Origin of the sequence: Staphylococcus sp. GDY8P45P (assembly GCF_017892745.1) — a bacterium.
GTDB classification, from domain to species: domain Bacteria; phylum Bacillota; class Bacilli; order Staphylococcales; family Staphylococcaceae; genus Staphylococcus; species Staphylococcus cohnii.
The window spans coordinates 124,218-181,888 of sequence record NZ_JAESLS010000009.1; the positions used below are offsets into that span (position 1 = coordinate 124,218).

General features: G+C 31.9%; 56 protein-coding genes and 1 pseudogene (1 of these 57 only partly in view). 42 read left to right on the top strand and 15 right to left on the bottom strand.

Annotated features, from left to right (window positions below; translation table 11 throughout):
• Positions 1–319: 319 nt before the first annotated feature.
• On the bottom strand, positions 320–1,069 hold the full coding sequence (gene hemQ, locus KA873_RS10445; RefSeq protein WP_154409560.1) for a hydrogen peroxide-dependent heme synthase: 750 nt from the start codon (positions 1,067–1,069) through the stop codon (positions 320–322).
• Between the two features lie 172 nt (positions 1,070–1,241).
• On the opposite strand from hemQ, the gene pta reads away from it, so the two are divergent.
• The 6 genes from pta to KA873_RS10475 all read left to right on the top strand — a co-directional run bounded on the left by pta (position 1,242) and on the right by KA873_RS10475 (position 7,390).
• Positions 1,242–2,228, top strand: coding sequence for a phosphate acetyltransferase (pta, locus tag KA873_RS10450; protein ID WP_040030111.1), 987 nt, complete (start codon positions 1,242–1,244; stop codon positions 2,226–2,228).
• Positions 2,228–3,067, top strand: a complete 840-nt coding sequence (locus KA873_RS10455; protein ID WP_210140330.1) for a lipoate--protein ligase family protein — start codon at positions 2,228–2,230, stop codon at positions 3,065–3,067. Before pta ends, KA873_RS10455 begins: the two co-directional genes overlap by 1 nt.
• 544 nt (positions 3,068–3,611) lie before the next feature.
• A complete protein-coding gene (gene mvk, locus KA873_RS10460; protein WP_107383641.1) occupies positions 3,612–4,535 on the top strand; it encodes a mevalonate kinase in 924 nt (307 codons plus the stop codon).
• Positions 4,536–4,539: 4 nt separating this feature from the next.
• Positions 4,540–5,523, top strand: a complete 984-nt coding sequence (mvaD, locus tag KA873_RS10465; protein WP_107383642.1) for a diphosphomevalonate decarboxylase — start codon at positions 4,540–4,542, stop codon at positions 5,521–5,523.
• Between the two features lie 12 nt (positions 5,524–5,535).
• Entirely contained in the window at positions 5,536–6,612 is a 1,077-nt protein-coding gene (locus tag KA873_RS10470) for a phosphomevalonate kinase (protein ID WP_107383643.1), read from the top strand.
• A gap of 439 nt (positions 6,613–7,051) precedes the next feature.
• The gene (locus KA873_RS10475) at positions 7,052–7,390 is read left to right on the top strand and encodes a YuzB family protein (protein WP_107383644.1); all 339 of its coding nucleotides are present in this window, start codon (positions 7,052–7,054) and stop codon (positions 7,388–7,390) included.
• A gap of 171 nt (positions 7,391–7,561) precedes the next feature.
• On the opposite strand, the gene KA873_RS10480 is transcribed toward KA873_RS10475, so the two are convergent.
• The 3 genes and pseudogenes from KA873_RS10480 to KA873_RS10490 all read right to left on the bottom strand — a co-directional run bounded on the left by KA873_RS10480 (position 7,562) and on the right by KA873_RS10490 (position 11,255).
• Positions 7,562–8,344 (bottom strand): glucose 1-dehydrogenase, encoded by a 783-nt coding sequence (locus tag KA873_RS10480; protein WP_107383645.1) that lies wholly within the window; start codon positions 8,342–8,344, stop codon positions 7,562–7,564.
• A 19-nt stretch (positions 8,345–8,363) separates the two neighbouring features.
• On the bottom strand, positions 8,364–9,611 hold the full coding sequence (locus KA873_RS10485; protein WP_107383646.1) for an MFS transporter: 1,248 nt from the start codon (positions 9,609–9,611) through the stop codon (positions 8,364–8,366).
• Between the two features lie 49 nt (positions 9,612–9,660).
• Positions 9,661–11,255 (bottom strand): annotated as a pseudogene (locus KA873_RS10490) (xylulokinase).
• A 275-nt stretch (positions 11,256–11,530) separates the two neighbouring features.
• Between KA873_RS10490 and KA873_RS10495 the strand changes: the two are divergent.
• The 16 genes from KA873_RS10495 (at position 11,531) to KA873_RS10570 (ending at position 27,196) form a co-directional block, all read left to right on the top strand.
• Positions 11,531–12,511 carry a ketoacyl-ACP synthase III gene (locus KA873_RS10495; RefSeq protein WP_107383648.1) on the top strand — a complete coding sequence of 327 codons (981 nt, stop codon included), beginning with the start codon at positions 11,531–11,533 and terminating at the stop codon, positions 12,509–12,511.
• A gap of 606 nt (positions 12,512–13,117) precedes the next feature.
• Positions 13,118–14,053, top strand: a complete 936-nt coding sequence (locus KA873_RS10500) for an aldo/keto reductase (RefSeq protein WP_210140338.1) — start codon at positions 13,118–13,120, stop codon at positions 14,051–14,053.
• 589 nt (positions 14,054–14,642) lie between these two features.
• Positions 14,643–15,185: a flavodoxin family protein gene (locus KA873_RS10505; protein WP_107383650.1), complete on the top strand. Its 543-nt coding sequence runs from the start codon at positions 14,643–14,645 to the stop codon at positions 15,183–15,185.
• Between the two features lie 125 nt (positions 15,186–15,310).
• Positions 15,311–15,790, top strand: a complete 480-nt coding sequence (locus KA873_RS10510; RefSeq protein WP_107383651.1) for a GNAT family N-acetyltransferase — start codon at positions 15,311–15,313, stop codon at positions 15,788–15,790.
• Between the two features lie 17 nt (positions 15,791–15,807).
• On the top strand, positions 15,808–17,124 hold the full coding sequence (locus KA873_RS10515; RefSeq protein ID WP_181187665.1) for an HD domain-containing protein: 1,317 nt from the start codon (positions 15,808–15,810) through the stop codon (positions 17,122–17,124).
• Between the two features lie 125 nt (positions 17,125–17,249).
• Positions 17,250–17,762 (top strand): YwhD family protein, encoded by a 513-nt coding sequence (locus tag KA873_RS10520; RefSeq protein WP_107386218.1) that lies wholly within the window; start codon positions 17,250–17,252, stop codon positions 17,760–17,762.
• Between the two features lie 300 nt (positions 17,763–18,062).
• Positions 18,063–18,476, top strand: coding sequence for a YwiB family protein (locus KA873_RS10525; RefSeq protein WP_019468431.1), 414 nt, complete (start codon positions 18,063–18,065; stop codon positions 18,474–18,476).
• Positions 18,477–20,144 carry an arginine--tRNA ligase gene (gene argS / locus KA873_RS10530; protein WP_181187666.1) on the top strand — a complete coding sequence of 556 codons (1,668 nt, stop codon included), beginning with the start codon at positions 18,477–18,479 and terminating at the stop codon, positions 20,142–20,144.
• A gap of 153 nt (positions 20,145–20,297) precedes the next feature.
• Positions 20,298–20,933 carry an endonuclease III domain-containing protein gene (locus KA873_RS10535; RefSeq protein WP_107383655.1) on the top strand — a complete coding sequence of 212 codons (636 nt, stop codon included), beginning with the start codon at positions 20,298–20,300 and terminating at the stop codon, positions 20,931–20,933.
• 76 nt (positions 20,934–21,009) lie between these two features.
• Complete coding sequence (locus KA873_RS10540; protein WP_107383656.1) at positions 21,010–21,891, top strand: ABC transporter substrate-binding protein; 882 nt, start codon at positions 21,010–21,012, stop codon at positions 21,889–21,891.
• 224 nt (positions 21,892–22,115) lie between these two features.
• Complete coding sequence (locus tag KA873_RS10545) at positions 22,116–23,066, top strand: FecCD family ABC transporter permease (RefSeq protein WP_107383657.1); 951 nt, start codon at positions 22,116–22,118, stop codon at positions 23,064–23,066.
• A 102-nt stretch (positions 23,067–23,168) separates the two neighbouring features.
• Entirely contained in the window at positions 23,169–23,867 is a 699-nt protein-coding gene (locus KA873_RS10550) for an HAD family hydrolase (protein ID WP_107386216.1), read from the top strand.
• Between the two features lie 3 nt (positions 23,868–23,870).
• The gene (locus KA873_RS10555; protein WP_183077219.1) at positions 23,871–24,668 is read left to right on the top strand and encodes an alpha/beta fold hydrolase; all 798 of its coding nucleotides are present in this window, start codon (positions 23,871–23,873) and stop codon (positions 24,666–24,668) included.
• A gap of 148 nt (positions 24,669–24,816) precedes the next feature.
• The gene (locus KA873_RS10560) at positions 24,817–25,323 is read left to right on the top strand and encodes an SA0570 family protein (protein WP_181187669.1); all 507 of its coding nucleotides are present in this window, start codon (positions 24,817–24,819) and stop codon (positions 25,321–25,323) included.
• Between the two features lie 140 nt (positions 25,324–25,463).
• On the top strand, positions 25,464–26,174 hold the full coding sequence (locus KA873_RS10565; protein ID WP_019468423.1) for a hypothetical protein: 711 nt from the start codon (positions 25,464–25,466) through the stop codon (positions 26,172–26,174).
• 218 nt (positions 26,175–26,392) lie between these two features.
• Complete coding sequence (locus tag KA873_RS10570) at positions 26,393–27,196, top strand: alpha/beta fold hydrolase (RefSeq protein ID WP_107383661.1); 804 nt, start codon at positions 26,393–26,395, stop codon at positions 27,194–27,196.
• Between the two features lie 214 nt (positions 27,197–27,410).
• Here the strand turns inward: KA873_RS10570 and sarA are convergent, their stop codons facing one another.
• The 3 genes from sarA to KA873_RS10585 all read right to left on the bottom strand — a co-directional run bounded on the left by sarA (position 27,411) and on the right by KA873_RS10585 (position 30,207).
• Complete coding sequence (sarA, locus tag KA873_RS10575; protein ID WP_019468421.1) at positions 27,411–27,785, bottom strand: global transcriptional regulator SarA; 375 nt, start codon at positions 27,783–27,785, stop codon at positions 27,411–27,413.
• 362 nt (positions 27,786–28,147) lie between these two features.
• Positions 28,148–29,071, bottom strand: a complete 924-nt coding sequence (locus KA873_RS10580; RefSeq protein ID WP_107504942.1) for an efflux RND transporter periplasmic adaptor subunit — start codon at positions 29,069–29,071, stop codon at positions 28,148–28,150.
• 206 nt (positions 29,072–29,277) lie between these two features.
• The gene (locus KA873_RS10585; RefSeq protein WP_107384661.1) at positions 29,278–30,207 is read right to left on the bottom strand and encodes a DMT family transporter; all 930 of its coding nucleotides are present in this window, start codon (positions 30,205–30,207) and stop codon (positions 29,278–29,280) included.
• Positions 30,208–30,456: 249 nt separating this feature from the next.
• Here KA873_RS10585 and KA873_RS10590 point away from each other — a divergent pair, with 249 nt between their 5' ends.
• Positions 30,457–30,705, top strand: a complete 249-nt coding sequence (locus KA873_RS10590) for a hypothetical protein (protein ID WP_107384662.1) — start codon at positions 30,457–30,459, stop codon at positions 30,703–30,705.
• A 194-nt stretch (positions 30,706–30,899) separates the two neighbouring features.
• Here the strand turns inward: KA873_RS10590 and KA873_RS10595 are convergent, their stop codons facing one another.
• Together KA873_RS10595 and sroA are read right to left on the bottom strand one after the other, a co-directional pair.
• Complete coding sequence (locus tag KA873_RS10595; RefSeq protein WP_019468416.1) at positions 30,900–31,118, bottom strand: DUF2922 domain-containing protein; 219 nt, start codon at positions 31,116–31,118, stop codon at positions 30,900–30,902.
• Between the two features lie 14 nt (positions 31,119–31,132).
• A complete protein-coding gene (gene sroA, locus KA873_RS10600) occupies positions 31,133–31,339 on the bottom strand; it encodes a sigS mRNA-stabilizing protein SroA (RefSeq protein WP_019468415.1) in 207 nt (68 codons plus the stop codon).
• Between the two features lie 146 nt (positions 31,340–31,485).
• On the opposite strand from sroA, the gene KA873_RS10605 reads away from it, so the two are divergent.
• The 9 genes from KA873_RS10605 to KA873_RS10645 all read left to right on the top strand — a co-directional run bounded on the left by KA873_RS10605 (position 31,486) and on the right by KA873_RS10645 (position 40,330).
• A complete protein-coding gene (locus tag KA873_RS10605; RefSeq protein ID WP_107386496.1) occupies positions 31,486–32,037 on the top strand; it encodes a tyrosine-type recombinase/integrase in 552 nt (183 codons plus the stop codon).
• 23 nt (positions 32,038–32,060) lie between these two features.
• Positions 32,061–34,457, top strand: a complete 2,397-nt coding sequence (locus tag KA873_RS10610; protein WP_210140340.1) for a DUF4040 family protein — start codon at positions 32,061–32,063, stop codon at positions 34,455–34,457.
• Positions 34,444–34,869: a Na+/H+ antiporter Mnh2 subunit B gene (gene mnhB2 / locus KA873_RS10615; RefSeq protein ID WP_107384665.1), complete on the top strand. Its 426-nt coding sequence runs from the start codon at positions 34,444–34,446 to the stop codon at positions 34,867–34,869. Before KA873_RS10610 ends, mnhB2 begins: the two co-directional genes overlap by 14 nt.
• A complete protein-coding gene (gene mnhC2 / locus KA873_RS10620; protein WP_019468411.1) occupies positions 34,866–35,213 on the top strand; it encodes a Na+/H+ antiporter Mnh2 subunit C in 348 nt (115 codons plus the stop codon). Before mnhB2 ends, mnhC2 begins: the two co-directional genes overlap by 4 nt.
• Complete coding sequence (mnhD2, locus tag KA873_RS10625) at positions 35,203–36,705, top strand: Na+/H+ antiporter Mnh2 subunit D (RefSeq protein ID WP_107386494.1); 1,503 nt, start codon at positions 35,203–35,205, stop codon at positions 36,703–36,705. Before mnhC2 ends, mnhD2 begins: the two co-directional genes overlap by 11 nt.
• On the top strand, positions 36,705–37,187 hold the full coding sequence (gene mnhE2 / locus KA873_RS10630) for a Na+/H+ antiporter Mnh2 subunit E (RefSeq protein ID WP_040029960.1): 483 nt from the start codon (positions 36,705–36,707) through the stop codon (positions 37,185–37,187). Before mnhD2 ends, mnhE2 begins: the two co-directional genes overlap by 1 nt.
• The gene (gene mnhF2 / locus KA873_RS10635; protein WP_019468408.1) at positions 37,184–37,486 is read left to right on the top strand and encodes a Na+/H+ antiporter Mnh2 subunit F; all 303 of its coding nucleotides are present in this window, start codon (positions 37,184–37,186) and stop codon (positions 37,484–37,486) included. The genes mnhE2 and mnhF2 overlap by 4 nt, the downstream gene beginning before the upstream one ends.
• Positions 37,461–37,910, top strand: a complete 450-nt coding sequence (locus KA873_RS10640) for a Na+/H+ antiporter subunit G (protein ID WP_019468407.1) — start codon at positions 37,461–37,463, stop codon at positions 37,908–37,910. The genes mnhF2 and KA873_RS10640 overlap by 26 nt, the downstream gene beginning before the upstream one ends.
• Before the next feature lie 368 nt (positions 37,911–38,278).
• Positions 38,279–40,330: a cation:proton antiporter gene (locus KA873_RS10645; protein WP_107384667.1), complete on the top strand. Its 2,052-nt coding sequence runs from the start codon at positions 38,279–38,281 to the stop codon at positions 40,328–40,330.
• 420 nt (positions 40,331–40,750) lie between these two features.
• Here the strand turns inward: KA873_RS10645 and mntC are convergent, their stop codons facing one another.
• The 3 genes from mntC to KA873_RS10660 are packed head-to-tail and all read right to left on the bottom strand — an operon-like array spanning position 40,751 to position 43,269.
• Positions 40,751–41,683, bottom strand: a complete 933-nt coding sequence (gene mntC, locus KA873_RS10650) for a manganese ABC transporter substrate-binding lipoprotein MntC (RefSeq protein ID WP_107385982.1) — start codon at positions 41,681–41,683, stop codon at positions 40,751–40,753.
• Positions 41,683–42,513 carry a metal ABC transporter permease gene (locus KA873_RS10655; RefSeq protein WP_107385981.1) on the bottom strand — a complete coding sequence of 277 codons (831 nt, stop codon included), beginning with the start codon at positions 42,511–42,513 and terminating at the stop codon, positions 41,683–41,685. Before KA873_RS10655 ends, mntC begins: the two co-directional genes overlap by 1 nt.
• A 21-nt stretch (positions 42,514–42,534) precedes the next feature.
• Positions 42,535–43,269 carry a metal ABC transporter ATP-binding protein gene (locus KA873_RS10660; RefSeq protein ID WP_107384670.1) on the bottom strand — a complete coding sequence of 245 codons (735 nt, stop codon included), beginning with the start codon at positions 43,267–43,269 and terminating at the stop codon, positions 42,535–42,537.
• Between the two features lie 121 nt (positions 43,270–43,390).
• On the opposite strand from KA873_RS10660, the gene KA873_RS10665 reads away from it, so the two are divergent.
• Positions 43,391–44,035 (top strand): metal-dependent transcriptional regulator, encoded by a 645-nt coding sequence (locus KA873_RS10665; protein ID WP_107504939.1) that lies wholly within the window; start codon positions 43,391–43,393, stop codon positions 44,033–44,035.
• A 173-nt stretch (positions 44,036–44,208) separates the two neighbouring features.
• On the opposite strand, the gene KA873_RS10670 is transcribed toward KA873_RS10665, so the two are convergent.
• Positions 44,209–44,958: a M50 family metallopeptidase gene (locus KA873_RS10670; protein WP_181187674.1), complete on the bottom strand. Its 750-nt coding sequence runs from the start codon at positions 44,956–44,958 to the stop codon at positions 44,209–44,211.
• Positions 44,959–45,213: 255 nt separating this feature from the next.
• Here KA873_RS10670 and tarA point away from each other — a divergent pair, with 255 nt between their 5' ends.
• A complete protein-coding gene (tarA, locus tag KA873_RS10675; RefSeq protein WP_107384673.1) occupies positions 45,214–45,960 on the top strand; it encodes an N-acetylglucosaminyldiphosphoundecaprenol N-acetyl-beta-D-mannosaminyltransferase TarA in 747 nt (248 codons plus the stop codon).
• 160 nt (positions 45,961–46,120) lie between these two features.
• Here the strand turns inward: tarA and tagH are convergent, their stop codons facing one another.
• Complete coding sequence (gene tagH / locus KA873_RS10680; RefSeq protein ID WP_107384674.1) at positions 46,121–46,915, bottom strand: teichoic acids export ABC transporter ATP-binding subunit TagH; 795 nt, start codon at positions 46,913–46,915, stop codon at positions 46,121–46,123.
• Between the two features lie 366 nt (positions 46,916–47,281).
• Between tagH and KA873_RS10685 the strand changes: the two genes are divergently transcribed.
• The 4 genes from KA873_RS10685 (at position 47,282) to tagD (ending at position 50,848) form a co-directional block, all read left to right on the top strand.
• On the top strand, positions 47,282–48,082 hold the full coding sequence (locus KA873_RS10685) for an ABC transporter permease (RefSeq protein WP_107385249.1): 801 nt from the start codon (positions 47,282–47,284) through the stop codon (positions 48,080–48,082).
• 129 nt (positions 48,083–48,211) lie between these two features.
• Entirely contained in the window at positions 48,212–49,303 is a 1,092-nt protein-coding gene (tarB, locus tag KA873_RS10690) for a teichoic acid glycerol-phosphate primase TarB (RefSeq protein WP_107385250.1), read from the top strand.
• Entirely contained in the window at positions 49,300–50,358 is a 1,059-nt protein-coding gene (locus KA873_RS10695) for a glycosyltransferase family 2 protein (RefSeq protein ID WP_107385251.1), read from the top strand. The genes tarB and KA873_RS10695 overlap by 4 nt, the downstream gene beginning before the upstream one ends.
• Before the next feature lie 91 nt (positions 50,359–50,449).
• A complete protein-coding gene (gene tagD / locus KA873_RS10700) occupies positions 50,450–50,848 on the top strand; it encodes a glycerol-3-phosphate cytidylyltransferase (protein ID WP_019468395.1) in 399 nt (132 codons plus the stop codon).
• 202 nt (positions 50,849–51,050) lie between these two features.
• Here the strand turns inward: tagD and pbp4 are convergent, their stop codons facing one another.
• Positions 51,051–52,343, bottom strand: a complete 1,293-nt coding sequence (gene pbp4 / locus KA873_RS10705; protein WP_210140342.1) for a penicillin-binding protein PBP4 — start codon at positions 52,341–52,343, stop codon at positions 51,051–51,053.
• Positions 52,344–52,584: 241 nt separating this feature from the next.
• Here pbp4 and KA873_RS10710 point away from each other — a divergent pair, with 241 nt between their 5' ends.
• The 4 genes from KA873_RS10710 to KA873_RS10725 form a co-directional block, all read left to right on the top strand.
• On the top strand, positions 52,585–54,303 hold the full coding sequence (locus KA873_RS10710) for an ABC transporter ATP-binding protein (RefSeq protein ID WP_107385975.1): 1,719 nt from the start codon (positions 52,585–52,587) through the stop codon (positions 54,301–54,303).
• Positions 54,304–54,642: 339 nt separating this feature from the next.
• Positions 54,643–55,872 (top strand): NupC/NupG family nucleoside CNT transporter, encoded by a 1,230-nt coding sequence (locus KA873_RS10715; protein ID WP_107384948.1) that lies wholly within the window; start codon positions 54,643–54,645, stop codon positions 55,870–55,872.
• A 600-nt stretch (positions 55,873–56,472) separates the two neighbouring features.
• The gene (locus tag KA873_RS10720) at positions 56,473–57,309 is read left to right on the top strand and encodes a YitT family protein (protein ID WP_107384949.1); all 837 of its coding nucleotides are present in this window, start codon (positions 56,473–56,475) and stop codon (positions 57,307–57,309) included.
• 298 nt (positions 57,310–57,607) lie between these two features.
• Positions 57,608–57,671 carry the start of an ABC transporter ATP-binding protein gene (locus tag KA873_RS10725; protein WP_107384950.1) on the top strand. Its footprint extends 740 nt past the window's final position, so 64 of the gene's 804 nt are visible here — the first part of the coding sequence; it begins with the start codon at positions 57,608–57,610; its stop codon lies off the right edge, out of view.

A 57,671-nucleotide genomic window follows, 5' to 3' on the forward strand; every position in this document is an offset into this window, starting at 1 on the left:
CGAAGTAGAAAGTTAGAGCGATTGATGCATGCGAAGCGCAGGTGAACCAAGCGAAACGAAGTAGAAAGTTAGAGCGATTGATGCATGCGTATTATCGGAACATTTGTCTTCAGAAGCTCATTTTTCAAAGTTAAACGTAGTTATTGAATTATATAGCTATTGTAATTGTATTAAACATGAAAAACAAAATTGCTGTATGATTGAAAAACTTAGATTTGAGGCACAATGCTAGTTATATATGGATGAAAAATAAAAAATGATATATATAAACACCCCTCCATTTTAAATGAAGGGGTGTGACGAAAGAATATAACGATATTTATATTTCAAAAAGTGTTGGTAAACTATCTTTTGTAATAATGTTACCTACATAGAAACTACCAAAATCACCGTAACGTGCTGTCGTTTCGTCAAATCTCATTTCAGAAACAATTTTTTTGAATTGAAGTGGATCATCTGCAAATAGAGTAACACCCCATTCGAAATCATCAAAGCCCATAGAACCTGTGATAAATTGTTTGATTTTACCAGCATATTGACGACCGATTTTACCGTGATTGTACATAAGTTCTTGTCGGTCTTCTAGTGATAACATGTACCAGTTATAAGTTTCATTACGACGTTTGTCCATAGGATAGAAACAAATATATTCGGATTGTGGTAATTCTGGGTACAATCTTGGTTTGATATGTGGATTTTCGTAAGGATCTTCGTCGGATTTTCCTGCTAAATAATTGCCTAATTCAATAATAGAAACAAACGAATATGTCGGAATTAAAAAGTCTGTGATTCTCAATTTATTGAATTCATTTTCAAAAGCATTTAAACCTTTTAATTCAGGACGCAATGCCCATAAAAGAATATCTGCTTTTTGACCAGTAATATTATAAAATGCATGATCGCCTACATGGTTAGTACGCGCTTCTTCGTGTTTATCTAAAAATGCTTGTAACTCTTCAACTAACGTTTGACGTTCGTTTTCTGGGACTAGACGTAAACTAGCCCAATCTATAGCATATAATAAATGTAAACTATACCAACCATCTAAAGTTTCTGGCGCTTGTGGCATATTGAATCGCTCCTTTATGAAATAATTCTATATCTACACTGAAAATTCTATCATAAAGGTAACTATAAAACATAAGTAAATGATTACAAATTGGTGACATGGAATTCTATAAAAAAATGACGTATAATAGTAATGGAAAAAATAATAGTATTAAAAATTTGAGGAGGCCCATATGTCTTTATTAGATGTATTACAAGAGAAATTGTCAGGAAAAAATGTGAAAATTGTTTTACCTGAAGGAGAAGATGAACGTGTATTAACTGCGGCAACACAATTACAAAGTACGGATTATGTAACACCGGTATTATTAGGTAATGAAACAAATGTTAATGCGTTAGCTAAAGACAAAGGTTTAGATATTTCGAACTTAGAAATTATCGATCCTGAAACGAGTGAGTTGAAACAAGAGTTAGTGACAGCTTTTGTTGAACGTCGTAAAGGGAAAGCAACTGAAGCCCAAGCTCAAGAAATGTTAAAAGACGTAAATTACTTTGGTACGATGCTAGTATATACTGGTAAGGCTGAAGGTTTAGTAAGTGGTGCTGCACATTCTACAGGTGATACAGTTCGTCCGGCACTACAAATTATTAAAACAAAACCAGGTGTAACTAAAACATCAGGTATATTCTTTATGATTAAAGGTGAAGAACAATATATCTTTGGTGATTGTGCAATTAACCCTACATTAGAAGCACAAGATTTAGCTGAGATTGCAGTAGAAAGTGCAAAATCTGCACAAAGTTTTGGCATGTCACCACGTGTAGCAATGTTAAGTTTCTCAACAAAAGGTTCTGCAAAATCAGATGATGTTGAAAAAGTTTCGAACGCTGTAGCGTTAGCACAAGAAAAAGTTGAAACTGATCAACTTAAAGATGTAGTTATTGATGGAGAATTCCAATTTGATGCTGCAATTGTACCGGAAGTTGCTAAGAAAAAGGCACCAGATGCACAAATTCAAGGCGATGCAAATGTATTTATTTTCCCAAGTTTAGAAGCAGGTAATATTGGATACAAAATTGCGCAACGTCTTGGTGGTTATGATGCAGTAGGCCCAGTATTACAAGGTCTTAATTCACCAGTAAATGATTTATCTCGTGGTTGCTCAATAGAAGACGTGTATAATTTATCAATCATCACTGCTGCGCAAACATTACAATAATGGATCTAGCAAGTAAGTATTTTAATAGTGCCACTTGGCGTTATGTAGACCATTCTTCTGGATTAGCACCGATGCAGTCATTTGCATTTGATGATACTTTGTCAGAAAGTGTCGGAAAAGACTTATCAAGTAGTGTGGTACGTACTTGGATACACCAACATACAATCATTTTGGGTATCCATGACTCAAGGTTACCGCATTTGCAAGATGGTATTCGCTATTTAACCGAAGAACGAGGGTATAATGCGATTGTGAGAAACTCAGGTGGTCTAGGTGTCGTACTAGACCAAGGTGTACTCAATATATCACTTATTTTTAAAGGCAAACATGACATTACGATTGATGAAGCATTTTCAGTCATGTACTTATTAGTGGCAAAAATGTTTGAAGATGATGATGTTGAAATTGAGACCTATGAGATTGAACAATCATATTGTCCAGGGAAATTTGATTTAAGTATTAACGGGAAGAAATTTGCCGGTATTTCACAAAGACGTGTTCGAGGTGGCATAGCTGTCCAAGTATATCTATGCGTTGAAGGAGATGGCAGTGAACGTGCTGCATTAATGAGAGCATTTTATGAACGCGCATTACAAGGTGAAAGTACTAAATTTGAATACCCTGATATTAATCCTCAATGTATGGCGTCTTTATCGCAATTATTAGGCAGAACGATAACAGTTCAAGACGTGATGTTCCAGTTGTTATATGCGTTAAAAGATTTAGGCGCTAATTTGACAATGGATGATATTACGGATGATGAGTGGCAGCGATATGAAGGTTATTTTGACAAGATGATTGAACGCAATGCTAAAGTTAATCAAAAAATGGACGAATGAGACAAAGACTAGAAACGATACATTGTATTCGTTTTTAGTCTTTTTATTTATAATTACATAATGGAAGATATTACTATTATTTGTTGAATTATAGTAATTAAATAAGTAATATAGTGAAAGTATACGTTAAAAATCAAAAATAAATTAATAAAATAAAGTGAAGTTTTTGAATAATAGTTCATCGCGTTTTATAATAAAAAAGTATTGTTTATAATTAGTAGCAGGTATTAACTTTTTGCTCATTTTGTTCAATTTTGATACAAATTTTAAAAAAACTATGGCTCGAGTCGTATGTCAATATATGAAATTTGTGAGATAATATAATTTGATTTGTGTAAAATTGATTGAGTTGTGTAAAAAATGCACGTAATTTCTTCTTGATTAAAAATGAAAAGATATGAATACGCTAGCTAAATACTATTAAACACAGAATTTCCTGGGAAATGTTAAGATAACTAGGAATGAAATTAAGATTAACAAAAAAATCGCGGTGCAAAGCATATATTATTTAAATTTAAAGAAAATACTAAAGGTGATTGAAAATATGGCACAACAAGGTTATGGGGAAGCGAATGGCAAGGTGATTTTAATAGGTGAGCACGCGGTGACATTTGGAGAGCCTGCAATTGCGATTCCATTTACGACAGGAAGAGTGAGTGCATTAATTGAATCTTTAAATGTGACTGAATCTTCCTATATCAAAAGTGAAGTTTATGACGGTGAATTGGCTTACGCACCAGAACACTTAAAATCAGTAATAACGAGATTTATTGATAAATATGATATTGAAACACCCATAAAAGTTTCTATAGATACGAACTTGCCACCATCGAGAGGTTTAGGATCTAGTGCAGCAATGGCAGTTGCATTTGTACGTGCGAGTTTTGATTATATAAATAAACCTTTAACAGATGCAGTATTGATAGAGGAAGCAAATTGGGCAGAACGTATAGCGCACGGCAAACCAAGTGGCATAGATACACAAACCATAGTATCTAACAAGCCAGTTTGGTTTCAAAAAGGTGAAGTTACTACCTTGAAACCATTAGACTTAAATGGATATATGGTTGTAATAGACACTGGTATTCGTGGTTCAACGAAACAAGCAGTAGAAGATGTACATAATTTATGTAAAGCAGATAGCGGGTATCTTAGCTTTGTCGAACATATCGGCAAATTGGTACATGAAGCTCGAGATTCTATAGAACACCATAACTTTGAACAACTTGCTACTGTCTTTAATTTGTGCCAAGAGAATTTAAGAACACTCACTGTTAGTCATGAAAAAATTGAACAGTTGTTAGAAGTTAGTGAAAAACAAGGCGCGATTGCTGGTAAATTAACTGGAGGAGGTAGAGGCGGAAGTATGATCGTTCTCGCTTCTACTTTAGAAACGGCTGAAAAAATTGTGGAAAGTGCGCAATCATTGGGTGCACATCATACTTGGATTGAATATTTAGGAGGTTAGTAAGGTGGTTAGTAGTGGCAAAGCACGTGCACATACAAATATTGCACTGATTAAATATTGGGGGAAAGCTGATGAAGCCTATATTATTCCGATGAATAATAGCTTGTCGGTAACATTAGATCGTTTTTATACAGAGACTAAGGTAACTTTTTCTGAACAATATACGAAAGATATATTGATTTTAAATGGACAAACAGTAGATGATTCTGAAGCAATTAAAATACGTCGTTTTATGGATATTGTTAGAGATCTGGGTAAAACATCTATGTACGCACACATCGAAAGTGATAATTTCGTACCAACAGCTGCAGGTTTAGCCTCATCAGCAAGTGCTTATGCCGCGTTAGCAGCAGCATGTAATGAAGCTTTAAAACTTGGTTTAACGGGTAAAGAATTATCTAGACTTGCCCGAAGAGGATCAGGATCAGCCTCTAGAAGTATTTATGGAGGTTTTGTAGAGTGGGAAAAAGGTTATGATGATACAACATCATACAGTTTCCCGATTGATGCAGATCACTGGGAAGATGATTTATCTATGATATTTGTAGTAATCAATAATAAAACAAAAAAAGTTTCCAGTCGTGCCGGTATGTCACATACGCGTGATACATCTCGTTTTTACCAATACTGGTTAGATCACGTAGATGAAGACATAGCGTCAGTTAAACATGCGATTGATGACAAAGATTTTAAGTATTTAGGAGAAGTTATCGAAGAGAATGGTTTGAGGATGCATGCAACAAATTTAGGTTCACAGCCTCCTTTTACATACATGGTAGAAGATAGTTATTTAGCTATGGATATTGTACATCAATGTCGTGAAGCTGGTTATCCTTGTTATTTTACAATGGATGCAGGGCCCAATGTTAAAATTTTAGTAGAAAAGAAAAATCAACAGGCAGTTATTGATGCACTACAAAAATCATTTAATGATGATCAAATTATTGCAAGTGATATTACACGTACAGGTGTTGAAATTATTGAGTAAGGAAGAGATAACATGATTCAAGTAAAAGCGCCAGGTAAGCTCTATATTGCAGGTGAATATGCTGTTACTGAACCTGGATATAAATCTGTATTAATAGCTGTTAATAGATTTGTAACAGCTTCAATTGAGGATTCTAATGCTCCAGAAGGTACAATCCATTCAAAAACGTTACATCATGAGCCAGTTACCTTTCAAAGAGAAGAAGATAAGATAGTCGTATCTGATTTACATGCAGCAAAACAATTAAAATACGTTATCACAGCTATAGAAGTTTTTGAGCAATTTGTGAGCAGCAATCACATTGACTTAAAACATTTTAATTTAACGATAGATAGTAATTTAGATGATGCTAATGGTCATAAATACGGTTTGGGTTCAAGTGCAGCGGTACTAGTATCTGTAGTAAAAGCTTTAAATGAATTTTATGAAATGCATTTATCAAATCTTTATATTTATAAACTTGCAGTGATTGCAAATATGAAATTACAAAGTTTGAGTTCTTGTGGGGATATCGCTGTCAGTGTATACACAGGCTGGCTTGCTTATAGTACATTTGATCATGAGTGGGTATCACAGCAAATTGAAGATACATCTGTTAATGAAGTATTAAATAAAAACTGGCCAGGTTTACATATTGAACCACTACAACCACCAGAAAATATGGAGGTTTTAATTGGATGGACAGGATCACCTGCGTCTTCGCATCATTTAGTTAGTGAAGTAAAACGTTTGAAATCCGATCCTACGTTTTACGGAAAATTTTTAGAACGTTCTCATGCTTGTGTAGAGAAATTGATTCATGCCTTTAAAACCAATCATATCAAAGGTGTACAGCAAATGATTCGTATGAATCGTGAAATTATTCAATCTATGGATAATGAGGCTACAATCGATATTGAAACTGCACATTTGAAAGTGTTATGCTCTGTAGCTGAAAAATATGGTGGTGCTGCTAAAACATCAGGTGCAGGTGGCGGCGATTGCGGTATCACAATTATTAATAATGAAGTAGATAAACAATCAATTTATAAAGAATGGTTAGAAAATGAAGTGAAACCGTTAGAGTTTAGTATTTATCATGGGCAATAAGCTTGAAGGAAAGGGATAAGACAGAAACCCAATTTTTAAATGGTTACATTGTCTTAACGGACATGGATAGTTAGAGTTGATGCTTTACTGAGCTGAATCTCATGTACAAGACTTACTAAATCAATAAATTGAGTAGTGCAACGGCTGTGACAATTAATTTGTCCAGCCTCTTTTTGGTTTGATTTTTATAATAAATGACAGAAAAGCATATAGCAAAAGTAAGTATCATAAACGTTTAATTATATGCTTTCATGACCATGTTATATACTTTTGAGGAAGAACTTGAAAAAATGCCTAAATAGAGTAAAATAATTAGAGTTGTATTTATCATTATAAACGTATTAATGTGGCTTTGGATAGGCAATTAAGCGCATATTTTACATAGAATAATAAAAAATGTGTTAATCATTTATGAATGGAAAGGTGAGGGTGATTAATTTTGCAAAATAAATTTTTAATCTGCGATGATTGTCAGGGCGTTAATTGTAAATCTTTGGAGAAAAAACTAACAAAATTAGATCCTAATGCAGAAATAGAAATTGGTTGTCAATCGTATTGTGGACCTGGTCGACGTAAAACTTTTGCATTTGTTAATAATCGCCCATTAGCAGCCTTGTCTGAAGATGAGCTTATGGAAAAAATTGAAAAACAATTGCAAAAACCAAGGGATCCGGAAGAGGAAGAGCGTCTTAGAAAACGCAATGAGGAACGTAAAAGACGTAAAGAAGAACAAGATCGTAAGCTGAAAGAAAAATTAGCTAAGAAGAAAAGCAAATGATAGACACTCAAATTGTCACATATGAAATGATTGAACTGCGCGATGTAGTTCAATCTTTTTTTGTACTACTGAATAAAAAAACACTTTCGTTCATTTCACCATTAAATATGAGTATTGAACAAAAGTGTTTTTTGATTTTATTGAAATCAGGATCATATATGTTATTGATTTTTAAAGTGCTGTATAACCACCATCGATTGTGAAGACACTACCTTGGGCAAATGAAGAAGCGTCTGAAGCAAGATATACAACGATGCCACCGAGTTCATTTGGTGTGCCTGGTCTACCCATAGGTGTGAATCCCATCCAGTCTTCAATCATTTCTCCACCTTGATCAAAGAATGGTTTCGTAAGTTCTGTTTTCATATAACCTGGAGCTATTGTATTGACTTTAATATTATATTTTGACCATTCCATAGCTAAACTTTTCGTCAACATAATGACACCTGCTTTAGAAGCATTATACGAACATTGTTCTTGTGGTTTATTAGCAATTAGTCCTGACATAGAGGATGTATTAATGATAGAGCCATAGCCTTGTTTAATCATTACGCGACCAACAGATTGGGCAACTAAGAAAATGCCATTTAGATTTAAATTAATGACTTTATTCCAATCTTCAAATGACATTTCTTCAGCTTTTGCGTTAATTGTCATGCCAGCGTTATTAACTAAAATATCAATTTTATTAAATTGTTTTGTAACTTCTTCAACCATTTGATTTACAGCATCTGGATTTGTGACATCCACTTTTAGTGCAATCGCTTCTACATTTTCAGTTTCACTAATTTCTTTAGCGGTATTATCAGCTATCTCTTCATTAATATCTGCAATAACGATATTAGCACCAGCTTGAGCCAATGCGGTAGCCATAGCTTTGCCTAAACCCATAGCACCTCCTGTTACAATTGCTACTTTTCCATCTAATTTGAATTGTTCTAATATATTTGTCATGTTCAAACACCTGTCCTTTTTAATGATTTGGTTGGTTAACTTTCATAAAGAAAGTCAGTATAAATCCTATAAAATAAATGATTGCATAAGTCCAAATAGTTAGTACAGGGCCTCCTATTGGTACTGTTAAGGTTGCGATTGCTGGACCAACAAAGTTACTTAAGCCAGCGGATAAGTTATGAATAGAAACGGCGGCGCCTTTATGATTTGGTTCTAAAATAGGGAAAATGGCTGACATCGGGACAAATGCAGCGACAGCAAAACCGAATACAATCGCCACTGCACCGGCAACCCAAATGTTGGGGCCAGTCCATATTGGTAAATAGTAAAATGCTAATGTAGAAATCACCATTCCTATACAACCAAACCAACGAACTTGGCGTACCCATCCAATTTTATCTCCAACCACACCCCAAAATAGGTTAGTGAATATGGTTACGATATACATTAAGCCCCAAATTCTCAACCATTCTGATGTAGTGAATCCTACAGTATCAGTGAATACGATTGGCATGATGACTACAAGTCCAAACAATGCTAATTGGTTAATGATTCTAACCACACAAGCAATAGCAACTTGTGGGTTTTTTAAAATTGTTATACCTTTAGCGAATTCAAACAATATCTCTTTTGGTGTTAGTTTATCAGTTTCTTTCTCAGAACCTTTCCTATCTTTAACTAAGAACATAGCCATTAAACCACCGATTAAAATGAATATTATGGATGACCATAATGTCCCCATAAATCCAATCCAAGGTATTGTAAAACTAGGTAGATAGGTTCCTAAAAACCCGATACCTACGGAATACATTGCCCAGAACCAACCCATAGCTGAAGCTAGGCGATGTTTTGGAGCTGAATATGTAATCCAGACGACAAAGCTATAGATAAACATCGGATAGGCAAACCCTCTAATACCATACATAATTAACATCATCGGATAACTATGTTGCTCTAGTCCTAAAGTTAAAAATCCTACATGAAAAACAATCCAAATGATAAACGCAAGCGCCATTATTTTTCTCGGACTAAATATTTCAGCTAAAATACCAGAAAGCCAAGATGCAACTGCAACAATAAGACCGTAAAGTGTTAAGACTGCAGATGCTTGCTGCGATTCAAATCCAATACTAACAATATATTTTGATAAAAAAGCTTGTTCAATACCATCGCCAGTCATGAAAATAGCAACTGCGATATAACCCCAAATTAAAGTTATCGGTAAGCCTAAAAATTGCTTAGAGTTATCTGTACTTAGTGTATTCACAAAAATCTCTCCTAATCTTTAAATATGATTTCTAAAATGTTAATCGTGTTTAAATATATTCATCTATCTGTCTTTGGAGAGGTAATAATGCTTTAAATCTTTGAATATAATTTCTAAAACTTTCAATATCCTGTGGTTTGGGATTTAAAGTGATTTGATCAGTGTTATCAAAAGCTTTAACGTTTAAGTAATTGGCCAAATTTGTATATTGGTTTTCTAATAAATAACGGGATAATATTGCGATACCCCATGCGCCTCCTTCACTAGCAGTCTTCATAACACTTACTGGCGATTCTAATGCTGCAGCTAAGAAGGATTGTGCGATTTTGTCTGTTTTAAAAATACCACCATGCCCTAACATGCTATCAATTTGAATATTCTCTTTTTCTTTTAATAAATCTATGCCAATTTTCAAAGTGCTAAAGGCACTGAAAATATGTGTCTTCATAAAGTTTTCAATATTAAATGCACTATCAACATGACGTAGAAACATCGGATAACCTTGATTGACATCTGTTATGAATTCTCCAGAAATATAGCCATAGGATAATAGTTTCCCTAAGTCTTCATCTCCGCTAAAAGCGCTTTCAAATAACTTAGTGAAAAGTTCATTTTTATCATACTTTACATTCATGAGTTGAAAAACTTCCTCAAACAAATGAATCCAAGCATTGATATCAGATGTACAGTTATTAGCATGTATCATTGCAACATCATAACCATCAGGTGTTGTTACAATATCAACTTCGGGATATACATTGACAATCGGTTTTTCTAGTACAATCATTGAAAATATGCTAGTTCCGGCTGAAATATTTCCTGTTTTTGGTGCTACACTATTGGTTGCTACCATGCCTGTGGCAGCATCTGATTCTGGTGCACACATTGGACATCCTGACTCCAATTCACCATTTGGATCGATGAGTTTAGCGCCTGTTTCTGTTAAATAACCGGCAATTTGTCCAGCTACAATAACATTTGGTAACATATCGCTAATGTCTTGTGTATAACCTAATTTTTGAAATAATGAATTAAAGCGTTTTAATAAATCTTGGCGAAAATACTTACGTTCGCTATCAATTGGGAACATGCCAGATGCATCTCCTATACCTAATACCTTTTTGTCTGTTAAATACCAATGAACATATCCAGCAAGGGTAGTTAGATAACTAACTTGTTTGACATGCGCTTCGCCATCTATTGCTGATTGGAATAACTGAGCGATGCTCCAACGTTCTGGTATATTAACTTTAAAATCTTCGCGTAATTGTTGTGCAGCTTTGTTCGCATTGTTATTACGCCAAGTTCTGAAAGGTACTAACAAATCATCGTTGTCATCAAAAGCTAAATAACCATGCATCATACCACTAATGCCTAGAGAAGCTAAGGATTTAAGTTGAGTATGATAGTTGTCTTTAATTGATTGTGACATTTCAGAATAACTTTTTTGGATGCCTACCCATACATCATTAATGGAATAAGTCCAATAGCCATTTTCATATTTGTTCTCCCATTCAAAAGAACCTGTTGTAATTGTTTCACAATTAGGTGCGATAGCAATTGTTTTATCCGCGTAGAGCCTAATTCAATGCCTACAGATAGTTGACCAGATTCAACCAAGTGCTTGATATCATCACTTTCCATTTTGTTGCTCCTTTATTTTAAATAATGTAAACGCTAACAGAAATGAATAATAATTCAAAAATTATGAAAAGTCAATTAAAGATTATTATATTTTTAGTTCATATGATAAATTATAAATGATTATTTAAAATGTTATTTATATTAATTTTACTTTGGAAGTTATTATAGTTTATATAGGTGTTGGATTGATTGTGTTATCATTCGTTGTAAGATGAGTATGATTAAAATAGGATTTTGAAATTTCAAGATTACAGATTGATAAAAGGAGTTATGATATGAATTCATTTGCAAAAATTACTGCGCAAGGTGCTTATGTACCAGAGAAAATAATGGATAATCAGGATTTCGAGAAGATTGTTGATACTTCTGATGCATGGATCCAACAAAGAACTGGGATTGTTGAAAGAAGAATCGTAGCTGAAGATGAATATACGAGTGATATCAGTTATAAAGCAGTGTTGGATTTACAAGAGAAATATCAAGTGGAATTAAATGATGTTGATATGATCATCAATGCTACGTTGACACCAGACTATAAAACACCTAGTGTCGCATCTTATGTGCAAGCGAAATTAGGATTAAAAAATGCAGGGGCTATTGATATTAATGCAGCTTGTGCAGGTTTTGCCTATGGCTTGAATATCGCTAATGGTCTAATTACTTCTGGCCAAAATAAAAAAGTGTTAGTCATTGGCGCAGAAACATTATCACGAATTACAGATTACACAGACCGCAATACGTGTATATTGTTTGGAGATGGTGCAGGAGTATTTTTAGTAGAATACAGTGAAGATGAAACGAGCTTTATATCTAGTAGTGCTGGCTCGGATGGCGACAAAGGACATCATTTATATTGTTCGGAACTTTCTCATACAATGTTTGGCGAAGATTTACAAAATCCTGGCCATATTGTACAAAATGGCCGTGGGGTATATAAATGGGCTGTCGGCAATGTCCCAAATATTATTGATGATACAATGCGTGATACGAATTATAAAAAAGAAGATATAGATTGGTTTGCACCACACAGTGCCAATGCCAGAATGATAGAATCAATATGTGAAAAGGCAAATCTATCAAAAGATAAGGCGTTAATGAGTCTTAAATATTATGGTAATACATCATCGGCAACGATACCGTTATCGATTGACTTAGCCGTTCAAGCACATCAACTCAAAAAAGGTGATCTCATGTTATTAGTTGGGTTTGGTGGTGGATTGTCATATGCGTCTACATTAATTAAATGGACACTTTAAAAATGTATCACAACAATCAAATAAACAATGATTCAAAAGTAGGATGTACATACATTGCATCTTGCTTTTTTCAATTGTAATCATTCTTATTAGGGAAGCGATGAAATCTTTTTAATAAAATTAGCTTTCTGTCCAATCTCAATAATGCTTAAATTTTTGCAACTTAATTTTCAAGCATTTTACTTCAAGGTTTCATCGAAAACATGCTAAATTTTGAGTAGAGGTTCAAAAGTTATTCAACAACTTAATGTAGTTATTTCACCACGACGTGTTAAATCATATATGTTTAGAATGAGTCATGTTAGCGATATTTGAAATAACTGAATTACAAGACGATAAATGATTTAGAGTCACTAGTTAACACAATAAATCGTCACGCTGACTTATGAAGTGAATCTGAATATTTAGGTTATATACATTTATACTATGTGATAACCACGTTATTAAACTGAATGAAAAAGGGTAGAGATATATTATAGTATTCAGCAGTTCATACGTTTGTTGATTGTACGGTCTTACTCTCTTTCAAACAAATGTATACAAAAACACTTTGAGCCAGAGATTCTATAAATATTTCAAAATTAAAATATAAGGAGTTGGATTGTTTTGACGGAAAAAGTTCAATTAGGAAAATCAAATGTAACAGTATCACCGATTGCTTTAGGTACAAACGCTGTTGGTGGACATAATTTTTATAATGATTTAGATGAAGAAAAAGGTAAAGAAACAGTTCGTACTGCAGTGAGAAATGGTATTACATTGTTAGATACAGCATATATCTACGGTCCAGAACGTTCTGAAGAATTGGTTGGAGAAGCGGTTAAAGAATTTGCTAGAGACGAGTTTGCTATTGCCACAAAGGGTGCACATTATTTTGATGAAGATGGTAATGTGAAAATGTCTAATGCCCCAGAATTTCTTAAAGATCAGGTAGAAAAAAGTTTAAAACGTCTTCAAGTAGATTATATTGATTTGTATTATATTCATTTTCCAGACGACACTACGCCTAAAGATCAAGCAGTTGCCGCATTAAAAGATTTAAAAGATGAAGGCAAGATTAAAGCTATCGGCGTTTCTAACTTTACATTAGATCAACTAAAAGAAGCGAATAAAGATGGCTATGTTGATGTTGTACAAATGGAATATAATTTGCTAAATCGTGAAAATGAAGATGTGTTTGAATATACAAAAGAAAATCAAATTACATTTATTCCATATTTTCCTTTAGTATCAGGTCTTTTAGCCGGTAAGTATACTGAAAATACACAATTTGATGATATTCGTGCTAAGAATCCAGAATTTCAAGGGGAAAAATTCAAAGAAAATTTAGCGAAAATTGATGAGTTAAGAGATATTGCAGATAATCATAACGTAGATGTTGCACATATTGTACTTGCATTCTATTTAACCCAGCCTTCATTGGATGTCGTGATTCCTGGTGCAAAACAACCACATCAAGTCGTGGATAATTTAACAACGTTAGAGGTTAATTTAACTAAAGAAGAAATTGAAAAAATAAACGAATTATTTCCTAGAAAATAATACAATGTGTCTAGGACGAATCAATGATGTCCAGACTGTTTCAAATTGTCAGTAGATGACTTAATTGAAAATTTTAGTCCCACTTCACAATTTATTGGGTTAGTGGGACTTATGCATGAGCTAGCTCAAGTAACTCTTGAATCACTTCACAATTTATTGTGTTAGTGGGACTTATGCATGAGCTAGCTCAGGTAATCCTTAAATCACTTCACAATTTATTGTGTTAGTGGGACTTATGCATGAGCTAGCTCAGGTAATCCTTAAATCACTTCACAATTTATTGGGTTAGTGGGACTTGTGCATGAGCTAGTTCAGGTAATGCCTTTATGCGTTTTCAATTCTAGTCATCCTTGTCGGGAGTGGGATGACGAAATCTTTTTAAGAAAATTAGATTGCTATCCTACTCCCATTTTATAAAGTTTTAAAATTTAAATTGAAATATATAAATTTATAAATTTTCCTGCAAATCATTTAATGCTATAATATAATATTGTAAACGCATGTTATATTTATGAACTTTTGTGTAAGATTATTAAGATGTCTCTAATGAAATATTTTAATATATGAAAAGGATTAAAAGGAGATTATTATGATTACAGTTTTGTTCGGGGGCAGTCGTCCGGAAGGGAATACTGCTCGATTGACTAAAATGGCTTTATCAGGACACGACTACAAATGGTTTGACTTAACACAGTATCAATTGAATCCAGTGAGAGATGTAAGGCATGATGGGACAACAATAGATGCTTATGAAGATGATTATAAAAAAATTATAGACCAAGTGTTAGCCAGTGATACAATTATCTTTGCGTCACCTGTTTATTGGTATAGTTTGTCTGCTTCTTTGAAAGCTTTCATTGATCATTGGTCTGAAACTTTAATGGATCCTAATTATAAAGATTTCAAAGCGAAAATGGCTGAGAAAGATTTTCGACTCATTATTGTCGGTGGAGATTTTCCAAAAGTAAAAGCCAAACCATGTATCACCCAAATGAAATATAGCTTAGAATTTTTAGGTGCTACGCTATCTGGTTATATAATTGGAACTGCTGAAAAACCAGGAGATATTGATAAAGACTCATACGCATTAAACCGCGCACAAGAATGGCAAGATACATTAAATAATGTTTAGAGATAGTTTGGGCAATTGTTATCTATTGTCCAAGCTATTTTCATTTGAATAGATTAAGTATTTGGAACACTAAAATTATGTTATAATAAGAGTATTATTACCTACTATAAATAGGGGGAACCAACATGCACAAAGTTAGAAAAGCAGCGCCAGAGGATGTTGTAGGCATCAGAGATGTAGCAACAAAAGCTTGGTATAATACTTATTTAAATATCTATGCAGCTAAAACTGTAAATGAATTATTAGCTGCTTCATATAATGAACAACATTTACTTAAAAGATTAGAAGAACAATTATTCTTAGTCATTGAAGAAGATGATCAGATTATTGGTTTCGCTAATTTTATATATGGCACTGAATTATTCTTATCAGCCCATTATGTAAGACCCTCATGGCAACATCATGGGTATGGTTCTGATTTACTGAAAGAAGGCTTGGCGTATTTCCAAGATGAATATAATGAAGTATTTTTAGAAGTTGATAATAAGAATGATGAAGCTGTATCTTTTTATGAACAAAAAGGGTTTGAACGTGTGCGTTCATATATGCATGTGATGTATGGGGAAGAAATGGATTTGGCATTGATGCGAAAAACTTTAAAATAATTGCACATTAACAAGGTATGAATAGGAGGACGACATTGACTTTTACAACTTATGCTACACAAAAGTTACCTGAAGAAAAAGTATTTAAAGACCCCATTCATAGGTATATTCATGTAAGAGACCAAGTGATTTGGGACTTGATTAAAACGAAGGAATTTCAGCGTTTACGACGTATAAAGCAATTGGGTACATTATACTTATCATTTCATACCGCTGAACACAGTAGATTCGGACATTCTTTAGGTGTATATGAGATTGTTCGAAGATTAATTGATGATTCATTTGACGGTCGTGAAGCATGGAATAATGATGATCGTCCACTTGCATTATGTGCTGCATTATTACACGATTTAGGTCATGGACCATTTTCACATAGCTTTGAGAAGATTTTTAATACAGATCATGAGCAGTTTACGCAAAAAATCATTACTGGTCCGACAGAAGTAAACAGTGTATTACGACGTGTTTCTGAAGATTTCCCGCAACAAGTAGCTGATGTTATTAATAAAACACATGAAAATAAATTGGTCATATCTATGATTTCTTCACAAATAGATGCTGATAGAATGGATTATTTGCAACGTGATGCTTATTTTACAGGTGTTAGTTATGGACAATTTGACATGGAACGTATTTTGAGATTAATGAGACCTTCAAAAGATGAAGTGCTTATTAAGGAAAGTGGTATGCATGCAGTAGAAAACTTCATTATGAGCCGTTATCAAATGTATTGGCAAGTATACTTCCATCCAGTTAGTCGGGGTGGAGAAGTGTTGCTTAACAATTGTTTGAAACGAGCAAAGCAACTTTATAATGAAGGCTACACATTTAAAAAATATCCTGCTGATTTTATTCCTTTCTTTGAAGAGTCTATGACGATTGAACAATATGTAGATTTAGATGAAGCGGTTGTAGTTTATTACTTAAAAGCATGGATTAATGAAGATGATGCTATATTGAGTGATTTGTCACGCAGATTTATTAATCGTGATTTGTTTAAATATATGCCATTTGATGGTTCTATCATTACAATTACAGAATTAACCGATTTGTTTATACAAGCAGGTATAGATCCGAATTATTACTTTGTAAGCGAATCATTTTCAGACTTGCCTTATGATTATGATCGTCCAGGATCAGACAGACAGCCGATTCATTTGTTGAGACGTAATGGTAAAATAAGAGAAATCAGTAGTCAATCCTTAGTTATTCATAGTATTACAGGCATTAATAGACAAGATTATAAATTATATTATCCAAAAGAATTTATTTCTGATATAGAAGATGACCAAGTTAGAAATGCTATTAATAGTATATTAGATGAATTGAATTAAACAATTAAAAATTGATTACTTTTATCGTATTGTTAAATATGGCAAAATTTTAATATAGACAACTTATGTATGATGAGAAAATAACGATTACATAACTACTTGTTTTAATATGGAGGTGGACACTGATGGCTGAAAATAATGGATTTAAATTTAATATTATTAAAAATGATCCACTGGATGGGCACAAAGGTACCAATATTGGCTCTATAAGTTTAGATAACGTAGCTCCTGTGTTTATCGATGTTGCAAATGAAGAGGCATTTATTGATATTGCAGGTATGCATGCACGTTCCAGTGTTGAAAAAGGTGTCAAATGGATTAAAGATAAAGAGACCGTTGAAGGTGAAGAAGCAAAAGAATATTGGTTGTGTTGGGTTACGACAGAACGTGGCGAAAATGGACCGTTTTATGCTGGATTGACAGCTTGCTATTTATTAGTAAATAGAAGTATTCGCAGAGGTTACAAAAGCATGCCAGAACATGTGAATATGATGGATAAATCAATGAAACATTATATTGAAATTGACCAAATTGGCGACCACAATAAAAAAATATTAGCAGCGTTTCTTAAATCACATGATATAGATATGTGGAATAACTCTGACGCTTCATTACGCGAATCTTTGGAGACGGAGTAACAACATTTAGTTTTTAATGATTATACGATATGAAGTGGATTTAAGGTGTTTTAATGGTCTTATAATACACAGTTTGATATTTGTGTGAATTGAAAAGAGTAGAAATACGAAATCAAATTGAAATTTTGATTTTGTTTTCTACTCTTTTATTATGTGTGATTTTAGAATAAAGTGAATGTGTTGTAATATTAACTATAAAAATATAGATAATGTATTTAAATTAATTTTAGCAACTGTTTTGCATATTTCAAGTATGCTATAATGGTTTGTATTATTTTAAAGATTAGGGTGAAACTTACATTGGAAAACAATGTTGAAATCCAAACGAAACAAGTTGTTAAGCAATTCGATAACAAAGAAAAATTCTCATTGTCTACTACAGGATCTTGGCAAAAGCGTAAAGCTGATTTTATTCGTTATCAAGAAGAGATAGACGGAGCAACAGTTAACGTGACGGTAAAAATTGAAACTTCAGGAGTAAAGATTATCCGCAATGGTGACATTAAGTTAAACCTTCATTTTGTAGAGGGCGAGGATACGATTACTTTGTATGAAATTAGTGGCGGGCGCATACCGCTTACCGTTTATACACATTCTATTTTACATTTTGTAAATGATAACGGTGGAAAATTGAAAGTGCATTATGATTTAATTCAAGATGAAGAGAAGATGGGGTCTTATCAATATGAAATTACTTACAAGGAGATGCCGTAAATGAACATAATCGAACAAGTCAAGCAAACGTTAGTTGAAGAAATTAAGAAAAGTATTCAACAAGCACAACTTGCTGATATGAACGAAATGCCTGAAATTAAAATTGAAATACCAAAAGATAATAAAAATGGTGATTATTCAACAAATATAGCAATGGTTTTAACAAAAATAGCGAAACGTAATCCACGCGAAATCGCAACAGCAATTGTTGATAATTTGGATACAACGGCTGCACAAGTTGAAAAAGTTGATATTGCAGGGCCTGGTTTTATCAATTTTTATTTAGATAGTGCTTATTTGACTGCGATTATTACTGAAGCAATAAATAAAGGCAATCAATTTGGCCATAAAGCAGAAAAAAATGGTGAAAACATTTTATTAGAATATGTATCTGCTAATCCTACGGGGGATTTACATATAGGCCATGCGCGTAATGCGGCAGTTGGCGACACGTTGGCTAATATATTAGAAGCAGCTGGTTATAATGTAACAAGAGAATATTATATTAATGATGCGGGTAATCAAATTACTAATTTAGCACGTTCAATAGAGGCGCGTTATTTTGAAGCGCTTGGTGATAATTCTTTTGAAATGCCAGAGGGTGGTTATCATGGAAAAGACATCATTAATATTGGTAAAGATTTGGCAGAGAAACAACCTGAGATAAAAGATTTAGACGAAGAAGAACGTATTAAAACATTTAGACAACTTGGTGTTGATTACGAAATGCAAAAACTAAGAAAAGACTTAGATGATTTTAATACACACTATGATAGTTGGTTTAGCGAAACAACACTTTATGAATCAGGTGAAATCAAACAAGTACTTAATAAAATGACTGAACTTGGTTATACTTATGAAGAAGACGGTGCAACATGGTTACGTACCACTGATTTCTCAGACGATAAAGACCGCGTATTAATTAAAAAAGATGGCAATTATACTTACTTTTTACCAGATATTGCTTACCATTTTGATAAAATTGAACGTGGTAATGATATATTAATAAACTTATTTGGTGCAGATCATCATGGTTATATACAGCGTTTGAAAGCATCGATGGCAACATTTGGTGTTGATAGTGAACGCCTTGAAATTCAAATTATGCAAATGGTCCGTTTAATGCAAGATGGCCAAGAAGTAAAAATGAGTAAACGTACCGGAAATGCAATTACTTTACGTGAAATCATGGATGAAGTAGGCGTGGATGCTGCGCGTTATTTCTTAACGATGCGTAGTCCTGATACCCATTTTGATTTTGACATGGAATTAGCAAAACAAGAATCGCAAGATAATCCGGTATATTATGCGCAATATGCACACGCACGTATTTGTTCAATATTAAAACAAGCTAAAGAAAAAGGTGTTGAACCTTCAACTGATGCAGATTATTCGTTTATCACAAACGGCAAAGCGATTGAACTCATGAAAAAAATTGCAGAATTTGAATCAACGATTGAAAATGCTGCAGCACACAGAGCACCACATAGAATGACAAACTATATTCAAGATTTGGCGGCGCATTTCCATAAATTTTACAACGATGAAAAAGTCTTAACAGATGATTTAGAAAAAACAAAAGCGTTAATTGCATTAATTGATGGAGTGAGAATTACGCTACATAATGCATTGAACCTTGTTGGCGTAACAGCGCCAGAGTCGATGTAATCATTATTTAATTAAAGTAAACGTTTATTTAGGAGCAAGTTTAGGTTTGTTAATCATAGTTTGATGTGATTTCATCAGTACTATCACCAAATCTTACTTGCTCTTTTTTGATATTTGTTATTTCATTGTGACCAATGGGAGGGTAGTGCTTACATGTTAGATACTCAGTCGTTATATAAAATATTATTTTCACATATGGGTTCGCAACATTGGTGGCCTGCTGAGTCGAAAATCGAAGTGATATTAGGGGCGATTTTAGTACAAAATACCAATTGGAGAAATGCAGCTTATGCGCTCGAACAATTAAAAGTGAAGACTGAATTTGATCCTGAGCAGATTTTAAATTTGAAGTTAGAATCTTTACAAACGATTATAAAATCTAGTGGGTTTTATAAAAATAAAGCTCGAACGATTTTGAATATACTTGCTTGGCTGGAATGTTTTGATTTTGATTATCAAGCTGTAAGATCATATTATCAACATCAGTTGCGTAATGCTTTATTAGAGGTTAAGGGTATTGGTAGTGAAACGGCAGATGTTTTATTAGTATATATTTTTGAAGAAGTCGCTTTTATTCCAGATAGTTATACTAGAAGGATTTATAAAAAATTAGGTTATGCAAATACAGAAAGTTATGAAAAATTGAAACAGCATATTCAACTGCCTGAAACTTTTACGAATACAGATGCTAACGAATTTCATGCATTATTAGATAACTTTGGAAAAAATTACTTTAATGGGAAAAATGAAAAGAAATATACATTTTTAGATACTTATTTTGAAAAATAAATTTCATAAAATAGACTTAACGATTGAGATAAGAGTTTGGTAATATAGAATAAAACAACTATTAGGAGATTAAGGTATGAAAAAAAGAACTAAATTGTTATGTCTGTTGCTTGTTTTTATAGTAATCTTAAGTGCTTGTGGCACTAAGTCAGACCAGAAGCATGATAGTCAATCTGAAGGTCACACTTATAAACGTATTATTTCTCTAATGCCAAGTAATACTGAAATATTATATGAACTCGGTTTGGGTGATGATGTGATAGGTGTTTCAACCGTAGATGATTACCCTAAAGAAGTGAAAGATAAAAAACAATTTGATGCGATGAAACTTAATAAGGAATCATTGATGAAAGCCAAACCAGATTTAATCTTGGCACATGAATCTCAAAAAGCGACGAATGATAAAGTACTTAAAGGATTAAAAGATAACGGTGTGAAAGTGGTTTATGTGAAAGATGCACAATCTATTGATGAAATGTATGAATCATTTATGCAAATTGGTAAGGTTACGCATAAAGAAAAAGCATCTAAAAAACTTGTTAAAGAAACAAAACAAAATATCGAACGTGTAAAAAATTCAGTGCCCGATGATGCAAAAGGGCAAAAAGTTTTCATGGAAATTTCATCTGAACCTGAAATATACACTGCAGGAAAACAAACATTTTTTGATGATATGTTGACACAATTAAAAGCAGAAAATAGTTTTTCTAATTTAAACGGTTGGCAAAAAGTCAGTAAAGAAGATATTATTAAGCAAAATCCAGATTTGATGATATCGACAATGGGCATTTCATCGTCTGAATATCAAAAAATGATTCGCAAACGCGGTGGTTTTAGTCAAATTAAAGCTGTACAGCATAATAAAGTTAAAGCTGTTAATGGTGATGAAATATCAAGACCAGGTCCCCGTATCGATGATGGGTTGAAAAAATTGAAAGAAGCTATTTATGAACAATAATACGTTAAAATACAGAGATAGATTAGCCTAAGTTCTAAATATTTTTGGCTAACAATTCAACGTCAATTACTATAGAAATTATATAGAATTGACGTTTTTTTATGAATAATTTGTAATGCAATATTTACTTTTATCTTAAAAATATATACCATTTTAGTAATGAACGATAATTATTTTTATAATTCATAATTTCTGAACGATTTTATTGAAAGCGTGGCAAAGACATGAAATATAATAAAGCACTCATTATTTGTATCGTCATACTCACTATCAGTATGTTGCTAAGCATGCTTTGGAATATCGGAAATATTAACGAAACATTGTCACAATCCATTTTATTTCAAGTTAGAGTGCCTAGAACACTACAAGCATTATTAGCTGGGATAGGTTTAACATTAGCAGGTCATATGTTTCAAACATTATTAAATAATCCTTTAGCTGATAGTTTTACATTGGGCTTAGCAAGTGGGGCAACTTTTGGGTCTGGTATAGCGGTCGTATTAGGGTTATCATTTTTATGGTTACCGGTCTTTTCTGTCATTTTTAGTGTTATAACATTAATCACAGTGATTTCACTCACTACTGCTATGTCTAAAGGTTATCCGATAAGAACGCTCATCTTATCTGGAATTATGATAGGTGCGCTGTTTAACGCATTTCTTTATGTATTGATTATTTTTAATCAACAGAAGATGAATAATATTGTGAATTATATGTTTGGCGGTTTTTCATCTGCAGAGTATAACGAGGTAATCTATATAGGCATTACGTTATTAATTGGTATCATTATTTTATGTAGTGTAATATCAAAAATTAAGATATTACAGCTAGGCTATTTGAAAGGCACATCTCTAGGTTTAAATGTACAACTTTTAACATATGGCGTGTTATTGATTGCATCATTGATTACCGCAGTTATTGTTGCATATGTGGGAATAATTGGCTTTATAGGCATGATCATTCCTCAACTTGTACGTCGTCAGGGTCAACATTTCGATCTTGGACAACAAATGGTACTAAATATGTTGATTGGTGGTATAGTAATGGTAATGTCAGATTGGTTAGGGAGTACATTATTAAGCCCCTTTGAAATTCCAGCTAGTATTATCTTAGCATTATTAGGCATACCGGTATTATTTTACCTCATGATTACTCAACCACGGAGCATAGAATAAACTTAAAAATCCCTATCGTCTTGAAACAGTTTATACTATATAATGATATTTATTAATTAAGGTTAAGTAAAAGGTAAACCTAAGATTGAAGAGGTTATGATTATGGATTTAACTCAAGTAAAAGCAATTGTGTTTGATTTAGAAGGAACATTATTAGATAGAAAAAAATCTAGAGAAAAATTTATAGAAGAGCAGTTTGAAAGATTTCATGACTATTTTGTACGCATACAATTGGAAGACTTCAAACGTAAGTTTATAGCATTAGATGATGATGAAGATCATGACAAACCCGAATTATATAAGGCGCTCATTAAAGATTTTCACGTAGACCGCCTAACTTGGAAAGATTTGTTTAGTGATTTTGAAATGCATTTTTACAGATATGTATTCCCTTATTATGATACACAGTATACTTTAGAAAAATTAACTGAAAATGGTTATTTGACTGGTGTTATTGCAAATGGTAAGTCGAAAATCAAGCAATTCCGACTGCACGCACTAGGCATTGAAGATAGTATCAATTACTTATCTACATCTGAAACTGTAGGCTACCGCAAACCACACCCTAAAATTTTTGAAGATATGCTGTCACAATTAGGAACTAAACCTGAAGAAACAATTTATGTTGGTGATGATCCACTCAATGATGTAGCACCTGCAAGAGCAATGGGTATGATTAGCATTTGGTTTAACGAAGATAATGAAAATGATTTAACACCTTTACCAGAAGAAGTAGATTTTACGATTAAAACTACGGAAGAACTACTTTCCATTTTATCAATTAATAAGAAAGGGAGATAAAGGATGAACCTATTTACAACAAGTGATGGTATCGCATTAAATTACAAGACGAGTGGCGAAGGTAAAGCAATTGTCATGATTCATACTGCTTTTGATAACTTTACAGTGTTTAATGATTTAGAAACTAAATTTAATAAAGATTATCAGGTAGTACTTATCGATTTAAGAGGTCATGGCTATTCCGATAAACCGAATGAAATCAATTTCAGAACATATGCAAAAGACATTAAGGAATTATTAGATTATCTATACATTCATGAATGTTCTATCATAGCTCACGAATTAGGTGGTTCAATTGCTGCATTATTTGCAACACAATATCCAGAAACAGTGTCATCATTAACGATGGTGAATCCTACACTATTGAATGACATCACGCCTGAAGAGCGTTTATATAGAAAATATTCGGATAAAATTAGAAATTGGGATGATGAAACACAACAAAAATTCCTTGATAAACAATTATATTATTCTAAAAGAAAAGCAAAAAAATTCTTAAAACAAGTTGAAAATACGAACAGCTTGTCTACGAAATCAGAAATTGAAGCGGTAAAACAATCATTTATTGATAATAATGTTATGCATTATTTAAAATCATTAGATTTACCCACATTAATTATTGTTGGACAACATGGCGAAAGAACAACAATATTTGAAGCAAAAGAAGTTGCGGATTATATCGGAAATACCCAATTTGGAGTTTTCGAAGAATCTGGATTATATCCGTTTGTAGAAGAAAAAGATAAATTTATCAACGATGTGAGCAGATTTATAGAACAACATCTTCAAGTAGCATCTTAATTTTAACGGATTGATAGATTTCTTGATATATTACAACACCACACTACTTTGTAATCATTTTGTAACATCACTGTTATTTTAGTAATATTTATAGTACAATGTGAATAAGCACAATGAAGGTAAGTTAAATATAAAGGAGAGAGTGCTTATGAAAAAAATATGTGCAGCAGTTTTAGTTACAGGTTTGGCATTTTCTGGTATTTCTGCAGGAAGTGTTGAAGCAGCATCAGGGAACTCTATCCAAAGTGTTAATGAATTGCAACATGGTGATCAATCATTAGAAGGTGCGAAATTAGGAAGTTCTATTCAATCAGTATTAAAAAATAATAAAAAACCAGTTTATTCATATAAACCTGATGGCTCAGAACATTATTATGAATTTAAAAAAGATAATGGTGTCCTTGTGGTAACTGCAGATGGTAAGAAAAATAATGGTAAAATCATACGTGTATCAATGAGTTACAACGATACAAATGGACCATCATATAAAGAAGTGAAAAATGCTGTAAGCAGCGAAGCAGTTGCTCGTGAACATTATAATAAAGTAACAGGCAACTTTGGATATGTTCAAGACAATCAAGTATCTTATCAATTTAGTTCTCCATCACCTAGTGATAAAAATATTAAACTTTATCGCATTGATATTGGTAAATAATCTTCACTTGTAATTATTAAAATGAATAATAACCGACAAGTTTAAAGCTATATACTTGTCGGTTATTTTATTGTTACAATAAGTGAAAGTCTAATTTTATTAATAAATAAAATACTTATTTAACAAAAAAGGAGCCTATCATGAGAGTCAATGACAAAGTATTAATAGAAAATATCAATGATTATTTCACTCATAAAGGTCTTTCTCCCAATCTTATAGATGATATTAAAGGAAAATTGAAAAAAGAGTTAAAGAAATCAGAAGCACAAGATTTGGATTATATAGAATACAGAAAGAAATCACCAGCTGAAATAATTTTAACGATTCAACGCAATTTATTTACATTACAATTAAATCCAATTGTATTTTTTATTATCAATTTTATTTTATTATCTTACTTGTATGATAAGCAGTATGTGCCGTTCCAAGCAGCGACGGGCTTATCCATTTTTTATTGTTTAATTATTTTACCTATTTCAATCTTCATTTATTTGAGGATTGATTGGAAAAATTATCTCTATAGTAATAAATTTGAAAGAGTGATAGGGCTCAGTGTTGCAGCAGCAGCGCTTATCTTGGTATTTGCGCACGCTTTTGGGTTTAATTTAGGTATCGTTGCTGTATCATTATATGCGCATCAATTTATCTTTTTTGTAGGTATTATATTTAGTATTTCAGGTGTCTACTTTAAAAGATTAGAATTTACTGGAATTGGCTTATTATTTTGCCAAAAAACAATCGATGCGATGGTTAGCAATCCAGTGATTACACAAATTGCATCTATTGTTATTTGGGTATTATTATTAATTGTCATAATTTATTACACAATTAGAATATCTTCAAGAAATTAAAGTTTCTTAATTACTTGGTGGTGTTGTAACACAATAAGTTGCATATACTCAACTTACATTTAATGTGCAAAAACATTAAGTGTAGGTTGGGTATTTTTATCTTTAAAGCCCAATACTATAAGGTCATAGTAAAAAGAAATGTTGCAGTTAAATATTTAAAATTGAGCATATGCATCATAAATCGAGGGTATATAAACCATATAAGGAGGTGGCCCACAATGGAAAAAGTAGAAATTAGTTGTAACACTAAATTGGCATACATCCGTGAGGGTCTAGGCTTTCCTATAATTTTAATTCATGGTTTAGATGGCAATCTAGCTTCCCTATGTAGATTAAAAGATGAATTAAAACATAATTATGATGTCATTACTTATGACGTTAGAGGACATGGTAAGTCCTCAAAACCTAATGCGTATCATTTAAAAGACCACGTAGAAGATTTGAAATTATTAATGAAAAAGTTAAATATTGAAAAAGCGCATTTAATTGGTCATGATATGGGCGGACTTATTGCTAAACATTTTGTTGATAAATATGAATATATGGTTGAGTCATTAACTTTAATCGCATGTAATCTTATTGATAGTGTATTGGAGTTAAACAAATTAATGATTGAACATGACGACGAAATAGAAGGATTTGATAAATCTGAATCTCTGATTTTATTATTACCTTATATGTATAAAGACCAAGAAAAAGCTAAAAAATGGTTTCAATCACAGTTGATTTATAATAGACAATCAGCTGAAGAAAGTGCGATAGCTACAAGAGCATTAATGGAATTTCCTGTATATAATCAAAACATTGTACTTGAACAAACTAGCATTCCTACACTAATTGTAAATGGTAATTATGATCCATTAATTACTAAAGAAATGAAGCGCGAATACAATCAGGTATTTCATAATTTAGAAATAGTTGATTTTAACCAATCAGGACACGCACCTCATATTGAAGAACCAAACCACTTTTTAGACGTTTTTTTAGCGTTTATAAAAACAAATGAATACTCAGAAGGATAAAATTGTTAAAATATGTGATGTTTATTTTTGATTTCAAATGCTAAGTGTTAAGTATGAAAAGAACGAATACATTCAAAAACATAAAAGATGCAAAAGCGAGGTAAGATAAAACATTAAAATTTTTTCGGTATATATATAAAACCACTTCACCAAATTAATTCGGCGAAGTGGTTTTTTATGTTGATAGATATTTTATGTGGGAAGCTAAAGTTAGTTATACTTCTTTTTCATCATTTGCTTCTTGAATACGCTTGTTAACACGTGATAATAATTCATTGATTTTTTTACGTTGTTTAGAATCAACTAATATTAAAACTGTTCTTTCATCATGTTCATTACGCTTTTTATCAAAATAATCTTCTTGAGATAAGTTTTTAACCGCTTTAACAACTTGCGGTTGTTTATAATTTAAATGATTGATAATATCTTTTAGATAATATTCTTCGCTTTCATGTTCACTAATATATGTTAATACAGCGAATTCTTCGAAACTTACTGAAAACTCTTTTTTGATAATACTTTTTAATTTATCAGCGTACGTTACCATTGCTAATAGTTCAAAACAGTCATTTATTTTGGTGATAGCCATTTTTAATTCCTCCCTAATTTATATGCCCAATCTAATATACATATTAAAAATGTTTTTGTATAATAATTTGTCTTAATTCAAAGTTGAATACAAAGTTTTTATCATAATTTACAGCTCTGATATATTTGGGTAAAATATATTAAAACTAGCATTATTTAGTTTATTATAACTAAATTAAAATAGCAAGTAAACATAAAACTGATTAAACGGTATGGTAATGTTTAAATTTATTAATTCAATTATTTAAACACCAATCATTTAATTATAATAATTGCTCTAAATTTACAATTTACCACTATTTGATAAAAACTGTAAAAAACAAATTATATTTTAAAGATTTATTGTATTTATACTGTGCACATCTAATTTTTGGACCGCACAGTGTCAACATTTCTAGCTATGATATCTCCAGGTTTTAAACCTTCAATGATAAGCATAGTTTTTTTATTACCCGATTTTTCTGATTTAATAACCTTTTTAATAAATTTTTTATTTCTTAGTAAATAAACAAATTGTCCATTATCTATTGCAGTACGTGGTATTTCTATCAGAGTAGTTGGTTTTTCGATTTTTACATGTTCACCAAAAATGTGATCAGAGTTTGGTGAAATTTCAAGCAAATATTTAGATGGTTTAGATAAATTTGTTTGATTGATTGGAAGTTTAGATATATGCGTAATCTTACCAAAACTATTATTTGTAATATCACTACTTATCTTTACTTTGTCCTTGATATGTAAGTCGTTTTTTTCTTTCTCAGATATCTCTGCTCTTATGACAGGCTTAGGATCATAGATTTGGATTAAGGGTAGGTTTTGTGAAAGCATATGCGAGGGGTTTATGATGACGGTACCGGAAATGGGTGAGAAAATTGTAGTACGTAGTTTAGATTGTAAGTGGGAAATTTCAGTTTTTAAGTTAATAAGTTCAGCTGAAGTAGATTTATTAGTTTTAATAAGTTGAGCTAATAACTTTTGTTTTTGAGCGATGCGTTGTTCAATGTGAGGATTATAATACTCAAAAAGTGGTTGGTTTTGTGTTACTTTTGTTTCGGTTTGTACGAACCAGTCGTGGATAGCACCTTGAGAAGTATCATAATTGATCGATACTAACTGAGAAGGCTCTTGTCTTCCTATAAAGAATGGTGATTTTTTATAAGAAATTTTAACTGTTTCGATGTGCTCTTCAAAGTTATTACTATGTGTTTTTAAATAAAACCATAAGGATAGGGCGATTGTGCTAAAAAGGGTTAGTAACGTGGTTAATATGATAAAGATACGTTTCAAAATTTGTCACCTCTAGATGTATTATTGTACTGATTATACTGCTTTTATAACTACTGTGCCACAGAAAAAAAGAAGCTAAGACATATTAATTGTCTTAGCTTCTTATCATTAAAACAAACCCCAGGACTGTTATTATTAGTGAGGTAGGAGGACATAATTTTTTTGAATAAATTTAAATTGTATTTTACATTCTAGGCTATCATTACTTAAAACAATCTTAAAAGTACGATGCCAATCATCATAGCGACGATACCAACGATTTTTCGCTTCGTAATTTTATTAACATAAGTACCTAATAATCCAAAGTGATCAATAATTATGCCCATTAACATCTGACCTAACATCACAATAATTGTAGTTAAAGCAGCACCTAGGTGTGGCATCAATATAATATTTGTAGTGACAAAAATCACTCCAAGTATGCCACCAATGAAATAAATTGGTTTTAATTTGCCTTTTTGCTGATCATAAGCCTTCATCTTAAGTGTTCTATTGAAGATTAAAGTTAGAATGAATAATGCTATGGTACCAATCGTAAATGAAATTAAAGACGCTAAAATTGATGAATGTAACTGTTGTCCTAATGCGCTATTAATCGCAGTTTGTATTGGTGGACAAAAGCCGAATACAAAACCGATGATCAACCAAATATATACCTGAGCATTCATGTTTTTATCTTTGGGATTGCTACGTACATAATTCATAAGTATAATGCCAAGCATTAAAAAGAGAATACCCAATACTTTAAACATAGTAAAAGGCTCTACATCCGCGCCAAACCAACCAAAAGTATCAATTGTAACGCCCATAATAATTTGGCCAGCAACTGTCATTACGACGGTTAAAGATGCACCTAATCTCGGCAGTAATAATAAATTCCCTGTAAGAAAAATAACACCTAATATACCGCCGACAAACCATAGGTAACTCAATGATTGATTACTATAGAAATCAGTAGTAAAAACATGTGGATTGGTAATTAAATTGATTAAGATTAAAAAGGTAGTTCCAGTAGCAAAAGAAATTGTAGATGCATAGAATGAAGACTTCGTATAAAGACTTAATCTTGAATTTATCGAAGTTTGAAAAGGAACAACCATCCCAGCAACAATTCCTACTAAATATAAAAAAATCATTAAATCACGCTTTCTTCAGAGATAATTATATTATATAGGAAAGGAGTGGATTTTCCTATGCTCGTTTCTATTTATAAAAGAGGAAAGTATAAAATAATGTACACAACTAATGAAATATAATAAAATACTTATGTTGATGTTATAATTAAAGGGAAATTATTAGATTTAAATTGAAAATCAAGACCTATAAAAATTAGTAAGATGAATTTTTGGTGGTTTAAAAATATATAGAAGTGGTGACAATTTACATTGAAACAACTTTCAATCGTACGCTTATTAGATGAAGAAACTTTTTTTATAGGTGCAGGAAGTAATGAAGGAATTCAAAAAGAACAATTTATTGAAGTATTAAATCCTAGGAAATCATATAAAAATCTTGCTCAAGTGACAGAAGTTTTTGGACAATATGCAATGTGTAAAAAATTAGGAAAAAGTAAGATTTTTTTCGGTGATACAGTTAGATTAAGACCGATTAGAAACAAAAAATATCATAAATAATATCGTATATGTGATAAAAAGCGAATGCAATTTGATTCGTTGTTTTGTCACTTTTTTTATTTAAAACAAGGTAGCAGCCTAATGCTTAAGTGCATCAGGCTGCTACGATTGTTTATATAATTTGTTTACTTCAGCTTTCGGTGACTATACAAATACACTAGAAAAATGATATATGTGTTTAAAATTTTATTGATTTAACTTTCAAAAATTAATTTTGTAGATTTATCTATGATTTGTGCTGCACGCACTGTAGTAGGAATCCCCGCCTTAGGACGTAAGATATCTAGAGCAACTAATTTGTTCATTCCGTCTTTTACTGTACTTTCATTGATGAAGTGCTCTATTTTGGGTAATTGTAATTTAATGTCTTTGTTAACAGCATCATTGAATATAAGTTCTAAAGTTTGACTCATAATATTTAACCTCCTTAATTAACTGTTTCAGTTTTAATGATTTCCACTGTTTCAAATTTTTCTCCAGTGATTTGTTCGATGATAGATTTGAAACTTTTAATTTGATCAGTTGTTGCTTGGGTATTCAGATTTGCAAAGTGACGTTTAAATTGTGTAGCTTTTCCATCTTTGTCATATGTTATTCGTGACATAGTGACGGCTAAGTGACTGATTTGGTTCATTTGCCTAACCTCCTTTCACTATATATATCGTTATTAAATTTCAAATGGGTCAAAAAAATTTGAAAAAATTAGACAAAATACTTTCATGTGACAAAAACATGATATATCATTAAATATGCAACATTAATTAATTCAGAGGTGAATTTATGAATCAAGTAGACCCTATTAGGAATACTAATGAGATAAAAGCGATGTATGAGGTTTTAAAAGCCAAATCCATGCGTGATTATCTGTTGTTTAAGTTTGCTATACATACTGGTGTGAAGCTTTCCTCATTATTAAATTTAAATGTAAGTGATGTGAAAATAGAGGACGATGATATAAAACACTATTGGATAGAGACGCATGCACCTAAGATTCAGATTAGATTACCAGAAACTTTGAGAAATGAATTAATGACATATATATCAGAACAACAATTGAAGAATGATGAGTTGTTATTTCAGTCTAATAGGACATTAAAAGGTCTATCGCGACAGCAAGCTTATCGCATTATTCATCTTGCTGCAGAAGATTTAGGAATGTTACATATTGGTTTGACGACGTTGCGTAAAACATTTGCCTATCATGCTTATCAATCAGGTATTTCAATATCGATTATTCAAAAGTACTTAGGACATCAAACAACCTTTGAAACAATGAAGTTTATAGGTATTTCTACAAAATCTAGCAAAACAACGATAGCTTTAAATTTGTAAATTATAGTTAAAGGGGGTATAGGATGAGTTTAGTTTATTTACTGAGTGCGATCATTTTAATTATGATGGTACTTTTGCTCACAATGACGAAACGAAAATTTCATAAATTTGCTGGGCCAATCGCTTTAATCGCTCCAATCATTTCTTCTGTTTACTTTCTATGGCAATTGCCACAAGTAATGAAGGGGCAATTTGTATCAATTAAAATCCCTTGGCTCACATTATTGGATATAAATATAGATTTTAGACTAGATGGATTAAGTTTATTTTTTAGTTTGTTAATATCGCTCATTGGACTAGCGGTGTTTTATTATGCTACACAATACTTATCAAAAGAACATGATCATTTACCGCGTTTTTATATATACTTATTGTTATTTATGTTCAGTATGCTTGGTATTGTTACAGCAAATAATACAATTTTGATGTATGTATTCTGGGAATTGACGAGTGTATCATCTTTCTTACTTATTGCTTACTGGTACAGTAAAGGTGCAAGTCAATTTGGTGCTATCCAATCGTTTATGATCACAGTTTTTGGTGGTCTTGCACTATTAACAGGTTTTATCATGATTTATATTGTTACGGGTACAAATTCTATTACATCGATCATTGCGCAAAGTGACAAAATAGCTGATAGTCAGTTGTTTATACCAATTATTATCTTGTTGCTTTTAGGTGCATTTACTAAATCAGCGCAATTTCCTTTCCATATTTGGTTACCAAAAGCCATGGAAGCACCGACACCCGTGAGTGCTTATTTACACTCTGCCACAATGGTAAAAGCAGGTATATTTTTACTATTTAGATTTACGCCTGTTTTAGGGCTAAGTGATTTTTATATTTATTGTGTCACTTTTGTTGGATTAATAACAATGATTTTTGGGGCGGTTAATGCCACTCGACAATATGATTTAAAAGGTATCTTAGCTTATTCTACAATCAGTCAACTAGGTATGATTGTTTCTATGGTCGGTCTCGGTGGAGGATTTGCACAACATACTACTGGTGAACTATCTAAAGTTTACAGCCTTATTCTCTTCGCAGGTCTTTTCCATTTGATGAATCATGCGTTATTTAAAGGTGCTTTGTTTATGGGCGTTGGTATCATTGATCATGAAACAGGTACGAGGGATATACGTAAATTGTCTGGATTAAGAAAAGTACTGCCAATCACACATGTAGTTATGTTACTTTCAGCTTTATCTATGGCTGGTATCCCATTTCTTAATGGTTTCTTAAGTAAAGAAATGTTTTTTGATGGTTTGGTAAGTTCATACCAATTACCTCAATTTAATATCATTTTAACAATCATTATTGCAGTGATAGGTGTTGTTGCTAGTATTTTCACGCTTATTTATGCAGTTTACATGATTAAGGAAGTTTTCTGGGGAGACTTTAAACATAATGATTCACCAGTACAAAGTCCTCATGAACCATTTTTATTTACACTACCTTCTGCAATTATGATGATTTTGTTGCCTATTGTGTTTTTTGTGCCAAATATATTTGGACATCATATTATTTTACCGGCATTACGAAGTATCACAATTGGAGAAAAAGTAGATAATGTTGCACCGCATATATCACAATGGCATGGATTTAATTTACCGCTGTTGTTAAGTTTCATTGTGATTGTTGTAGGTTTTATAGCAGCGCTTAAAATTGATTGGAAAAAACAATCCGAAAAAATTAGAGTCAAATCTATAACAGATGTTTATTTAGACTCATATAAACAGTTTGAAAATTATTCAGGTTATAGTATTCGTACATTGATGAATAATCGTTTGAATCATTATATTATATTAACGTTAGCGGTTTTCATCATAGTAGTTGTTTATGGGATCATCCAAGCTGGATTTCCCGACGTTAAACAGATACATGTCAGTGAATTTGGCCCATTAGAAATCATCACGTTAATTGTTGTATTTATTCTAGGTATTGCTTTAACGTTTATTCGTCAACGTTTAACGATGGTAATATTAAACGGTATTATTGGTTATTGTGTAACGATATTCTTCATTTTAATGAAAGCACCAGACTTAGCGCTGACGCAATTAGTGGTAGAAACAATAACTACAATATTGTTTATTGTAAGTTTTTCACGCTTACCAAACGTACCACGTTCAAAAGTTCATAAGAAACGAGAAGCTGTTAAGATTATTGTTTCATTAATGATGGCGATTACTGTAGTTACACTTGTTTTCATTGCTCAGCAGGGTCAAACTATGCCAACGATTTCAACTTTTTATCACGATGCATACAAACTTGCAGGCGGTAAAAATATTGTAAATGCTATTCTTGGTGATTTTCGTGCTATGGATACCTTATTTGAAGGTATGGTATTAATCATCGCTGGTTTGGGTATCTATACATTACTTAACTTTAAAGAACGGAGGGGTCAAGATGAAAGAGAATGATGTAGTCTTACGAACAATTACTAAAATTGTTGTATTTATATTGTTAACATTCGGGTTCTACTTATTTTTAGCAGGACATAATAATCCTGGCGGTGGATTTATCGGTGGACTTGTATTCAGTTCTGCATTTTTACTTATGTTCTTGGCCTTCGACGTTAAACAAGTATTAGTCGCTTTACCACTTGATTTTAGAATATTAATGATCACCGGGTCTTTAGTATCATTTGCTACTGCTGTCATACCAATGTTCTTTGGTAAACCGTTCCTTTACCAAACAGATGCATACGTTCAATTACCGATATTAGGTGAAGTACATTTAACAACTGTTACGCTTTTTGAAGCTGGCATTGTTTTAGCGGTCGTAGGCGTTGTAGTAACAGTTATGCTATCCATAAGTGGTGGTCGCTCATGAATTTGATATTGTTAATGGTGATTGGCTTCTTAATATTTATAGGAACGTATATGATATTATCAGTCAATTTAATCCGTATCGTCATAGGTATTTCAATTTATACACACGCAGGAAATTTAATTATCATGAGCATGGGTCGCTATGGTAAGAATATGGTAGAACCACTTATTGGTGAAGGTAGTAAAAATTTCGTAGATCCATTGTTGCAAGCTATTGTATTGACTGCTATTGTGATAGGTTTTGCCATGACTGCGTTTTTACTTGTGCTCGTATATAGAACATATCGAGTTACTAAAGAAGATGAAATTGATGTGTTAAGAGGTGATGACGATAATGATGAGTAATTTGTTAATTCTGCCATTACTTCTGCCAGCAATTTGTGCGCTTGTACTGGTATTTATCCGTACACATAGCAGATTATCAAGAATTTTTTCAATTGGCACAATGTCTATTACGACAATCATATCTTTATTGTTATTGATTTATGTTATGCAACATAAGCCAATCGCTTTAGATTTTGGTGGCTGGAAAGCACCTTATGGAATTCAATTTGTTGGTGATTCATTGAGTTTACTCATGGTCACGACATCGAGTTTTGTCGTTACGTTAATTATGGCATATGGTTTTGGTAGCAGAGAAAAAAGAGCAATTCGTTATTACTTACCGAGTTTTATTCTGTTTTTAACAGTAGGCGTTATTGGTTCGTTTTTAACTGCAGATTTATTTAATATATATGTCATGTTTGAGGTAATGTTGCTTGCGTCGTTTGTGTTAATTACGTTAGGACAATCAGTTGAACAGTTACGTGCAGCTATTATTTACGTTGTACTTAATATTTTAGGTTCTTGGTTGTTATTATTAGGCATCGGTTTATTATACAAACTTACTGGTACCTTAAACTTTGCTTTAGTAGCGCAAAGACTAACTGAGATGCAAGGAGAAAGTTCAGTAGTAATTATTTCAATGGTGTTTTTAATTGCATTTGGTGCCAAAGCTGCGCTTGTATTATTCATGTGGCTTCCGAAAGCATATGCTGTTTTAAACACTGAGTTAGCAGCATTATTTGCAGCATTAATGACAAAAGTAGGCGCTTATGCCTTGATTCGTTTCTTCACACTGTTATTTGATAATTATAGTGGTATTACACATCCACTATTGGTTGTCTTATCTTGTATAACGATGTTAATTGGTGCATTTGGCGTCTTAGCTTATCGAGATATTAAAAAAATAGCAGCATATCAAGTTATTCTTTCTATTGGTTTTATAATTTTAGGTCTAGGATCAAATACAATTTCAGGTGTCAATGGTGCTATTTTTTATCTGACAAATGATATTGTTGTGAAAACATTGCTATTCTTTATCATTGGTAGCTTAGTATATATTACTGGTTATCGACAATATAAAAATTTATATGGTTTAGCTAAAAGAGAACCATTCTTTGGTGTAGCATTTGTGGTAATGATTTTAGCAATTGGTGGTGTGCCACCATTTAGTGGTTTCCCTGGAAAAGTGTTTATTTTTAAAGGTGCTGTTGAAAATGGTAATTATATTGGTTTAACTTTGATGATTTTAACTAGTCTAATTGGTATGTTTAGCTTGTTTAGAATTTTCTTCACAATGTATTTAGGTAATTCTGATAAAGGTGAACATATAGACTTCAAACCAATTCCTAGATATCGTAAAGGCTTAATCGGCATTCTTGTAGCAGCAATTATCGGTATGGGACTAGCGGCACCATTGATTTTCAAAGTAACTGATAATGCTACCCATTTAAATATGGATGATGGATTATATGAAAAAATGGTCAATCCTCATTTAGTGAAGGAGGAGAAATAATGAGACAAGTCTTACTTAATATGGTCATTGCATTTTTATGGGTGCTATTTCAAGATGAAGAATCATTTAAAGCTTCTACCTTCTTCTCAGGTTATCTAATTGGTTTAGTAGTTATTTATATACTACATCGTTTTTTTGGCCAACAATTTTATTTAAAAAAAGTTTGGGTAGCATTTAAATTTTTAACGGTATACTTATATCAGTTAATTACATCAAGTATGACCACAATCAACTACATTTTATTTAAAACGAAAGACTTAAATCCTGGTTTAGTTAGATATGAAACGACTTTAGAAACAGATTGGGAAGTTTCATTTTTAACGATTCTAATTATAATTACACCTGGTTCCACAGTTATTAGAATTTCAAAGGAAAGAAAAAAGATTTTTATACATGCAATTGATATCTCTGAAAAAGAAAAACAGAAACTGCTTAAAAGTATTAGACAATATGAAGGTCTCATATTGGAGGTGGCAGAATGATCGAATCACTGATAAATTTCTTTATAACAAGTTCAATTATTTTGTTTGGTATCGCACTTATTTTAACGTTGTTTAGGTTAGTAAAAGGACCAACGACGGCTGATAGGGTGGTTGCATTTGATACTGCTAGTGCCATATTAATGTCAACGGTTGGTGTGTTAAGTATTGTTTTTGGTACTTTTTCTTTCTTAGATTCTATCTTGTTGATTGCGATCATTTCCTTTGTAAGCACCGTTTCTATTTCAAGATTTATAGAGGGGGGGCATGTCTTTAATGCAAATAACAAGCGAAATCGTTAATTTAATTGCAGCGTTTATGATGTTCTTGGGCAGTATTATAGCTTTGATTAGTGCAATTGGTCTTATTAAGTTCCAAGACGTATTTTTAAGAAGTCATGCCTCTACGAAAAGTTCTACATTATCGGTATTGTTAACGCTGGTAGGTGTTGTCATTTATTTCATTTCTTCACAAGGTTATTTAAGTGTTAGGATGATTTTAGCATTGGTATTTATCAATTTGACTTCTCCAGTAGGTGGTCACTTAATATCTAGAGCAGCATACCGAACAGGCGCTTATATGTATAGGAAAAGTGATGCACCTAAACAAACAAGTATCTTATTAAGCGCTTCGGAAAATGACACATTTGAACAATTGAAAAAACGTGCTCAAATACGTGAAGAGCGTAGACATAAAATTAATGAAAAAGAACAAGATAAGTATTAATTTAAATACAACCTACTTGTAGGTTATATACTAGACTAGGCGGGTTAGAAATCAAAATTAAGTTTGATCTCTAATCCGCTATTTATATATAACGTTATAAATGTTTTGTTAGTATTGATGTTTGTGAAATAACAAAATTTTATCATGGTTGAAGTGCAATACATTTTAGTGGCTACTAAAAAAATGATAAAATTATATATATTTGTAATTGTGTTAATGTAAAAAAATACATATCTGGTAAACATCATTGTTCATATAAACAAGGATATGTAAGAGTTTGAGACACAATATGTTCATAAATAAACGATTGTATTTTTGTTTCAACCTCAACAATTATGAAAGTTTAAATGTTGAAAAGAGGTGAAACCATGCAAATATTCGAAACGATACTTATATTTTTAGCGGTAGTAATCGCAAGTTCTTTAGTGCATATACTATTACCTAAAATTCCTTTAGCTTTTATTCAAATTATCCTCGGTATGTTACTGTATATTACACCAGTTCCCGTCGAGTTCCATTTTGATTCGGAATTATTTATGGTTGCCTTGATAGCACCGCTATTATTTGTTGAAGGTGTAAAAGTCTCTCGTGTGCATTTAAGGCGTTATATCAAACCGGTTTTAATGATGGCATTAGGTCTTGTAGTAACTACTGTAATCGTAGTTGGCTTATTTGTACATTGGATTTGGCCTGAGCTTCCATTAGCTGCCGCGTTTGCGCTAGCTGCAATCTTATGTCCAACTGATGCTGTTGCTGTTCAAGCAATTACGAATGGTAAAGTACTACCCAAAGGCTCTATGACAATTTTAGAGGGTGAATCATTATTAAATGATGCTGCTGGTATCATATCTTTTAAAATTGCTGTAGCTGCATTGATTACGGGTGGCTTTTCAATGGTGAATGCAGTTGAACAATTTTTAGTATCCTCAATTGGTGGATTTATTGTCGGTTTAATTATTGGCGTAGCACTCGTTAGGTTTAGAGTATCACTTTCCAGAAGAGGTATAGAAAATATAAATATGTTTACATTTATACAGCTTGTGACGCCTTTTATTACATATCTCGTTGCTGAAATGTTTCATTCTTCAGGTATTATTGCAGCTGTAGTAGCAGGTTTGGTACATGGTTTTGAACGCGACCGAATTGCACAAGCACGTACTAGATTACAAATGAGTTATAACCATACCTGGAATATATTGGGCTATGCATTAAATGGTTTTGTTTTTTCTATTTTAGGATTTTTAGTTCCAGAACTTGTTGGTCGAATTATAGAAAATGAACCCCATAATTTTATTTTTCTAATTGTAGTTACAGTTTTAATTGCTTTAGCAATATATTTATTTAGATTTTTATGGGTTTTTGTTTTATATCCTTATTTTTATTTACCAATCAGTCCATTCCAAAAAATACTTACGAATTATGAAGACAATACGAAAGTCACTGAGAAACCACCGAAACGTGGTATGTATGCTTTTATTATGACGTTGTGTGGTGTACATGGGACAATTTCTTTAGCGATTGCCTTAACATTACCTTATATGTTGGCAGATCATCATTCGTTTGTATTTAGAGATGACTTATTATTTATCGCATCCGGTATGGTCATTATAAGTTTAATTATTGCACAATTTGTGCTACCTATTGTGACACCTAATGCGGTTCAACCAAAACAACACGGTATGAGCTTTAAAAAAGCAAGGGTATATATTTTAGAAAATGTTATAGAACACTTAAATAAATTATCTTCTGAAGAATCTAGTTATCTATATGGTAATGTTATTAAAGAATATCATGATAAATTAGCATTTCTTAAAACCGTTGAGAACGAAGATGAAAATACCAAAGAGTTAGAACGGTTACAAAAAATCGCTTTTGATGTTGAAAATAATACGTTGAATAGTTTGGTATCTAATGGTGATATAACAACAAATATCTTAGATAACTATATGCGCTATGCGGAACGTACTCAGGTTTATAAACAATCTTCTCTAATTCAACGTATTAAAGTGGAATTAAAAACATTTATTTTAAAAAGTAGAATTAAAACTAAAGTGAGAACGAATGCAGCATCCTCGTTATCAGTGATTGAAAACTTGAGAGAAATTTCTAATGTTATGAGGACCGTGCATTATCGCGTAGTTAGTCGTTTAGGTAAAGAAACGACTGAAGAAAATAAATTAGAAGTAGGCATGATTTGTGATAGTTATTTAATGAGAATTGAAAACTTAACGCCTTCTAACTTCTTTAATCCAAAAAGTGAAACTTCTATCACTAAAATTAAATTGGGTGCACTTAGAGAACAGCGTCGTGTTCTGAATCAACTTACTGAAGACGAAGAAATTAGTGAAGTTACTGCGCTAAAATTACGTGAAGCGATTAATTATGATGAGATGATTATCGTTGATAGTTTAACAGATTAAAGTAAATGGTTGGCAACTTTACTTCATGCTCAGATGAAAGAAGTTGTGAGATGCAACTTCTTTTAAAAAATTAGGACTAATCCATTTTGGTGGATTAGTCTTTTTTTATTATGATTTTAGTTGTGCATCAATCCTATTAATTCAGCAGAGCTGAAAAGTATAAAGGGGGAACGCCTGAGCAAAGCTCATGCATAAGTCTTACTAATTCAGCAGAGCTGAAAAGTATAAAGGGGGAACGCCTGAGCAAAGCTGAAAAGTAAGACTAAAAAAATCTCCATCAATGGGGGGAGGAGCCAACCATTGATGGAGTTAAGGGAGATAGATGATTTAAGGCTTGAATACCACCATACCGTACGTCATTAGGAGGGAAACGTACGGTATGGGGCTACTCACCTACAATGTAGGTTAAATAGCCTTATTTTATTCCATACTTCCGTGAACAGTATTGATATTTTCTTGCATCATATTAAAATATGAATCTCCTTTAGAACCTTTCTTACCTATAGAATCGGTATAAACCTCTCCATAAATATCTAAGTTTGTTTCTTCACTTAGACTTTGCATACTTTTCTTATCCACACTCGTTTCTACAAGTAAATGTTTAAGGTTATTGTCTTGTACAAATTTTACAGCTTGTTTCATTTGTTCAGGTGTACCTTGTTTCTCAGTATTGATTTCCCAAATGTAACCAGGTTTAATATCAAACTGTTTTGAGAAATATTTAAAAGCACCTTCACTTGTTATCATCGCACGTTGTTCTTTCGGTATATCATTAAATTTATCGTGACTTTCTTTTTTCAAATCTTCTAATTTAGCTATGTAATCTTTGGTATTGCTTTGGATATCATCTTTATATTTGTCATTCTTCTTAATCAAGGCTTTGCTTATTTCTTCTACATACTTAATACCATTATCTAAACTTAACCAAGCATGAGGATCTTGTTTTGATTCATCGCCTTCTTTAGCCCCGTTTAAGTATAAAGGTTTAACATTTTTTGAAACTTTAACAACAGAGCCATCTTCATATGACTTATTAGCTTGTGATAATGCGTTTTCAAACCAACCGTTACCTGTTTCTAAGTTTAGACCGTTATAGAATACAACGTCAGCATCAGTTAATGCCTTAATATCTTTTGGTTTTACTTCATATTCATGTGGATCTTGACCGATTGGAACGATGCTATGAATTTCTACGTTATCGCCACCAACGTTTTTGACCATGTCATAAAGGATTGAGTTTGTTGTTACTACCTTTATTTTTTCATTGGATTGCGAAGTAGAATCGTTGTTTCCTTTGCCACATGCACTTAAAAATAATATAAGAATCATTGTAATTGTTAATAATTTTTTCATTAAATTGCTCCTTTTTTTGAGAAAAATTGCATTTTATTACAAGTGAAAATAATGATATAAATGATAAACGCACATAAGACGATAGTTGCACCACTTGGAATATTATAAATGTAACTAAAGTACATTCCGACGATTGAACTTATAACACTAATAAGACTGGAAATGATCATCATCGTATGTAGTTTTTTAGCGATTAAAAATGCAGCTGAAGCAGGCGTAATCAATAATGCAACAACTAATATAATACCTACTGTTTGTATGCTTGCTACTGTAACGAGTGAGAGCAATAACATAACAAAATAGTGTAAGAATGTAGTGTTTAAACCACTCATTCTACTGAAAATTGGATCGAATGTAGAAATCATTAATGGTCTATAGAAAGTTATGATTAAAACCATAACAATCAAACCAACTATGACAGTGGACCAAAAAGTAGCGTGTGTAACTGCTAATAGATTTCCAAAAAGAATATGATATAGGTCGGTGGTACTATTAATTAAACTAATTAAAATGACCCCGGTAGCTAAAAATGCTGTAAAACTAATACCTATAGCTGCATCAGGCTTGGTCTTGCTACTTTTAGTAATGAATCCGATAAAGATACTTGCAATCATACCTGTCACTAACGCTCCAATAAACATAGGAACGCCGAATAAAAACGATAACGCAACACCAGGTAAAACTGCATGACTCATTGCATCTCCCATAAGGGAAAGACCTCTTAGTACAATGAGGCAACCTACTGTACCACAAACGATTCCTACAATAATTGAAATAATCAATGCATTGCTTAAAAATTTGTATTCAAATAGGTGTTGAAAAAATTCCATATCGTGTTACTTCCTTTCTATTTATGCCGATTCTGACTTTTCTTGATCTTCTTGTGTGGGATTTAAGAAAGTTTCGTTTAAATGCTCTGGTTGCATAGCAACATGACTTTCTCCAAAGAAACGAATTGTTTTGTTTAAAAGAATAACACGATTAAAATACTTTTCTGCTTTAGATAAATCATGATGAACAATTAAAAGTAATTTCCCGGCTTTTTTAAGCTCGTTTAATTGAGACATTATGATTTGTTCACTGTGGAAATCGATACCTACAAAGGGTTCGTCTAAAAGATAGAGCGTACTTTCTGTCATGAGTGCTCTCGCTACTAAAACCCTTTGTAATTGACCACCACTGAGTGCAGAAATTTGTCGATTTCTTAAATCTTGCAATTCTAATGTTGTTAGCAGCTGATTAAGTCTAGCTCGCGTTTTAGGGGTAACAAACCTAAACCAACCAATATCTTTGTAAGCACCCGAAAGTACAACATCTTCTACCTTAATTGGGAAGTCTAAGTCAATATGCGCTTTTTGTGGGATATATGTAACATTTTTAAGTGTTTGTTGTATAGCAATGTTATGTAAGTTAGCAATGCCTGTTGACTTGAATTCACCAATAATTGATTTGAGTAAGGAAGATTTACCAGCTCCATTGGGTCCCATAATACCTATAATTTCACCTTTTATGGGAATTTCTAAATTGATATTATCTAAGACATGTTTATTCCCCAAAGTGAGATTTAAGTTATTAATTTCTAACATTTTTCTACCTCCTTAAATTAAATTTTAGGCTAACCTAATTTAATTTATAATATAACATTAACTTTTAGCGTGTCAAGTAGATTCGTGATACAATAAAGTGAATGACTTGAGAGGTGAAACCATGCTAACTGAAGAAAAAGAAGATTATTTAAAGGCAATTTTAACCCATAATGGCGATCATTCTTTCGTTTCAAACAAGACATTATCCCAGTATTTAAATATCAAACCACCATCTGTAAGTGAAATGGTGAATCGTTTAGAGAAATCAGGATTTGTAGAAACGAAGCCATATAAAGGTGTGCAGCTATCAGAAGAAGGATTGACATATACCTTAGATATCATAAAAAGACATCGATTATTAGAGTTATTTTTAATTAAGATATTAGAATATAATTGGGAAGAGGTACATCAGGAAGCTGAGGTACTAGAACATAAAGTTTCACACTTATTTGTTGAACGGTTAGATAAATTATTAGATTATCCAGTAACCTGTCCACACGGTGGTGTTATCCCTAGAGACAATAAATACAAAGAGATATATACTACAGATTTATTGTCGTTTGAAGCGGGTGATCTAGTGACGATAAAACGTGTGCGAGATAGAACGGAATTATTAGTTTATTTAACGAGTAAATCCATATTGATTGGTGAACAAATAAAAATATTAGATAAAGATGATACGAATAAAGTGATGATGGTGCAGAAAGAAGAAAAAGTGACTGTACTGAGTTATGACAATGCTAAACATATTTATGCGGAAAAATAATAAATTGAACACTAGCATTTTTTAAGTTGACATTTAGACTGATCTAGTAAAATTATTTGTTTAAAGTATGTGAAAAAGCGTGGCATTGCAATCATATTTAAAAGTTAACAATTTAGTTGAAACGAAAAAGCGAAATCTAAATAAAAATTAGATTTCGCTTTTTTTGAAGCGGTCTAAGGAATAAAATACACTCGGAATAATTGATAAACTGTAAATAAATTGATGGCTATCCAAATAAAGCTATAGATAAAAGTTGGAATATGAGTTAATGTTTTTAAAGTACTACCATCCCAAGTGATTTCATCTGTCGAGATAGTTAATTTGAATATTGTCCAAGAAGATTGAAGTACTTCTCCTAGTAAAACACCTAATATAAAATGTTGTGTGATAGTTACAACATAAAGTATCGTCAATTGGTTTTCACTTTTAAATAAGCAATATAATAAAAAAACCAAAAGTATTACGATGAACATTGGTAACAACTTTCTAGAAGTTAAGCATACAAAATATATAAATATTAATAGGTAGGCAGTGATAAATAAACTTGGATATTGATATTGCGTTGATAGAAAACCTATATATAACATAAGTGGGGGCATAACGTAGCCACCAAATGTGGTGATGGACTGTCCGAGGCCATTTTTTGATTGTGTTATGGCGAAGCCTTGTTGAGATGTTGCTAGACGTTCTGATGGTCTTGCGACAATCACTAAGTCTCTTGCTTTGCCTCCGCTTAATTTATTAAATAATATATGGCCGAACTCATGTGTTAATACAGGAATATAATTGAAATAGATATCTAAAAGTTGGTTTATGGATTTATTTCGATAAGTATGTATAATGATATAGATTATGGCAACCAAAATAATCCAGTAAAGATGTAATTGAATAGACGAGCTGAAAAATGCATGTAGTTTAGACATGAAATACCTCATTTGTATAATACGATTATTTGATGTTTTACGAGATACGGTATTGGTAAAACAGCATCTCACATATAACAGTATAAAGTAAGAACACCCATAAAGCATTTGGACTTTTGTCGTATATTATCGCTTAACACTGTTTGACCTAGGTTTTATGGATATTGTAATATATGCGAGAGTGACTGTATTCATATTACAAGAAAAATATTATAGCGTATCGAGAAAAAGAGTTGAGTTAGGAGATAACCAATCATGACAAGAGCTAATCAATTAGAAAAGGTAAACGTATTATCTGTTTTATTTGATAATGTAACACTGACAGAAATGCGTGACCGCGTAAAACTTTTTTTTGAATCAGAAACTGACAAAAATTTATTTATTGTAACTGCTAATCCTGAAATTGTTGATTTTGCTACCGAAAATGCAATTTATCGTAAGTTGATCAACAGCGCAAACTATGTAATTCCAGATGGTACAGGTGTAGTTATGGCTTCAAAATTGCTTAAAAAACCATTGAAAGAGCGTGTACCAGGTATAGAATTAATGGAAGCATGTTTAAAGATTGCTAATGCTAATTATCAAAAAGTTTTTTTATTAGGTGCAAAAGACGAGGTTGTAGTGAAAGCTGTAAGTCAATTAAGTGAAAAATACCCCAATATTAATTTTGATTATCATCATGGCTATTTTAACTTAGAAGATGAAACAGTATTGAAACACGTTAGTTCATTTAATCCAGATTATGTTTTCGTTGGTATGGGTTATCCAAAGCAGGAACAATGGATTGAACGTCATGATAATCATTTTAAACAGACGTTACTGATGGGTGTCGGTGGATCTATTGAAGTTTTTAGTGGAACGAAAAAAAGAGCACCAAAAATATTTCGCAAATTAAATATAGAATGGGTTTATCGTTTTATCATTGATTGGAAGCGGTTTGGCAGAATGAAAGCAATACCGAAATTTGTATTTAAAGTGATTAAGCAAAAAACCAAGCAATAATAAAAACCGGTTATAGCATCGTTTGAGCTATAGCCGGTTTTTTTACTAAAATGAGCTTGATATGTTTTACAATTACTAGTTTAACGAGATGATTATCAGTCCATTAAAATTGCTATGCAATTGGACAGTCGTTATCTATTACATTTAATACGTAATAACATTATTTAACTTCAAATCTTGAATTATCTAATTTATTTCTAAATGCTTTTTGTTCCTCTTTGGAATATTTTTTAAAACCATTCAGAAATTTTTCATATTCAGGTAGGACTTCGTCTAATTCTCCAAATTCTTTTAATTTCCCAGCTTCTATCCATGCGATTTTAGTGCAAAATTCACGCACTTGTTTCATATTATGACTAACGAAGAAGATGGTTTTACCTTGCTTTTTATACTCATAAATTTTATCTAAACATTTTTGAGCAAAAGTTTGGTCTCCAACAGATAATGCTTCATCTATGACAAGAATGTCTGGATTTGTCGTGATATTAATTGAGAAACCTAACTTGGCACGCATACCACTAGAATATTTTTTAACAGGTTGATAAATGAATTCTCCTAATTCACTGAATTCAATAATATCAGGTGTTAATTCTTTAATTTGTTTTCTTGTGAATCCCATGCATAACATTTTGAATTCTATGTTTTCAATACCTGTTAACTGTCCATTTAAACCAGCATTAATTGCAATTACGCTAACTTCACCGTGGCGATCAACATCTCCAGCTGTAGGAGATAGGGATCCACCAATAATATTACTAAGCGTAGATTTTCCTGACCCATTGATGCCTACGAGACCTATAACATCACCTTCGTATGCAGTTAGTGATAAATCATTCAGCGCATAAAAGGTTTTATTTTTATTAAAAGGGACTAAAGCATCCTTTAAACGCTCTTTATTATTGCGATAGATACGGTATTCTTTAGTTACATGTTCAATGTTAACCGATACATTCATAATTTTACCTTCCTTATTTGCAGATAGTATATAGTATATTATATTATATATTAGTTGTTAAATTTATTAACCTATTGTAAAGTAAGTGAGTACAAATTTTAAGATAACGTTCTTATACAATTGTTAAAGTTTACTGAATTTAAGTTATAAAATCAACTGAAATGAAGTCATTTTAGCATAGTTGTTTTTCTATTATACAACAATCATATGTGTAAGCACATCCGCTTTCACTACATAAAATATTTAATTTACTTAATTAAATATAGGTTGTTAAGATTAATAACAAAGCGTATATTAGATTTGAATGAAGTCTTTTTTATAGCATAATTATGATTAGCAAATTGATTGAAAGTGTGGTTTATTTAAATGAGTGCAGTGTGGGTAGTCTTAAAAGAGCATTTTAAAAATTTCTATCTAATTCAAAGGTTAGCACAGTTCCAAGTTAAAATTACTAACACCAATAATTACCTTGGTATGGCTTGGGAATTAATTAATCCAGCAATGCAAATTATGGTTTATTGGTTTGTATTCGGTCTTGGAATTAGAACTAATAATCCAATCGAGGGTGTGCCATTTATTTATTGGTTACTCGTTGGTATTAGTATGTGGTTCTTTGTGAACCAAGGTATTTTAGAAGGTACGAAATCCATCGCAAGTAAATATAATCATGTCGCTAAGATGAATTTCCCATTATCAATTATACCATCATATATAGTGATGAGTAGGTTCTATGGGCATATCGCACTATTAGTTGCTGTTATTTTATTATGTATGCTAGGCGGATATTATCCATCAATCTATACATTACAATTATTTTTATATGTGCCGTTTGCACTAATTTTCACTACAACAGTAGCGCTGTTTACTTCTACGTTAGGTGTACTAGTAAAAGATACACAACCAGCAATACAAGCATTAATGAGAATGGTATTCTTTGCTTCATCTATTTTAATCGTACCGCCAGAAGGTATTGTTAAAGATGTTATGCAACTAAATCCAATATATTATCTTGCTGAGGCGTATCGTGCATCTGTTCTATACAATGAATGGTATTTTATTACACATTGGGAATTAACATTCTATAACTTCTTTATCATCGTATTTTTATTTGTTATAGGATCAATTTTGCATATGCGTTATAGAGATCATTTTGCAGACTTTATGTAATGGAATTTAGACAAAAACGTGTTATATTAAATCCTTTGATGGCTTAAATGTCGTTAAAGGATTTTTCTATAATTTTAAATATAAAATAGCTATAATAAAAGAGAATAAATAATAACCGGCGGTGGAAATTTGAGACAGTTAATAAAAAAGCTTTATATGACAATCATTAGCTTTTTAAATTTGATATATGTAAAGAAAAAAATAGATCCACAGCATATTGTGGTCATGATGACATTTGTTGAAGATGTAATTCCAATTATTGAAGCATTAAATCGAAAATCTTATAAAGTGACAGTGATTGCTAAGGAAATAAATAGAAAACATGTTGAACGATTAGACAATGTGACATTTATACCTGCAGGCAATAAACAAGTCTTCAAACATATAAAGGCGATGAGTACGGCAAAAATCATAGTGATAGATACATATTATTTATTATTTGGTGGTTTCAAAAAGAAATCACAACAGACAATGATTCAAACCTGGCACGCTGTTGGCGCTTTGAAAAATTTTGGACTTACTGACCACCAAGTAGATTTAAATAATAAAAAAATGGTGAAGCAATATAAAAAAGTTTATCAGGCTACTGATAAATATTTAGTGGGGGGCGAGCCAATGGCGGATTGCTTTAAAGTCTCATTTGGCGCACGCGATAATCAGTTTTTAAGAACTGGATTGCCACGGCTTGTTCCATATACGAATTTAGACATCAAACAAAAGCAACAAGCATTAAAATCACAATATGGTATCAAGGATAAATTAGCACTTTATGTACCAACGTACCGCGAACATCATCAAGCCAATCAAGTTATTGATAAAGTGCGTTTTGAAACAGCGTTGCCTTCATATACATTGATTAGTAAATTGCATCCGTCTTTACCTCAAGATAAGCAAAATCATATAAATCTACAATCACTAATGATTATGGCGGACGTTATTATCACAGATTACAGTTCATTAGCAATAGAGGCAAGTTTATTAAATAAGCCAACGCTATTTTATGTCTACGATGAAGCAAATTATGAAAAAGTACGGGGGCTAAATTCATATTATTATGAAATTCCAGAACTTTATAAAGCATATAGTGAAGAAGGCATCGTTCATATACTTCAAGCACATGCAAGTGAATTAAAGCCGTTATTTAAAAATTGGCATGACTATAATGATCAAAATAGTTTGAATCAGGTTATAAATCATATAGAGAAAATGGTGAAAACATGAAAATATCAATTATCATACCCGTTTATAATGCAGCAAATACAATTCAAAGAGCGATAAGTTCTGTAGATACAAAGCAAGATTATGAAATTATTTGTATCAATGATGGTTCAACAGATGAGAGTAAACAAGTTTTAGAAAGATTACAAAAAGCATACAAAAACATTCGGATTATTAATCAGGAAAATCAAGGTGCAGCGATGAGTAGAAATAATGCATTGGCCTACGTCACAGGTGATGCTTTTATGTTTTTAGATGCAGATGATGTGTTTTTGCCTAATAGTATAGATGCTATGGCCGATTACTTTCAACAGGATGAACATGTAGATATTGTATTAGGACAAATTGGTAGGTTAAATAATGGCACATGGCAAAGTTTTTATACGCATCAGCCAATACAAAAATTTGATAAAGTAAATTTAGCACAATGTCCTGAAATGATGCAGTCTATCGGACCTGGAGGTAAGTTATTCAGTGCCACATTCAAAGACTTACGATTTGATGAAGATGTAGTGTTTTGCGAAGAACATACATTTATGATAAAAGCGTATAAGAAAGCGCGGGATGTACAATTATTACCATTTATTGTGTATGGTTATCATGAAGAAAAAGGGTCAGTCACAGCTCAAAGGGCAGATCGATTTGTAAATTACATGAGTGATGCGATTAAAGTAAGACATAGAGTGATGGATACATTGTTGTTAAGAGAAGAAAGGATTTATTATAGTTATCGTATGGATGAGCTCATTGTCAGTTATTTGCTTCAAGCATATCTCACAAATAATAAAAAACTAACAGACTCATTTTTAGATGTTGTAACGACTTATATGCATAATATGCAGGAAGCAGATTATGCAGGAGAGGCAATGTTTAGAATAATTAAGGTTGTTGAACAATGTGGTAAGAACTGGAATAAATCATTATATAAAAAATGGCAAGAAGCATTACTTAATGTTGGCATTGGTAGACCGAACTATTACCGTTTTCAAATTGAAGTGTTACCGAAACGTGTAAAATTCAGGGGCAAGTTGAAATTAAAACAAATACTAAAAAAATGAATTTTGGGTATAGTTCGTAAACTTTAAATCAGTGTGCTATACTTTTAAAAAATGTAAATTTTAATTAAATTTTGTTAAGGAGTATGAGCGTATGAAACGTGTTATTACTTATGGAACGTATGATTTATTACATTATGGTCACATTGAATTATTAAGAAGAGCTAGAGAAATGGGCGATTATTTAGTAGTTGCATTATCTACAGATGAATTTAATCGCATTAAAAATAAAAAGTCTTATTACAATTATGAACAACGAAAAATGATGTTAGAGTCTATTCGTTATGTTGATCTTGTAATCCCTGAAAGTGGATGGGGACAAAAAGAGATCGACGTTGATCGTTATGAAATCGATACTTTTGTAATGGGGCATGACTGGGAAGGTGAATTTGACTTCTTGAAAGATAAATGTGAAGTGATTTACCTTAACCGTACAGAAGGCATTTCCACTACTAAAATCAAAAAAGAACTTTATGGTGATGCAGAAAAATAAATTGACAATGATTTGTCGATAATAAATTGTAATTTTAATAAATCATATGTTTAGTAAATATATTAAGCGAGGCTGGGACTTTATAATGTCCCAGCCTCAATTTGTTTAGTCATCGAATTATCAACAGAGTAAAAGCCCCGAGAAGATTGCTAAGTTAAAGCATCTTTTCGGGACTGAATTTTGGTACTGATATTCGGGTACTTTATTTATGATTTTTTCTATTTTTGAAAGTTTCGATAATAAGATAAATAATAATTGCGATTGCAGCTATGATTAAAATCGTTCCTAATAAAGTGAGAATTGGATGTTCATCCCACGTCGTTTTCACAACTGTAGTAGTTTGATGTAGGATTGGTTTACTTACATTAACTGTTGGAGGACCGTATTTTTCAGAAATGAATTTACGGTCATACTCAATATGTAATTTACCATCCTCGATTACATATTTATAATCATTTTTATCAAAATCTTTTGGAAGCACATCGTATAAGTCTTTTTCTACATAATATGTTTTCCCATTAATTTCGTGATTGCCTTTAGAAATAATTTTTTGGTATTTAAATTGATCAAAAGACATGTTCATTAAGGCATTTCCCATCATATTACGTTGTTTTTCGCCGCCTAAGTTGTCATAGTTACCGGCACCCATAATTGTCTGATTAATTCTAAAGTTACCTCTTTTTGTAGTGATAGTATGATTGTAATCTGCAATATCACTAGAACCAGTTTTCAAACCATCAGTACCTTCTAAGCTCATATCCGCACCTTCTAAAGAATGATTGAATGTATAATATGTAACACCGTGTTGGGTTGGAGCTAATTGTTTAGTGAAATAAATAATTTTCGGTGTATCTTGAATGGTACGTTGAGCTAAAATTGTAAAATCTTTAGCTGTTGATGTATTATTTTCTTCATTTTTATATTTTTTAGGTGCGAAGTCTTTTAATTGTTTGTTTTCCGCGCCTGTTGGATTAACAAAATGTGTATCTTTCATACCTATTGATTTTGCTTTTTTGTTCATTGCATCTGTAAAATCTGACAGGTTTCCGGATACTTCTTGTCCAAGTATAAGTGCTGCGGCATTGCTTGAATTTGAAACTGTGATTTGGAGTAACTCTTTAATCGTGTATGTTTCTCCAGGATAAAGCTTGGTATTACTTAATTCAGGTAAAGTAGACATTCTGTAGTGTTTGTCTGTGATTTTAACTTTATCATCTAAAGATAAATCCCCGTTATTAACTGCTTCGATTGTTAAATACATGGTCATTAATTTACTCATCGAAGCAGGATACCACTCTTTATCAGCATTATATTGATAAAGAATTTGACCAGTTTGAGCGATATTTACTGCACCTTCAGGTTGATAATTATCAGTAACGTTATAACCATATTGATTTGCCGCCTGTGTAGGTGTTACTGTTTCAGCTTTGGCAAAAGGTGTTATAATTGAACCGACGAAGAGTACAGTTACAATTGCCAGAATTAACTTTCTCATAATTACATTCCCTCTTAACATGTTCTGTTTTATTGCAATAGAAGTATTTTAGCATATTGTATGTAGTTTATAAAATGTTACACAGAAGAATATTTTTAATAAATAATTAATTGAAAATTATTGTGTAAAACATGATAAAATAAGTTGAAATTAATTTAACTTATTACTTCGAAATTCATCTGCTCATAATTAATATAAGTAAGAGGTAATTTAAAATATTTTTAGAAGAGGTAAATTAGACATGAATCAAGAGAATCCATTATTCTACTTATTTAAAAAATTATCATGGCCTGTTGGTCTGATTATCATAGCTGTTTTAATTTCTTCATTAGGTAGTATTACAGGACTAGTAGTTCCGTTTTTTACAGGTAAACTTGTAGATAAATTTTCTTTTGAAAATATTAATTGGATGTTTATCACTGCATTTATTTCAATATTTATTATCAATGCTTTACTTAGTGGTATAGGACTGTATTTATTGAGTAAAATCGGTGAGAAAATCATATACGCAATTCGATCTGTTTTATGGAAACACATAATTCACTTAAAAATGCCTTTTTTTGATAAAAATGAAAGTGGACAATTAATGAGTCGTTTAACAGACGATACAAAAGTAATCAATGAATTTATTTCACAAAAATTGCCAAACTTATTACCTTCTGTGTTGACTATTATTGGTTCTTTAATAATGTTATTTGTGATGGATTGGCAAATGACTTTGCTAACTTTTATCACGATACCTATATTTGTATTAATAATGATTCCATTAGGTAAAATCATGCAAAATATTTCTAAAAAAACTCAGACCGAGATTGCGAATTTCAGTGGTTTACTAGGCCGTGTATTAACAGAAATGCGCCTAGTAAAAGTTTCACGTACAGAAAAAACAGAGTTAAACAATGCGCATAAAAATTTACAAGAAATATACTTTTTAGGACTAAAGCAAGCTAAGATTACAGCTATCATACAACCTATATCAGGTGTGATTATGTTATTAACAATTGCAGTTATCTTAGGATTTGGTGCAATTCGAATTTCTACTGGGGCAATTACAGCTGGAACCTTAATTGCAATGATTTTTTATGTTATACAACTCACACAACCTATCATCAATTTATCAACTTTGGTTACAGATTATAAAAAGGCTGTGGGGGCAAGTAGTCGTATATATGAAATAATGGAAGAACCTACTGAAGTATTTGAATTAGAACAAGCTAAACCAATCATCGATGGTAACTTATCATTTGAAAATGTACATTTTAAATACGGTAATAAACCAATTCTTACAAATGTGAATTTTGATATACCTTCTGGTAGCATTACTGCTTTTGTGGGGCCTTCAGGTTCAGGTAAGAGTACAATTTTTAATATTATAGAGAGAATGTATGACATAGAACAAGGTGATATCACTTATGGTAGCCAATCGATTTATAATATAGATCTAGGTGATTGGCGTGAAAAAATTGGTTATGTTATGCAATCTAATTCAATGATGAATGGTACAATCAGAGACAACATTTTATATGGAATTAATCGTGAAGTTTCAAATGAGGAATTAATTTACTATGCAAAATTAGCAAATTGTCATGAATTTATTATAGCGTTTGAAGATGGTTATGACACAATCGTTGGTGAGCGAGGCTTAAAATTGTCAGGGGGCCAACGTCAACGAATAGATATTGCGAGAAGTTTTGTTAAAAACCCAGACATCTTATTATTGGATGAGGCAACTGCTAATTTAGATAGCGAAAGTGAACGAAAGATTCAAGATGCTTTAGAAGAATTGATGGAAAACAGAACAACTATCGTGATTGCCCATAGACTATCTACAATTAAAAAAGCAGAACAAATTATTTTTATTGATAATGGTAGTGTTACAGGTGTAGGTACTCATCAGGATTTGATTGCTAGCCATGAAAAATATCAACAATTTGTTCATACACAAAATTTAACAAAGTAATATTAAAAACACGTATAATTTGTTGTTAGATAAATATGTTTTTTTGACTATAAACGAACCATAAAATTTTTACTTTATATAATGTACATACATGGTATAATTATTGTGAATTCATAAGTAACAATCATTTGGGGAATGATAGATTTTTATCAAGAATGAAATTAAATAAATGGGTAACAAAATTCAAGATGAGTATATTTACCACTGTGTAATTAATCTTTACAACTTTTTTAATGAGCGAGAGAAAATGTACTCATCTTAATAATTCTTATACATAATCGAGTGTTGCTTTTAAATATTCAATTAATTATTTATTTAATAGGAAATGGTGGGTGTATGATGTTTTTACTAATTAATATTATTGGGTTAATTGTGTTTTTAGGTATTGCTGTCCTTTTTTCTAGAAAGAAATCAGCTATCCAATGGAAATCAATTGGTATTTTAGTCGTGATTAACTTGTTCTTAGCGTGGTTCTTTATGTATTTCCCTTGGGGGAAAGCAGGCGTTCAATTATTAGCAAATGGTATTTCATGGGTCATTGATTCAGCACATGTAGGTACAGGGTTTGCATTTGCCAGTTGGACAAATACTGAAATGATGGATATGGCTGTGAGTGCACTATTTCCAATACTATTAGTAGTGCCATTATTTGATATCTTGATGTATTTTAATGTATTACCCAAAGTTATAGGTGGTATTGGTTGGGTTTTAGCTAAAATTACACGTCAGCCAAAATTCGAGTCTTTCTTTGGTATTGAAATGATGTTTTTAGGAAATACAGAAGCATTAGCAGTTTCAAATGAACAATTGAAACGCATGAAAGAAACACGTGTGTTAACGGTAGCGATGATGTCGATGAGTTCGATTTCTGGTGCAATTGTTGGCGCATATGTATCAATGATACCTGGTGATTTAGTGTTAACAGCTATTCCATTAAATATCATTAATGCAATTATTGTTTCTTCTATTTTAAATCCTGTTACTGTAGAAGAAAAAGAAGATATTATTTATAGTATTCGCAATGAAGAAATTGAGAAACAACCATTTTTCTCATTTTTAGGTGATTCAGTATTAAATGCGGGTAAATTGATTTTAATCATCATTGCTTTTGTAATTAGTTTTGTTGCACTTTCTGATTTAATTGATCGTTTTATTAATTTAATCACAGGTATCGTCGGCAGTTGGGCTGGTATTAAAGGAAGCTTTGGTCTAGATCAAATACTTGGTACATTTATGTATCCATTTGCTTTATTGTTAGGTTTACCGTTTGACGAGGCGTGGATAGTTGCGCAACAAATGGCTAAGAAAATTGTAACGAACGAATTTGTGGTGATGGGCCAAATTAAAGATGTCATTGATTCATACTCACCACACAGACGTGCAGTTATTGCAACATTTTTAGTATCATTTGCTAACTTCTCAACAATAGGAATGATTATTGGAACATTAAAAGGAATTGTAGATAAGAAAACATCTGATTTTGTTTCGCAATATGTGCCAATGATGTTACTTGCGGGTATTTTAGTATCGCTAATGACTGCTGGATTTGTTGGTTTGTTTGCTTGGTAAAGCATTTTTTAATGAGTGGATCATTATAAAATGATAGATGCTGAAACAGCCTCAGGGTATGTCAATCGAGTGAAAAGTTGTAATAAGGTATTTATTCATATTAATAAACTATGTAAAAGGAGCGTGTGAGATCAATTAATGATTGATATCAATAGCGCTCCTTTTTTGCACTAGTAGTTGTGAGTTAGGTAACATGATGTTTTGAAAATAAAAATAAAGCCAAGTAATTGAAGTGAGGAGACACATTCAATATTACTTGGCTTTTACGGGAAATGAATTAATTGTATATTAATAGTAAGGACTAGGTACTAAAAATATACTCGAGCAAAAATTGTTTTGTATGTTACTATAAACAACACAAAGGAGATGGCTTCTTATTGGCAATCAATAAGAAGATAGATTTTATTATAGCAAAGGAAAGTGTATAAGTAAACCGAAAATTCAGAATTTTTGAACTTTTAAAATGATATTAAAAACAAACCTTATAAAATCAAGCTTTTGTAAGTATGTGGTTCAGAATTTTTTTCGAATGATGTTGTGGTAAGTTCTATAGTTTGCTAATATTCAATTGATTGAAGTTAATTTGAGGGGGTCATGTGGGTGAATAAAACAGTACGAGATTTGTTATTTGTTGTAATTGGGTCATTTATATTTTCAGCAGGCGTTAATACTTTTATCATATCTGCTGATTTAGGCGAAGGAGGCGTGACCGGTATAGCTATCGTACTCTATTATGCCTTTCACATTTCTCCTGGTGTAACAAACTTTGTATTCAATGCAGTACTTATTGCTATCGGTTACAAGTTTTTAAGTAAGAGAAGTATGTATTTAACGATAGTGGCGACAATATTGATCTCACTATTTTTGGAATTAACAGTGAGTTGGAAAATTGAGACAGGTAACATATTAGTTAATGCAGTTTTTGGTGGTATGTCTGTAGGTCTAGGTATTGGTGTTATCGTTCTTGCAGGAGGGACAACTGCTGGAACAACGATATTAGCTAGAATAGCTAATAAATATTTAGATGTTAGTACACCATATGCGCTGTTGTTCTTTGATTTAATTGTTGTTGCAATATCATTAACAGTAATTCCTGTTCCGAGTGCGTTAGTCACAGTGATTTCACTTTATATCGGTACAAAAGTAATGGATTATGTTATAGAAGGTTTAAATACGAAAAAAGCAATGACGATTATTTCTAGTAAACCAGATGAAATAGCGAAAGTGATTGATGAACAGGTTGGACGTGGTTTAACAATATTAAATGGTAGAGGTTATTTCTCTAAACAAGAAAAAGACATATTGTATGTTGTTATTACTAAAACACAAGTTAGTAAAGCGAAACGTTTAATCAAACGCATCGATAATGAGGCATTTTTAGTTATACATGATGTTCGTGATGTTTACGGTAATGGTTTCTTAATTGATGAACATTAATAATGAAAAAAATCCAAATTAAAACCTTGATGCATCAAGGTTTTAATTTAGGTACAGTTACAATAATTCGACAAATAAGAAATTAATCATACGGTTTAAAATGCAATATGGCAAACCTAAACATATTTATAGAGCATACATATTGCATATTATCATAGAACATTTATTAGTCATCATATCTAAAAAATGATATAATATCATCTGTGATAATGATTATCATTTAAATAACAAATTAGATTAAAGTGATATAGATATAGATTGTTTTTTGGTACATTTTGTATTAGGAAGAAGGTAAATTATGACTCGATTAGAAGGAGAACAAGTTACGATAGGTTACGGGGATAATGTTATCGTAGATAATT

Bases quoted from the DNA above. Each gene is read 5' to 3' on its own strand.
- hemQ (WP_154409560.1), bottom strand. From the start codon at position 1,069: ATGCCACAAGCGCCAGAAACTTTAGATGGTTGGTATAGTTTACATTTA.
- pta (WP_040030111.1), top strand. From the start codon at position 1,242: ATGTCTTTATTAGATGTATTACAAGAGAAATTGTCAGGAAAAAATGTG.
- KA873_RS10455 (WP_210140330.1), top strand. From the start codon at position 2,228: ATGGATCTAGCAAGTAAGTATTTTAATAGTGCCACTTGGCGTTATGTA.
- mvk (WP_107383641.1), top strand. From the start codon at position 3,612: ATGGCACAACAAGGTTATGGGGAAGCGAATGGCAAGGTGATTTTAATA.
- KA873_RS10470 (WP_107383643.1), top strand. From the start codon at position 5,536: ATGATTCAAGTAAAAGCGCCAGGTAAGCTCTATATTGCAGGTGAATAT.
- KA873_RS10480 (WP_107383645.1), bottom strand. From the start codon at position 8,344: ATGACAAATATATTAGAACAATTCAAATTAGATGGAAAAGTAGCAATT.
- KA873_RS10495 (WP_107383648.1), top strand. From the start codon at position 11,531: ATGAATTCATTTGCAAAAATTACTGCGCAAGGTGCTTATGTACCAGAG.
- KA873_RS10505 (WP_107383650.1), top strand. From the start codon at position 14,643: ATGATTACAGTTTTGTTCGGGGGCAGTCGTCCGGAAGGGAATACTGCT.
- KA873_RS10510 (WP_107383651.1), top strand. From the start codon at position 15,311: ATGCACAAAGTTAGAAAAGCAGCGCCAGAGGATGTTGTAGGCATCAGA.
- KA873_RS10515 (WP_181187665.1), top strand. From the start codon at position 15,808: ATGAATAGGAGGACGACATTGACTTTTACAACTTATGCTACACAAAAG.
- KA873_RS10520 (WP_107386218.1), top strand. From the start codon at position 17,250: ATGGCTGAAAATAATGGATTTAAATTTAATATTATTAAAAATGATCCA.
- argS (WP_181187666.1), top strand. From the start codon at position 18,477: ATGAACATAATCGAACAAGTCAAGCAAACGTTAGTTGAAGAAATTAAG.
- KA873_RS10535 (WP_107383655.1), top strand. From the start codon at position 20,298: ATGTTAGATACTCAGTCGTTATATAAAATATTATTTTCACATATGGGT.
- KA873_RS10540 (WP_107383656.1), top strand. From the start codon at position 21,010: ATGAAAAAAAGAACTAAATTGTTATGTCTGTTGCTTGTTTTTATAGTA.
- KA873_RS10545 (WP_107383657.1), top strand. From the start codon at position 22,116: ATGAAATATAATAAAGCACTCATTATTTGTATCGTCATACTCACTATC.
- KA873_RS10550 (WP_107386216.1), top strand. From the start codon at position 23,169: ATGGATTTAACTCAAGTAAAAGCAATTGTGTTTGATTTAGAAGGAACA.
- KA873_RS10555 (WP_183077219.1), top strand. From the start codon at position 23,871: ATGAACCTATTTACAACAAGTGATGGTATCGCATTAAATTACAAGACG.
- KA873_RS10560 (WP_181187669.1), top strand. From the start codon at position 24,817: ATGAAAAAAATATGTGCAGCAGTTTTAGTTACAGGTTTGGCATTTTCT.
- KA873_RS10565 (WP_019468423.1), top strand. From the start codon at position 25,464: ATGAGAGTCAATGACAAAGTATTAATAGAAAATATCAATGATTATTTC.
- KA873_RS10570 (WP_107383661.1), top strand. From the start codon at position 26,393: ATGGAAAAAGTAGAAATTAGTTGTAACACTAAATTGGCATACATCCGT.
- sarA (WP_019468421.1), bottom strand. From the start codon at position 27,785: ATGGCTATCACCAAAATAAATGACTGTTTTGAACTATTAGCAATGGTA.
- KA873_RS10585 (WP_107384661.1), bottom strand. From the start codon at position 30,207: ATGATTTTTTTATATTTAGTAGGAATTGTTGCTGGGATGGTTGTTCCT.
- KA873_RS10595 (WP_019468416.1), bottom strand. From the start codon at position 31,118: ATGAGTCAAACTTTAGAACTTATATTCAATGATGCTGTTAACAAAGAC.
- sroA (WP_019468415.1), bottom strand. From the start codon at position 31,339: ATGAACCAAATCAGTCACTTAGCCGTCACTATGTCACGAATAACATAT.
- KA873_RS10605 (WP_107386496.1), top strand. From the start codon at position 31,486: ATGAATCAAGTAGACCCTATTAGGAATACTAATGAGATAAAAGCGATG.
- KA873_RS10610 (WP_210140340.1), top strand. From the start codon at position 32,061: ATGAGTTTAGTTTATTTACTGAGTGCGATCATTTTAATTATGATGGTA.
- mnhB2 (WP_107384665.1), top strand. From the start codon at position 34,444: ATGAAAGAGAATGATGTAGTCTTACGAACAATTACTAAAATTGTTGTA.
- mnhC2 (WP_019468411.1), top strand. From the start codon at position 34,866: ATGAATTTGATATTGTTAATGGTGATTGGCTTCTTAATATTTATAGGA.
- mnhD2 (WP_107386494.1), top strand. From the start codon at position 35,203: ATGATGAGTAATTTGTTAATTCTGCCATTACTTCTGCCAGCAATTTGT.
- mnhE2 (WP_040029960.1), top strand. From the start codon at position 36,705: ATGAGACAAGTCTTACTTAATATGGTCATTGCATTTTTATGGGTGCTA.
- mnhF2 (WP_019468408.1), top strand. From the start codon at position 37,184: ATGATCGAATCACTGATAAATTTCTTTATAACAAGTTCAATTATTTTG.
- KA873_RS10640 (WP_019468407.1), top strand. From the start codon at position 37,461: ATGCAAATAACAAGCGAAATCGTTAATTTAATTGCAGCGTTTATGATG.
- KA873_RS10645 (WP_107384667.1), top strand. From the start codon at position 38,279: ATGCAAATATTCGAAACGATACTTATATTTTTAGCGGTAGTAATCGCA.
- mntC (WP_107385982.1), bottom strand. From the start codon at position 41,683: ATGAAAAAATTATTAACAATTACAATGATTCTTATATTATTTTTAAGT.
- KA873_RS10655 (WP_107385981.1), bottom strand. From the start codon at position 42,513: ATGGAATTTTTTCAACACCTATTTGAATACAAATTTTTAAGCAATGCA.
- KA873_RS10660 (WP_107384670.1), bottom strand. From the start codon at position 43,269: ATGTTAGAAATTAATAACTTAAATCTCACTTTGGGGAATAAACATGTC.
- KA873_RS10665 (WP_107504939.1), top strand. From the start codon at position 43,391: ATGCTAACTGAAGAAAAAGAAGATTATTTAAAGGCAATTTTAACCCAT.
- KA873_RS10670 (WP_181187674.1), bottom strand. From the start codon at position 44,958: ATGTCTAAACTACATGCATTTTTCAGCTCGTCTATTCAATTACATCTT.
- tarA (WP_107384673.1), top strand. From the start codon at position 45,214: ATGACAAGAGCTAATCAATTAGAAAAGGTAAACGTATTATCTGTTTTA.
- tagH (WP_107384674.1), bottom strand. From the start codon at position 46,915: ATGAATGTATCGGTTAACATTGAACATGTAACTAAAGAATACCGTATC.
- KA873_RS10685 (WP_107385249.1), top strand. From the start codon at position 47,282: ATGAGTGCAGTGTGGGTAGTCTTAAAAGAGCATTTTAAAAATTTCTAT.
- KA873_RS10695 (WP_107385251.1), top strand. From the start codon at position 49,300: ATGAAAATATCAATTATCATACCCGTTTATAATGCAGCAAATACAATT.
- tagD (WP_019468395.1), top strand. From the start codon at position 50,450: ATGAAACGTGTTATTACTTATGGAACGTATGATTTATTACATTATGGT.
- pbp4 (WP_210140342.1), bottom strand. From the start codon at position 52,343: ATGAGAAAGTTAATTCTGGCAATTGTAACTGTACTCTTCGTCGGTTCA.
- KA873_RS10710 (WP_107385975.1), top strand. From the start codon at position 52,585: ATGAATCAAGAGAATCCATTATTCTACTTATTTAAAAAATTATCATGG.
- KA873_RS10715 (WP_107384948.1), top strand. From the start codon at position 54,643: ATGTTTTTACTAATTAATATTATTGGGTTAATTGTGTTTTTAGGTATT.